This is a genomic window from Pseudanabaena sp. SR411, assembly GCF_002251945.1.
In the GTDB taxonomy this organism is placed as follows: Bacteria; Cyanobacteriota; Cyanobacteriia; order Pseudanabaenales; family Pseudanabaenaceae; genus Pseudanabaena.
Map to the genome: position 1 here is coordinate 1 of NZ_NDHW01000190.1, position 57,671 is coordinate 57,671.

The window sequence follows — 57,671 nt, forward strand, 5'->3', positions numbered from 1 at the left end:
TAGATCATCCAGTACATTGCCGATACGGTCATCGTTGATTTGTTCGGCTGTTATCCCTTCCCCCAGTAAGTGCTTGGTTGGTTTTCCTTCAAAGAATTTCCCAAACATATACAGGGGAGCTGATACAAATCCTAATCCATTCAGTAGCATGGCTTTGACGATTACCCCTGCGCTTACTTTTTCTCTTGAGCTTCTCCCGATTCTCATGTTTATTTCCTCCACGATTCCCATCTCGTCGATCATCCCTGCCACGATCCCTAGATGGTCTAGATTCGATACTTTCATCTCTGTATTAATATTTACCTCCTCTTTTTTGATTTTCGATGATTTTGATTTTCGGTAATTATTTTACCCTTCCATTACGAGCGGAATGTAGGATATAAGTCTAGGGCTGGCACGGGGGCGCAGCCCCTACAAAATCTAAATTATTGGGGTAGGGGCAATCCCCCCGTGGTTGCCCTGTCATGCTAGCAGCAAGAGATTCATCATCTGAGTTCCCCGTAACATCAGATATAAAACAAAAAGACCTAGCCATTGGCTAGGTCTTTTTGTTTCGGAATACTTTAGGATCTTTAGGTCACAGTCAACTGCTGGAAGGATCTCAGGTTTACTAGTAAATTTAGGCTAGCGAACTAGAGATAATTAACTAAATACCTTACAGAACAGCTCCAGCACACAGCTCGGAAACCTGAAGACCCACACGTTTACCGTTACTACTATCTGATTGCATGGGCATCACCTCCTGTTGTCTAAATGTTTATTATCAAGTGTGATTTGGCTTGAAACCAAAGGTTTATTCAACCTGAGATGTAATATAACTGACAAATCAAAATTTGACAATACCCAATAAGTGAGTGGCGGCGCAAAGCGCCGCCACTCACTTATTGGGTATTGATAGTGCCGCTATCTATCACATCGCTTTGCGGAAAATAATAATTGTTCTGTTACTGTTTTTAGCGATCGCTTCGGGAATATTCCCATGCATAACGTGCTGTAAAATTCCTTCACGACTTGCCCCCAACATAATTACATCACTTCTTTCTTGATTTGCTAGATCGAGAATTGCATCGGCAATCGATTTAGAACATATAGGAATTGTGCCAACGGAAAAATGGAGCGACTTATATAAAGAATTGGCATATTTTTCTAAGTGACTCGTTTTATGTTTTTCGTCAGTAGGGGAAAAGATTTGGCAGAGACAAACTTCTGGATAAGGGGAAAGTGACATCAAACTTGGGAGCAGTAGCAATGCATTCTCGGTGTTTGGCCCCCCAGAAATCGGAATTAGCCAACGATTGAAGGAAATATTGGGCTTCTTAAATTCTTGATTAAATGGATTAACCTTTTGAAGGCGATCGCTAAATTTGACCAGCATCACATCACAATTTGCCTGCTTCACCACCGTATCTACGGTGTCACCAAATATGCGATCGGGAGATTTTGATTTGCCATGCCAACCGATTAATAACAAATCAATCTTACGATCGCTAGCTACTTCTAAAATTGTCTGACCAGCATCATGGGCTACACGCACTTGGGTATGCAGTGATATTTGCCTAATCTTGGCAGCATCGGTAATCTGTTGAAATAGTTCCAAACTAGAATTCAAATCAACCGTAGTAGTTGAGGGAGCAAGATGCGGTGAGATGGAAATGATATGCAGACATTCGATTTCATAGTTGTGTTTTGCGGCGATCGCTAGAGCAATTTCAATCAAATACATCGCAGTTTGAGGATTGCTCAAAGGTAGTAATAGTCTGCCTTTGCCCGTAGCTGTTCCGCGTTGTTGGTAGACAAGATAGGATGGTTTAGATATTTGGGAACTGACTCCGCGTAATCGTTTTGCCTGAGCGCGTAAAATATCGCTGCGGGTGATAATGCCGATAAGTTTATTGCGATCAATGACAGGTAATCGCGAAAGTTTGTAGTAGGAAAGCAAATATAGAACCTGAGTAAGGCGCTCTTCAGGACTGACCGTAATTGGTTGAGGGGTCATAATTTGGCTAATCGTCATATCTCCCGACACCTTGCTTTCTTGGGCTTTCACCAAATCCATTTGGGTGATAATACCAACTAGATGTTCATGGGAGACTACAGGAAAGCCGCGATGGCGCGATCGCGCAAAAGCCTGCATCGCCTCATCGATCAGCATTTCACTGTTTAGGGTTTCGACCTGTCGCTGCATCACATCAACGGCTCTCAGTCCATCCCATAATCCATCAGTAACGGCTTCTGCTTCAAGATGAATGCCTTTTAGTTCCAATAAATGTGTGTACAAAGAACCAGGGGCATATTTTTCTGTACAAAGATAAGCAACTACGCTGGTAATCATCAATGGCAGAATAATATTAAAATCTCGTGTGATTTCAAAGACAATCACAAAAGCGGTAATGGGAACTTTTGCAACCGCTCCAAAAAAAGCTCCCATTCCCGATAGTGCATAGGTCGCGAGAGTTCCTGTCCCCAACAGTGAATGTTCTAAGTTCCCCACTAAAGATCCCAGAGCTGAGCCTAGGATCAAGCTAGGTACAAATAATCCCCCAGAAGTCTCGGCACTACAAGCAATAAGGGTAAGGATAAACCTTACTGCAAAAGCTCCTGCGGTAAGTTGCCATTCAGATTGCCCCATGGCAAGAAACATCTGTAATCCTGTACTGTCGCGAAAGTCACTGGGTAACATGGCGATCGCCACCCCAGACAAACAACCTGCGATCGCAATTCGCCATGCTAATCCAACTTTAAAAAAGCTCCGATTCCATTTCGTAACCGCAAGGACACTGTGATTAAAGAATGCGGCAAACCATCCAACCAGTAGCCCTAGCAATAGTAAAAAAGGAATCTCTTGGGCGGAAAATTGAATTGTAGGGATCACTGAGGCAAGGCTCTGCCCTGACAACATCAAAGAAACAACTCCGCCAATAAAAGAAGCTAGGATGGCTGTTCCTAAAGTCAAGCTAGAAACATCATGGAGCAATTCTTCAATTACAAATAATACACCTGCGATCGGGGCATTAAATCCTGCGGCAAGTCCTGCGGCGGCTCCTGCGGCGATCAGTTGGCGTTGATATTCGGGAGAAGTGGGAATCCATTGGCTCACCTGTCCTGCGATCGCGGCTCCAATCTGTACGGTTGGCCCCTGACGACCGAGTGCTAATCCTGAACCGAGCGCCAAAATTGTACTGGCAATTTTAACAATGGCAACACGCAAATTTAGAGCGATCGGCACATAGCTCAGGGCTGCCTTCACTTGGGGGATGCCGCTACCTGAAGCTTCATTTGCAAATTGTTCGATTAAAAATCCTGAAAGATATCCGCCAGTCAAGCCAATGATCGGCAATGCAAACCATGCGGGTAAGTCGTTAGCAATATATATCCGCCAACCACCAATTAAACCAATTCCCTGTTTTAACAGTACAGCGGCTAAGCCTGACAATACCCCAATCAAACAAGCTTCAAAAATGGCTAGCCGTTTTGGTTTCAACCATTTATGCAGCGATAATATGCCTGAAGCCATAAAAAGTTATTGAGTCTGACTATAAAAACTCATTACATCGAATATTTTAAGTAGTTTAACCGACAATGAGTAAGCGATCGTCTAACATCGCTTTCGATTCACAAAGAGATTGCCTCAAACATTTCTCATCAAAACAAATGGTAAGAATGGGCGGCGCTACGCGCCGCCCATTCTTATAGCTATAGCCACCTGTATCAGGACAAATCAAAACCCAAATAATGTGAGGCGGCGCGAAGCGCCGCCTCACATTATTTGGGTTTTATGTCCTAACAAGAATGGCTACAGCTATACCTCTAGATCACTACCAAAACCAAAAAATAATTATCGTTTAATCTGATTGGGGAAATTAGGGACTAACAAAGATTGAGCTAACTCCCCTTGTTCATTATAAAATCTTATTTGACCTTGTTCGTTACATAGCCATACTTCAAGAGCTTGAGCTTCAAAATATAACTTTTTTTTGAATTCCATTTCACCCAAGCTATTGCCTATAGATTTAACTTCTATACAAATCTCTGGTGCAATTGAAGCTGATACTTCATCTTGAATTTTGTCAAATCTTTCCTCCGAGCACCAAACAACATCGGCAACCTTAATCCCATCTGTCGTGTCGATCGCACATTCTGGCATTACTTCCCCATTACTTAATAAAGATTCTAATAAACGTTGAATTCTTCCTTGATGAAAAGAATGTTTAATCTTTACTGGACTCATTATGATTTGTCCCCACTTATTTAATTCAATTTTGAAGGGTAAATCTTGTAGCTGTTTATTCGCACAAACTTCTTCCCATTTCATAATTAATTACCTAAAGCGAATAACGTAATAATAACTCATCTGTATTTAGATTTGGATGTGTTCGTCTCAAAAAAAACGCCAAACATACGCCCATCATCCAAGAATTAGTGGCGCTTCGCGCCGCACCACTAATTCTTGGATGATGGGCGTATCTAGATCATAAGGATTTGATATGATTGGATGATGACTGAGCCGCTACTACAAAATCCTGAAAAACTACAGGCGAGATTAAAGGAAATCCCCCTAGAAGCAGGGGTCTACTTTATGCGCGATCGCCATGATGGCGTAATTTATATCGGCAAATCGAAGGCTCTACGCAATCGGGTGCGATCGTACTTTCGCAGCAGTCAAGACTTATCGCCACGCATCGCCATGATGGTGCAGTTGGTGCATGAGATAGAATTCATCGTTACCGATTCTGAAGCCGAAGCCCTCGCCCTTGAAGCGAACCTGATCAAGCAATATCAACCCTATTACAACGTTCTCCTCAAGGACGACAAGAAATATCCCTACGTTTGTATTACTTGGTCAGAGGACTATCCACGTATTTTTATTACCCGCAAACGTAGGATGGGCGGCACAAAGGATAAATACTACGGGCCCTATGTCGATGTCTTTAATCTCAAACGAACCTTAGGAATTATCAAACGGGCTTTCCCACTCCGACAAAGACCAATCCCGATGTTTAAAGATCGCCCTTGCTTGAACTATGACATGGGCTTATGTCCTGCGGTATGTCAGCAACTCATTTCACCAGAAGATTATCGCAAGACAATGTTAAAAGTAGCGATGATTTTTCAGGGACGATCTAGTGAATTAGTAGAAACCTTTACCGAGAAAATGGAAGCGGCGGCGGAAGCTTTGGAGTTTGAGAAAGCTGCCGATCTACGAGATCGCATCCAAGTTTTGCAAAACCTCAACTCTAATCAAAAGGTTTCTCTGCCAGATGATACAGTTTCTCGCGATGCGATCGCCCTTGCCCATGATGAGCAGCATACCTGTATTCAGCTATTTCAAATTAGGGCAGGGCGTTTAGTGGGTCGATTAGCCTTTGTGGCAGATAGTCAGAGTGATACACCAGAGGCAATTTTACAGCGTACTTTAGAGGCTCACTATCAAAACTGCGATCCAGTGGAAATTCCCAACGAAGTCCACACACAATTGGAGCTTCCTGAAGTAGAGATTTTGCAAGCATGGCTAAGCGATCGCAAGGGACGAAAAGTCGCGATCGCCACACCGCAGCGTCAACTCAAAGCAGAGCTAATCGAAATGGTGGAACGTAATGCCCAGTATGAGTTAGCGAGAATTCAAAAGCAAAGTGATCGTAATTTGCAAGGATTAGAAGACTTAGCAGAGATTCTTAATCTCGATAGCTTGCCACATCGGATTGAAGGCTATGATATTTCGCATATTCAAGGCTCCGATGCCGTGGCAAGCCAAGTTGTATTTATTGATGGCATTCCCGCTAAGCAACATTATCGTCATTACAAAATCCGCAATCCTGATATTCAAACTGGACATTCCGATGACTTTGCCAGCCTCGCAGAAGTAATTGCTAGAAGGTTTCGGAAGTATGTAACGTTTGAAATGGAAGCCCTCACCCACAACTTCTCTCCCATTGAGGGAGAGGGGAGCAAGAGTGATGGTGATTTCCCCGATGTCGTCATGATCGATGGGGGCAAGGGTCAACTTTCATCGGTGATGAAGATTATTGATAAGTTGGGTTTGCGAGATCGCCTAACAGTGATTAGCCTTGCCAAAAAACGCGAGGAAATCTTTTTGCCTGAACAGTCAGAGCCTCTGGTGAGTGGCGATCCAGAACGAGCAGGAGTACAGGTGCTGCGGCGGTTGCGTGATGAAGCCCACCGTTTCGCGATTACATTCCATCGTAAGAAACGCAGTCAAAGAATGCAGCGATCGCACCTCGATCAAATTTCAGGTTTAGGACATCATCGCCAAAAGATTCTGCTGGAGAAATTCCATTCCGTTGATTATATTCGTCAGGCAACGGTCGAACAGATTGCTGAAACCGATGGTATCGGCAAGAAGTTAGCTCAGCATATTTATAATCATTTCCATTCAACTAATAACTGAGAATTGGCAGCGCTTTGCGCCGCCAATTCTCAGTTATTGAAGAGTAACTTACTTTCTTTATCCCAATTGCGATACATCCAAATCACGGTGTACCAGTTCATATAAATCCGAAAAATCTCCATCGCAATTTCTGATTTACCTTGATCGCATAGCCATGTTAACAGAGGCTTAAGCGTGCGATCATTAAGCGTACCACCAAGGGTGAGAATCCACCATAGAGCCAGATGTAGCCAAGTTTTTTGAATCATTAACTTGACTTCCCATGTTGGATGCTTTTGATAAAAAATAATGCTCATTCGACCGCGTTGTTCTTCTAAATCAAGCAATCGAGGCATTTTATCAATGGAGAATTTAGCGTGGTAATGGAAAGCGATCGCCCCTGCACAGGTCAATCGTTTTAGACCTAATTTTTTAACGCGCATTCCTAGCTCAAAATCTTCCCAACCATATTGGAAAAAGCCCGTATCAAATTTTCCTGCTTCTAACAGCCATTTACGGGCGATCGCTAAATTACAAGTATCAAAAATAGCAGCAGTAAAATATGGCACTGCGGAGACAGGCTCAGAATCAGGTGCTTCCAAATTGCTAGTGTCGATGATCCTGCCATAACTATAGACTTTTTCGCCTTGAGCTAGGGTTTCGGTATGGGCTTGGAGATATTCAGGATTGACCGTGATATCGCTATCGACAAAGGCAATGTATTTACCTTTGGCTGAGTCAATGCCATAATTGCGGGCTGTGGCGGCAGCGGCATGGTCTTGGGTTAATAGGCGCAAGTGTGGATATTGATCACTATTAGCTCTCAAAAACTCTACCGTACCATCGGTTGATCCATCATCTATCACCAGAATTTCGTAAGGTTGGGTTATGGTCTGTTTTTCCAACGCTGCTAGACATTTTTGCAAAATTGGTAGTCGGTTATAAGTGGGTACAACCACTGACCACAACATTTCTGACACAGTGTTTCTCCTAAGCGATCGCAAAAAGGATTATAACTCTACAGCAATTCCCGATGAAGCGAACCTCAAGAGCATTTTTGAAAGCTTTGCTTTGCAAAGCTTTCAAAAATGCTCTTGGTTTGATCTTGAGTGTAAAGTGCTGTAATACCAATCCATAAAAGTGTGCCGACACTTTTATGGATTAAAAACTAAACGCAGTAATAGTTTTCAAAACGTAAAATGGTTAGCCATTTTATGTTTTGGTATAGCAATGTAAGTTTTGCTTAGGATATAAAACCCAAAAGATGAGTGGCAGCGCTTCGCGCCGCCACTCATCTTTTGGGTTTTGATTAGCTATCTCTTGCGTTGCTATATTAAGTGTAAGTGACGTGGGGCTTAGTGCAGTCAATTGGTAATTTTAAATTGGTGATTTTAAGACATAATTTTTGGGTTAATGTTACGCAGTATTTGCATGAAAGTTGAAATCACAGCAATTCCTGATGTTTTACTAATTACACCTAGGGTATTTGGTGATGAGCGAGGTTTTTTTTATGAGTCATACAACCATCAAATTTTTGTCGAAAAAACAGGTTTAGATCTCACCTTTGTCCAAGACAATCATTCGCGATCGCAAAAAAATGTGTTACGGGGATTGCATTACCAAATTGGTAAGCCTCAAGGCAAATTGGTGAGGGTTTTATTAGGAATAATTCAAGATGTTGCCGTAGATTTGCGACAAGGTTCACCAACATTTGGTAAATCGGTAAGTTATATTCTTAGTGCGGAAAACTATCAGCAGCTATGGATTCCTGTAGGATTTGCTCACGGCTTTACTGTATTGTCTGATGTTGCCGAAGTAGCCTATAAAACGACGGATTACTACGCTCCCAGTGAAGAGCGCTGTTTATTGTGGAATGATCCTGAGTTAGCGATCACATGGCAACTCAAAGGACAACCAATTGTGTCTGCTAAAGATGCTGTTGGTAAATTATTAAAAGAAGCGGAGTTATTTGCATGAGTCCAGTCGAAAAATTTCAAAAAATACTTGTTACGGGTGGAGCAGGATTTATTGGCTCTAATTATGTGCATTATGCACTCGAGCATCACCCCACATGGGAGATTGTGGTTTTAGATAAGCTCACCTATGCGGGTAATTTAGATAATCTTAAGGATGTCAGCGATCGCATTACTTTCATTCAAGGCGATATTGCCAATCCTGAAGATGTGGACAAAGCCGTTAATGGAGTTGACGCAATTCTCAATTTTGCTGCCGAAAGCCATGTTGATCGCAGTCTGAGAGATCCACTCCCCTTCATCCGCACCAATATCGAAGGTACATTACTATTATTGGAAGCGGCAAGAAAATATCAAATCAAACGCTTTCTCCATGTTTCTACCGATGAAGTTTATGGAGATCTCGTCGGTAGCGATCGCCATTCCCTAGAGTCAGATACCCTGTCACCGCGTAGTCCCTATGCTGCATCTAAAGCAGGAGCCGAGCATCTAGTCTTCTCCTATGGCATTAGCTATGGTTTAGAGGTGGTGATTACCCGTGGCTCGAATACTTACGGGCTATATCAATATCCTGAAAAAATTATTCCTCTCTTCATCACCAATGCCCTAGAGTCAAAATCCTTGCCTATTTATGGTGATGGTTCGGCTGTCCGTGATTATCTCTATGTCGAAGATCATTGCTCAGGCATTGACACAGTGCTGCACGCAGGTACAAGGGGTAAAGCCTATAATCTTGGTGCGCGAATGGAAATTAACGGTATCGAGGTTGCTAAAACTATTTTAGGGTTGCTCAATCGCCCCGAATCCTTAATGCAATCTGTCAGCGATCGCCCTGGACATGACTACCGCTATTCTGTCGATCCTAGTGCAACTGAAGCATTAGGCTGGCAGCGTCAATGGGACTTTCAGCGTGGCATGGCTCAAACCGTGGCTTGGTACAAACAAAACTCAGACTGGTGGCAAGCAGTCAAGGATAAGAAAGTATTCCAAGAGCATTACAACCAGTGGTATGCCCGATGAGTCAACCTCTCAAAGTGGCTCTGATTGGAGCAAATGGACAGTTAGGCTCAGATATTAATAGTCACTTTTCGCAGTGCGATCGCTATCAACTGACGGCTCTAACACGATCTGACATTGACATTAGACAGGCTGACATTGTTGATCAAGTCTTAACCCGCCAGAAATTTGATGTGGTGATCAATAGTGCCGCCTATGTGCGTGTCGATGACTGTGAGCAAGAAGTGGACACAGCCTTTAATGTCAATGCGATCGGTGCGTTAAATGTGGCTCGAACCTGTCGTGATATTGGCGCTCTCTGTGTTTACATCAGTACGGATTATGTGTTTCGTGGCGATCGCCAATCTCCTTACACTGAGTCCGACATTCCTAACCCCATTAATATTTACGGTACATCAAAGCTCACAGGAGAATATCTAGTCCAACAAACCACTGCGCGATCGCTAATTGTGCGAATCTCCAGTGTTTTCGGTAAAGCTGGGGCAAGCGGTAAGGGTGGTAATTTCGTCGAAACAATGATTAAAAAAGCCAAAGCTGGCGATCCAATCAAGGTAGTTAATGACATATTTATGTCGCCTACCTATACCTATGATGCAGCTAGATTGCTAGATGTACTTTTACAAGAAGGTGCAACAGGGCTGATTCATGGTGCTAATTCAGGGAGTTGTTCATGGCATGAATTTGCTAGTGCAGCGCTTAGTCTTGCTAGTATCCAGTATCCCGTTGAAGCTATTCCTGCTTTGGATTTTCCTACTAAAGCAACCAGACCGATGAACTCAGCATTAATTAGTGATCAGTTGCCCAAAATTACTAATTTTCAGATGCGCCCTTGGCAAGAAGCACTTGCAGCCTATATTCAAGCTAGATAAAAAAACATAAATCATTTTAAAAGAGGCGCTTCGCGCCTCTTTTAAAATGATTTATGGATTACTCAAATCCTCACTAGGCTCTATTATTCAAAACTATGAAAGCTCTAATTCTCTCTGGTGGCAAAGGCACAAGGTTGCGCCCTCTTACCTATACAGGGGCAAAACAACTAGTACCCGTCGCCAATAAACCAATTCTTTGGTATTGCATTGAAAGTATTGTCGCCGCAGGTATTACCGATATCGGTATTGTCATCAGTCCCGAAACTGGCGATGAAGTCAAAAGCAAAACAGGTAATGGCGATCACTTCAGTGCAAATATTACCTATATTCTGCAAGATCAACCCGCAGGCTTAGCCCATGCTGTCAAGATTGCCCAGTCATTTCTTGGTGAAGACTCCTTCATCATGTTCCTTGGTGACAACCTGATCGAATCGCAGTTAGATACTTTTTTGACCAGTTTTAACCAAAAACAGCTAGATGCTTTGATTTTATTACGCCAAGTCGCTGATCCTAGTGCTTTTGGCGTGGCAACAGTTGATGCTGAGGGCAAAGTGATCAAATTAGTCGAAAAACCTAAACAGCCTGAATCAAATTTGGCTTTAGTTGGGGTGTACTTCTTTAAAAAGACAATTCATCAGGCGATCGCCCAAATCTCCCCATCGGCTAGAGGTGAGCTAGAAATTACTGATGCGATCCAACAACTAATTGATACTCACAAAAATGTATCAGCATCCGAGCTAGAGGGCTGGTGGTTAGATACAGGCAAAAAAGATGATATTCTTGCCGCTAATCAAATTGTTCTTGATGCCAGATTAAAATCTCAGAATCTGGGAGAGATCGATAGTGACAGTAGTATTAGTGGGCGCGTAGCGATTGGTATCGGCTCTCAAGTTATTAGTTGCAAAATTCGCGGACCAGTCATTATTGGCGAAAATTGCCATCTTGAAAATGCTTACATTGGGCCCTATACCAGTATTAGCGATCGCGTTACGATCATCGAAACCGATATTGAACATAGCGTTATCCTTAGTGATACCAAAATCACAGGTATCCATCAACGCATCGTCGATAGTGTGATCGGACAAAGAGTGTCTATGAAAGTTTCCCCTAAGCGTCCACAGGCTCTAAGATTTCTTGTGGGCGATGACTCTCAGCTTGAGATTATGTAGAAAGGAGGACTCTGTGAATGGTATTCTCATCCATAGTTTTTAGTCAGACTTCTTGCTGTTAGCAATGAAATGCCATATGTTAGACCAACAAATGGAAGCAGTGCAGAGTTTGTAATTAGCAAAAAATTGGTAAAAATCTAAATGAAAGCCGTAATTTTAGCTGGTGGTTTAGGGACTCGGTTAAGTGAAGAAACCCACCTCAAACCAAAGCCAATGGTGGAGATTGGTGGCAAACCGATTTTATGGCACATTATGAAAACTTATTCAGCCTATGAAATCAATGATTTCATCATTTGTTGTGGCTATAAAGGTTATGTAATTAAGGAATATTTCGCTAATTATTTTTTACACATGTCTGATATTACTTTTGACATGCAGTCCAATCAAATGGAAGTGCATCAAAAAAAAGCAGAACCTTGGCGTGTGACTTTAGTAGATACAGGTGAAACCACTCAAACGGGTGGGAGGCTGCAAAGAGTTAAAAACTATGTAGGTAGTGAAACTTTCTGTTTTACCTATGGTGACGGGGTAAGTAATGTCAACATCAAAGAATTAATTTCTTTTCATCATAAACAGAAACTCCTAGCTACGGTTACAGCAGTTCAGCCCCCTGGACGCTATGGAAATATCAATATAGAGCAAGGCTTGGTCTTAAATTTTCAAGAGAAACCTCAAGGGGATGGTGGATGGATTAATGGAGGTTATTTTGTTTTGGAACCAGAAGTATTTGATTTATTAGAAGGCGATCAGACCAGTTGGGAGTCAGAGACTTTACCAATGATTGCCCATAAACAGGAATTATCTGCTTTTAATCACTATGGTTTTTGGCAAGCAATGGATACTCTTAGAGATAAAAATTATTTGGAAAGCTTGTGGGAAAATGCTAGCGCTCCTTGGAAAGTATGGTGATGAATTTAGAGTTTTGGCAAGATAAAAAAGTTTTAGTGACGGGTCACACTGGCTTTAAAGGTAGTTGGCTATCAGTTTGGCTACAAATTTTAGGAGCTAAGGTGGTTGGCTATAGTTTGCAACCTCATACACAGCCTTGTTTATTTGATTTAGCTCAAGTAAGCGATCGCATGACTTCGATAGTTGGTGATATTCGAGATTTAGATCATCTTGTCAAAACATTAACAAAATATCAGCCTGAAATTGTAATTCATATGGCAGCCCAAGCCTTAGTACGTGAATCTTACAAAAATCCTGCTGAAACCTATGCTGTTAATGTTATGGGTACAGTAAATGTGCTGGAAGCAGTGCGCCAAGTAGGAGGGGTAAAAGCCCTAGTTAACGTAACTTCAGACAAATGTTATGAAAATCGAGAATGGGTTTGGGGATATCGAGAGCATGAGGCTCTAGGAGGTTATGACCCTTACAGTAACAGTAAAGGCTGCTCTGAGTTGGTAACATCGGCTTATCGTAATTCTTTCTTCCATCCTCAAGACTACTTACAACATGGAGTTGGTATTGCCACAGCTCGCGCAGGTAATGTCATTGGTGGTGGTGATTGGGCAAGCGATCGCTTGATTCCTGATATTCTCAAAGCTTGGCAGACTGGACAGAAAGTAGTTATCCGCTATCCCCATGCAGTACGTCCTTGGCAACATGTGCTTGAACCTTTATCTGGCTACCTTACCTTAGCAGAGCATCTATATAATGATGGCGTAAGTTACGGAGGTGCTTGGAATTTTGGACCGAATGAATCTGATGCTCAGACCGTTGGCTGGATTGTTGAGCAGATGGCAAATCTGTGGGGTAAAGAAGCAGATTGGGTTCAAGAAACTTCATTACAGCCCCATGAGGCTAACTATTTGAGGCTAGATTGCTCTAAAGCACGTAGTCAATTAAAATGGCAACCAAAGTTAGATGTAAAAACTGCCTTAGCTTGGGTTATTGAGTGGACAAAGTCTTTGCAGTCTGGAGCAAATATGAGAGATATTACTGCTCATCAAATTAATCAATTTAGCCTTAAATAATTTTAAGGAAATCCAAATTTCAAAAAATATTAAATAGTTATGACCCAAGGAAAATGTCGATTTTGCAAAGCTAGTTTACAACATACATTTGTTGATTTAGGTATGTCGCCTTTATCTAACTCCTATTTAAAATTAGATCAGCTAAACCAAGCAGAGAAGTTTTACCCTCTTCATACCTATGTCTGTGAACAATGTCTACTAGTACAGCTAGAAGAATTTGAATCTCCTGATCATATTTTTAGTGATTATGCTTATTTTTCTTCCTATTCAGATAGCTGGTTGAATCATGCTAAAAAGTACACCGATTTGATGATTGACAGATTTAGCCTTAATAAATCTAGTCTAGTCATTGAAATAGCTAGTAACGATGGTTATCTTTTACAGTTTTTCAAAGAACAAAACATTCCTGTTTTGGGAATCGAACCAGCCGCCAATGTCTCTCAGGTTGCTGAGTCTAAAGGTATCCCTACGCTGGTTAAATTTTTTGGGGTACAAACTGCACAAGAATTATTTGATCTTGGAAAATCCTCTGATTTATTGCTAGGCAATAATGTCTTAGCTCATGTTCCTGACATTAATGATTTTGTGGCAGGAATGAAAATCATTTTGAAGCCTGAGGGAGTCCTAACCATGGAGTTTCCTCATTTATGGCAATTAATTAACCAAAATCAGTTTGATACTATTTACCATGAACATTTTTCCTATTTGTCTTTTACCACTGTAGAAAAAATATTTGCTTGTCATGGTTTAACTTTGTTTGATGTTGAAGAACTATCTACTCATGGTGGCTCATTGCGTATATACGGTATGCATGAACACAATCAAAAATTTATAGTTAGCGATCGCGTTAGATTAATAAAACAAAAAGAGCATCAAGCTGGATTAGACAAAGTTGATACTTATCTTCAGTTTAGTAATCAAGTAATGTCCACTAAACGCAAGTTACTCAGCTTTCTAATTGAACTCAAAAACAATGGTAAAACTATTGTTGGTTATGGCGCTCCAGCTAAGGGCAATACTCTGCTGAATTATTGTGGTATTCGTACAGATTTACTTGAATACACATGCGATCGCAGTCCTTACAAACAAGGATTATTCTTGCCAGGAACGCATATTCCGATCTACTCTCCTAACAAGATTACAGAGACAAAACCCGATTATGTACTCATATTGCCTTGGAACCTCAAGGATGAGATTTGCTCACAACTATCCTATATTCGTGAGTGGGGTGGCAAGTTTATCGTGCCAATTCCAGAGGTAGAGGTGTTGGGATGAAGTTTATAGAAACTAAGCTCAAAGGAGCTTATGTGATCGAAATCGAACCAATCTCTGATAATCGCGGTTTTTTTGCACGATCTTGGTGTCAGCAGGAATTTAGCGATCGCGGGTTAAACCCTAACCTAGTGCAGTGTAATATTTCTTTTAATACTAATAAAGGAACTCTACGGGGAATGCACTATCAAGCAAAACCTCACGAGGAAGCAAAATTAGTTAGATGTACTAGGGGTTCAATCTATGATGTAATCATTGATATTCGTCCCGATTCTTCTACTTTTAAGTCATGGCTATCTATAGAACTAAGTGCTGAAAATCGTAAAGCTTTATATATTCCTGAAGGTTTTGCACATGGGTTTCAAACCTTAGAAAATAACACCGAGGTGTTTTATCAAATGTCTGATTTTTATCATCCAGAATCAGCAAAAGGGATTAGATGGAATGATCCGACATTAGCTGTTGATTGGCTCTTAAGAAATGATTTAATTGTTTCTATCAAAGATCAGCAGTATCCTTTATTTGAGACCATAAGTACATCAGGAGAACAAATGTCACCGAACAGTTAATGAGGGATGGGTGCTGAAGAAACATCCATTTCATGACGACCAAAAAAGACACAAATACGTCGGTCGATCTCACTTTAGCCGTCCAGTAGCGAACAGGAGTCCGCTACTTCGCAAAATATGTTAACCTCTTTCACAGGCTTTTTATATTTGATGTAGTCATCTATAGTCACGTTCAGCACTTCGTAACGCAACGCATTTGCAATCTTCTTCACAACTTTTTGTCCTGTAACAAATTTTTTATGAAAGCTATTACCCAAAATCTGAAATCATTAATTAAAATATTCGTAAAAACACTATTTGGTCAATTCGGCTTGATAGTCATGAGAAAGCCTGTAGAGGCACAGACTCCAGAGACACAGACTCCAGAGGCACAAACTCCAGAAGCGCAAACTCCAGAGGCACAGACTCCAAAGCCAAGCTTTTCTTCGGATGGTCTAACTTCGTTTCATGACTCTTCGTTTATGAATGACGAGGCATTTCTTGATGCATACAATCATACAATGAGACTAATAGGAAAGGATTATTATTGGTATTGGCGTAATTACATTGGTATCAAGTTGGCTGAATATTCTTTTTCTCTATCTCCAAATTTTGTGGAATGCGGAGTTGGAGAGGGATGGATGACGATCTCAATTTTACGATACTTAGGAAAAAAGTACTCGGACATTCCTAGCTTCACGCTTTTCGATACCTTTAGCGGAATTGATCCTAGCATTGTCGATCCACTAGAAGAAGAATCTTGGGGAATGTCGATCTCGCAAAAAAAAGAAGCTTATAAATCAGTTTACAATGGTAATGCAGAAATCGTTAGAAATAACATAGAGGCAACTGCTGGAAAGAATAATAAAGCAACTATAATCCAAGGATCAATACCCAATACTTTGAGTGATGACGTTATAGAAAGAATAATGCAAAATGATCGCATCTCATTCCTTCACATTGATATGAACAACTCTATCCCAGAGGTTGCTTCTCTCAAACAATTTTATCCTTTAATGTTGATAGGAGGTGTGGTTCTTCTAGATGATTATGGATACACTGGACACACATATCAGAAAAATGCCATTGATAAAGCCTGCTTGGAGATGGGAATTCCAATTCCAATCTCTCTTCCTACTGGACAGGGGTTGATTTTGAAGGGAAACTATTAAGATAAAAATGTGAGGCGAACCTAAGTACTGGACAAGAAATTAAAAATAGAACGTTAAATTAGCCTAAATCCCTCAATAAAGAAAGTTTTTGGGTTTCTATACTGAGATATAGATAAATATTCAGGTTTTTTGTCCTGCATTTAGAGATTAACTAATTAAATATGACAAAAACTCGCATTTATTACACTAAACCATCAATTACTGAGCTAGAAGTTGAGTATGCTAATGATGCTGCATGCAACGGCTGGGGCGATCGCTGTTACGAATACATAAATCTTTTTGAAGAAGCGTTTAAAGCCCATTTAGATGTTCAATATGCGATCGCTACTTCAAGCTGTACAGGTGCTTTGCATATGGGCATGGCAGCCTTAGGTATTGGAGAAGACGACGAAGTGATCATGGCTGATACTAACTGGATCGCAACGGCTGCTCCTATAGTTCATTTAGGGGCTAAGCCAGTATTTGTGGATATCTTGCCCGATAGTTGGTGTATTGATCCTGACTTAGCAGAGGCGGCTATTACTCCAAGAACCAAGGCAATTATTGCAGTTCATTTATACGGCAACTTATGTGAGATGGATCGTTTGCTAGCTATTGGGAAAAAATATGGTATCCCAATTATTGAGGATGCAGCTGAAGCAATCGGCTCAGTATATCAGGGTAAACGGGCTGGCAGCATGGGTAAGTTTGGTAGTTTTTCTTTTCATGGGACTAAAACACTGACTACTGGTGAAGGGGGGATGTTTGTTACCAATGATGCTGACCTCTATGAAACTGTGCTAACACTTTCCAATCATGGGCGTGCTAGAGGGCAAACCAAACAATTTTGGGCAGATATGGTTGGCTTTAAGTATAAAATGTCTAACATTCAAGCAGCGATCGGTTGCGCTCAAATGGAACGAATTGATGAATTAATCAACCGTAAGCGTGAAATTTTAAAATACTATCGGGAAAATTTACAGTTTTTGAAGGGGGTATCTATAAATCCTGAACCAGAAGGAACAATAAACGGTGCTTGGATGCCTACTATTGTTTTTGACAAAGAAATAGGAATTACTCGTGAGGAATTGCAAACATCTTTACAATCTAAAAATATAGATGCAAGGGTATTCTTTCATCCTTTATCTAGCTTGCCGATGTTCCAAACTCAAAGCCAAAACAAGTGGGCTCAGAATGTGCCAGAAAGGTCAATTAATTTACCTAGTTATCATGATATGCTGATATCGGATCAAGACTTTATCTTATACATATTAAAAAATCTTTACAAAAAGTTTGTGTAAAGTTTAGTACTTTCGGGTTCGACTTTAGTGTGAATTCAGACAATGTTTTAATTGAAGAAGTCGATTCCCTTCCAAATAGTTGTAGTTAGTGAATGCACAGGATTATCAATGTTTCGTGAACCAAAATATCAGTCAGACAAAGATTTGGCTCAAATGGATTTAACTGAAAAGGTTTTTCTGGCTTCTTCAGGATCAACGATTGATAAAATCGATGCTTTCACTAAATTTGTCTCCCGAAGGACGCTTGCAAAATTTTTAGTTAGGCAAGAGATCTTTCACAAAATCCTGACTGTTAACGGCTCGATAATTGAATGTGGTGTTCTCAATGGGGCAGGGCTTTTTACCTATGCCCATTTATCAGCAATATTTGAACCAGTAAATCACACCAGAAAGATTATTGGATTTGATACATTTGGAGGATTTGAGTCAATTAATGAAAAAGACCTATCAACAGGAACTTCTTCCCATTTGTCGGCTGGCGGATTAGCTGGATCATCGCTCGAAGAGTTGCAACTAGCAATTGAACTTTTTGACTCCAATAGACCTCTGTCTCATATCCCTAAAATTGAACTAGTGAAGGGAGATATAATTAAGACGGCTCCTGAATATTTAAAAAACAATCCTCATTTAGTTGTTAGTCTACTATATCTGGATCTAGATATATATTCACCGACTAAAGTGGCTCTTGAAACATTTTTACCTCGTATGCCAAAGGGGGCAATTATAGTTTTTGACGAACTAAATACACAATCTTTTCCAGGTGAGACATTAGCTGTCGATGAAGTCTTAGGTCTGCGTAATCTTAAAATAGAAAGGTTTACCATTGATCCTTACATATCTTACTGTGTCCTATAGGCAATGAATAACCCCACACACAGTGAGGGTAACAATGTATTCTGAAGCCTTTTTTTGCGAGAATAGAACATCCTCAAGCACTAAACTGACACTGCTGTTGAACATAAAAATAGTTGGAGAGTATTATTAATGTTTCGGGAACCTAAGTATCAGTCAAATAAAGATTTAACTCAAATGGATCTAACTGAAAAGGTTTTTCTAGCTTCTTCAGGATCAACAATTGATAAGATCGATGCCTTTACTAAATTTGTCTCCAGAATGGCTCTTGCGAGATTTCTAGTTAGACAAGAAATTTTTCGTAAAATCCTACATGTTAATGGGTCAGTTATTGAATGTGGTGTTCTCAATGGGGCAGGGCTTTTTACCTATGCCCAGCTGTCGACAATACTTGAGCCAGTAAATCACACCAGAAAGATTATTGGATTTGATACATTTGGAGGATTTGAGTCAATTGATGAAAAAGACCTATCAACAGGAACTTCTTCCCATTTGTCGGCTGGCGGATTAGCTGGATCATCGCTCGAAGAGTTGCAACTAGCAATTGAACTTTTTGACTCCAATAGACCTCTGTCTCATATTCCTAAAATTGAACTAGTGAAGGGAGATATAATTAAGACGGCTCCTGAATATTTAAAAAACAATCCTCATTTAGTTGTTAGCCTGCTGTATATGGATCTAGGCATATATACCCCGACTAAAGTGGCTCTTGAAACATTTTTGCCTCGTATGCCAAAAGGTTCAATTATAGTTTTTAATGGCAACACGCAATCTTTTCCAGGTGAGACATTAGCTGTCGATGAAGTCTTAGGTTTGCGTAATCTTAAAATAGAAAAGTTTACTATTGATCCCTACAACCACTATTGTATTTTATAGAGAAGTAAATTGGAATGAAAAAGCTACTAGTAATAAATACCATTGGTTTAACTGGAGTTGAAGTTTTAGCATCCGAAATAGCTAAGTTCCCTGAAGTTCTATTTCTACCTGGGCAAAATTTTATTCAATTCAATTCGTGTTTATACCGCTATCATGACTATAATGATTTTACTCATGAAGAAATATTTATGAGTTTAAACAGGCATCAGTATACCAAAGATGGCAGATGCTGGTCTGGGTTGACCAAGCACATGAGTTTACAAATTAAGCAAAAATATAATTTATCGCTTCACAAGAAAATGTTTGTCGATAGTTTAGGTAAAGATAAAGATACCCTAAACTGTATTATCCATTATTGCCAAACCTTTTTTGATTGCATGGATATTAATACTGAGGGTTTTAGCTATTTTGGATTTTGGGGAGCAAATTTTGTTTTATCTGATTCTGATAAACCTGATTTCTTAGACAAAGTAAAAGTAATTAACTGGAATGCAGATGTTTATTCATGGCTATCTATGATTAGTAGCCGTATGACATGGGATTGCATAGAAGCCTGCAAGTTTTGGATAGTTAACAATCTATTCCTTTCAAATTACGGAAACCAAAATTCTGCTTTTATAAATATTGAAAGGGCAAGCTTCTTATTGCAGAAAGAAAAAGAGATAAAGTCTATTAAAAAATTCATACATAGTTCTGATAAAGATAACACCCACTTTAATAATTCTGATAGCTTTAGATTTGTTGAGGATTTGGGATTTGTAAAATTCAACCAAGAACTGGTTAATTCTATTGAAGAAAATGCCGCAGATCTACGAAAAATATATAGTGAAAATATCTATTTTCAAATGGCTGATAGTATAGATACTTGGAGTCGAAAATTTATTGATAATAGTGCTAACCAGTCCCTTTTGCTAGACTATCAGAAATTTTGGAATTCTACCGCACATACGAATTTTGATTGGATTGATCCGATATCGTTACAGGTTATTGAGTCTGCTTTGAGGATGTCTGGATATGAAGAAAATGTACATAATCTAAGTTGCGATTTTTATCATAAATACTCTAATTTGTCTTCAGATACGCATGATCAACCAAGAGTTGCTATAGAACACAGCTGGGGTAGTTTGGAGGATGAAATAGTTATTCCGAAAACGCCTTATCACATTAAGGTTGTCCTACAGTATTTGGAAAATATAGCTAGTAATCATATTAAGTATAGTCATAGTTGTTTATCAATCAAAAATGGTAATCTATATAAAAGAATCATGAAACCAGAATATCAGCAAAAGATCCAACAATTTGGTTTGATGAACAAGATGGAAAAAGTGAATGACTGCGTGCGTCAAGTTGAAGAGATTGTAAAGGTACTATTACAAACGGTTAATACACGTTAAGTAAAACCTACTGCAAACAAAAATAAAATATATCTATAGATTATTCTTATGAATTATTCTTCTACAGCAATCGAAATCTCCAATAATGTTGAGTTGTATAATGCAGCCGATGCTTTTCTGAAAACTTCAGTCCCCCTAAAGTATTCCTATAATTTTTCATGGCTAGGAAGACCTATCATTCAGTATCCGCAAGATATGATTGCTATTCAGGAACTGATATGGTCAATTCAACCTGACTTAATCATAGAAACAGGCATTGCCCATGGTGGATCGTTAATTTTTTCTGCATCAATGTTAGAGCTGATCGCCATCTGTGGAGGTTCACAGGATGCTGAGGTATTAGGATTAGATATTGATATTCGTGCTCACAACCGTGAGGCGATAGAAGGACATCCAATGTTTAAACGCATTTCGATGATTCAAGGATCTAGTATTGCTCCTGAAATTATTGGACAAGTCAAAGCAAAAGCAACAGGAAAACAAAAAATCTTGATTTTTTTAGACAGTAACCACACTCATGATCATGTACTTGCAGAGTTAGAAGCATATGCACCATTAGTCTCAGTTGGTAGTTATTGTGTTGTGTTTGACACTGCGATCGAAGATTTACCTGATGATATGTTTAGCGATCGCCCTTGGGGAGTAGGCAACAATCCTAAAACAGCAGTTTGGGAATACCTCAAGTCTCATCCAGAGTTTGAGATCGACAAAAGTATTGAACACAAGTTGTTGATTACAGTTGCACCAGATGGATATTTAAAAAGAATAAGATAGAGTGATGTGCAACTCAGAAAATCCGACTTCAAACTGTAAAAGATTGAGGGAATGACGATTGAGCCAAAAACAAGGAGTATATGCAAAGATCTCACGACTAAGGCGAGTTAAAACTCGCTGACGGATCGTTTTGGTGTCTTGGATTCAGATCCGAAAGATTTAGCTGACGCGGTAGATTCTACTCTTATTGGAAAATCATATTGGTCGTACTTTCTCTTTTGGTCTCATCATTAAAACCTCATTTTTGCCCATCCTTGGCAATTCTGTAAAGGTATTTATACTTTAACTTACAGGATAATATATTATATTTAAGATTTACGCAAAATAATGGGACATGGCGGCAATTAATTAATTGCTATTGGCATAAAACAAAGCATTTTGTATAAGTCCTAATGTAGTTAGGTTCAAGCAAAACGGAGAAAATGATCGTGTTTGGCAAAGTCAAGGCAAAGGTAAAAAATGTCATTATCAAGAAATTGGGACTCGGCATTGGTTATGACCCTACTACAGAAAAAAAGATCTTGCTCGGCAAAGTCAAGGCAAATACAAAAAATGTTGTCAGGAGACTGGGGGTAAATATTGGCTATGATCCTGTTACCGAATTCCATGCAAATCATTACCTTCACCATAATGCACGACGACTTGAACACTTGGCGAGTTTAAGAATTCCAGTTGCAGGAATGTCAGTACTAGAAGTTGGTGCTGGTATAGGCGATCATTCACATTACTATATTGATAGAGGTTGCAGTGTAACTATCACAGAAGTACGCGATGAAAATCTTTACTATTTAAGAAAACGCTATCCATGGTATCGCGTTCATTTTCTTGATATGGAATCTCCTTCTAATATTGAGAGTTCTCCATTTGATGTGATTCATTGTTATGGTCTTCTGTATCATTTAAATTCACCTAAAAAAGCTTTAGAGTACCTTAGTCAGAATACAAAAAAGATGCTATTTCTAGAGACATGTGTCTCATTTGGTGAAACCGACGAAATAAACCTCACGGGAGAGAAACAGTTAGACCCAACGCAGGCTAATTCTGGAACTGGTTGCAGACCAACAAGGGCATGGTTATTTAGGGAATTACAAAGTCTTTTTGAATACGTTTATCTTCCGACAACTCAGCCATGCCATGACGAATTTCCACTAGACTGGACTATTCAAAAAAATCCTAAGTCTCGCTTACAGCGGGCTATATTCATTGCTTCCCGTGAACCACTAGAAAATGAAAGACTAACAACATCTTTGATTCTCCAACAAACTAGGCATGAATAGTATTATACGAAATGCTATGATAGGTCACTGCTTTATTTATGAAAGGTAAGCATCAATCAACTAGTGAGCTAGTTAGTCGATTGATGCAAATAACTATTATTTATTATCCATTCCTGCCATGAAGCAAAGTGACAGTGGGATAACAACCATTAGGCAGAAAGTTTTTTTGTTGAAGCCTTCGTGGCGAACTTGTTTGGAGATCTTTCAGCAATCTTTGAATATAATCTTTTTAGACTTTGATAGCATTAAAATATTGCATATCTTAAATTATCTTAACCAATTACGAGATCTTGATTTCAATGATACTTTCATTAGTTAATAAATATGTTAGCCCTGAATTAAGGCATTTTTGGGAAATACTTCATGTTTTGGTTAGCCGAAACGTCAATGTGCGTTATCGAGGTTCGGTCTTGGGAATATATTGGTCATTATTCAACCCTTTAATCATGACTGCATTATATTCAGCCATCTTCGGCAGTACATTTTCTAAGTATTACGGGTCAATTTGGAACTATATCCTAGCTGCTTTTACAGGTTTAGTAGTAATCAATTTTTTCTCTTCCTCTACAACACAGGCTCTAGTGAGTGTTGTTAGTAATGGTAGCTTACTAAATAAAATTCGATTGCCTGTAAGCGTTTTTCCCGTTTCCATGATTGCTGCCAATATTTTTCAGTTTGTGCTGGGACCTTTTCTTTTACTGGCGATCGTTGCATTAATCAAATCAAAAAGCTTGATTAATGTTTTCGCTATATTTTTGCCATTCATGGCATTGGTATTATTTTGTATTGGTGTAGGATTTTTTGTAAGTGCCTTGTATGTCTTTTACAGGGACTTGCCATATTTTTATGAACTATTAGTCTTTATGCTCTGGATTAGCAGTCCTGTATTTTATCCCGCCGAGATTGTGCCAAAATCTGTGCAGCCATTTGTAAATTTAAATCCATTGTCCCCAATTATTGAGAGCTTTCGCCAAATCACTCTCTCTGGCAATCTACCAGATGTTACGCTGATATTGACCGCACTCTTAAGTGGTATGATTTTTGCAGTGCTTGGCTTTTTGTACTTTCAGCGATCTCGATCGCAATTTATGGATTTACTTTAGGTAAGGAATAATATTTAAATCTAAGTTAAAGCCTCAAAATTTTTTACAGTTATTCATTTAGAGTATATAAAACTTTGACACCACAAGAGTTTAGTTTGCTGCTAATGTCAGTTTTGGCTAGTGTGGGGGGGCAGTTTTTCTTGAAATTAGGTGCAATAAGATTAGGGAAAGTTAGTGCCAGTAATGCTTTTGGTCATATCCTTAGTATTATTACAATACCTGAGTTAATTGGAGGTCTTGCTTTCTATGGATTAGGGGCTTTGACCTATATTCTCCTTCTTACTAGAGTTAATCTTAGTGTAGCTGCACCTTCTGGCTCACTAATCTATGTTTTTTCTGTAATGCTTGGATACTTCTTCTTCAAAGAATCAATACCCCTTAGCCGTCTATTTGGTTTGGGCTTTATTATGCTTGGAGTAATACTAGTAGTCTGGAAAAAATAGATCTGTAATTGCAAAAAAATTCTTAAGCAGTAGATTCTTTGATATTATGATTTGCAAATTACATTTTCAAGGATCACAATCGAAAATCATGGATTTACGATAGATGGAAGTTATTCGGCTAGAGCAAGTTAGTTTGTGGCGCAGAACTCAAGAGGAGTTTTCCTACGATCTCAAGAAAACTATACTATCTATATTAGAGGGCAAATATCGCCACCCCGAAAGAAAGTTAGTACTTGATAAGATTGACTTTGTGGTAGAAAAGGGTGAAAAAATCGGAATTATTGGTGGTAACGGTGCGGGTAAATCTACGTTGCTAAAAGTGATTTCCGGGATTTTAGAACCCAAAACTGGTACGGTTAGAGTACGTGGTAGTATTGCCCCTTTAATTGAATTGGGGGCGGGGTTTGACGCGGAAATTTCGGTCAAGCAAAATATTCTGTTGTACGGCGTGCTGCTAGGCTTTTCTAGAGAAGAAATGACAGAAAGAACAAAATCGATACTTGAGTTTGCAGAGTTAGAAGAATACGAATACGTCCCAGTAAAAGGGCTTTCATCAGGTATGGTAGCTCGCTTAGCCTTTGCGATCGCCACAGATGTTCAGCCAGATATCTTGATACTAGATGAAGTTCTGTCTGTAGGAGATGAAAGCTTTAAGAATAAATGTAAGAAACGTTTAGATAAATTTTGGGATTCTCATGTGACTATCCTAGTAGTTTCTCACTCTATGGAATTTATTCGTGAATCCTGTGTCAGAGCGATTTGGATGAATAAAGGCACAATAAAATTAACGGGGGAAGCAGACAAAGTTGTAGAAACCTATTTAAATAGTGTAGGTAATGAGAATTCGCTAATTAGCTACTAACATCAAAATATTTTTGGCGTTTAGAGTATCTATACAATTATTTTGGATAATCAATAAGCTCATTTATGTTTTTATCATGAATCAACCTAAAGTTAGTATTGGTATGCCTTTATACAATGGAGAGAAGTTTATATGTCAAGCATTAGATTCTTTATTGTCTCAAACACATGAAAACTTTGAGTTAATAATTTCAGACAATGCCTCTACAGACTCCACGCGCTCAATTTGTCTGGATTATGCAAATCATGATAAAAGAATAAGATTTTATGAAAACAATGAAAATGTTGGAGCGATCAAAAACTTTCAAATAGTTCTTGATCTAGCAAGTTCTGATTACTTTATGTGGGCAGCTTGTGATGATATTTGGGAACCGAGTTACATTTCAAAATTAATCGATATTATGAATATTGATAAAAGTATTGTTTTAGCTTTTCCAATATTCAGTGTGATTGATGAGAATGGCATAGAGATTTCCGAGTATCTAGATATTCTTGAACTCCCTTCAGATGATTTATATCAACGTTTATCCAATTATATAAATCAATATGAACAATTAGGCAAATCAAATCCGATTTATGGATTGATGCAAAGAAAATATGCTGAATCTGCTTTTAAGTCGGTCTTTAATCTTATGAATGATAATGTTTGGGGGGCAGACATGTTGTTCGTTTTTCAATTACTTACATTAGGTAAATTAGCTATTGCTGAAGAAATCCTATTTCACAAAAGAAAACTTGCTACAGCACCTTCATCTAATATGCTTACTGATTGGCATAGCTATTTCACTGGTTATAGGTATCTTATTTTAAATAGTACTAATATTAGTGAATATCAGAAGAAAGGTCTTAATGCTGAAATATATGAACGTCAAATCAATAGTAATATAGAAAAACTAGCGAATAAAATACTACCCTCTTACTTACATTCAAGAGAATATACAATGGATTACTCTCCTCAATTAAGTTACTCTCAGTCAGGTGAAGACTTAATTATTAAGTTTATCTTTGATGCAATTGGGATTCACAAACCTCGATATTTAGATATAGGTGCATATCATCCTGAAATATTGAGTAATACCGCCTTATTCTATCAAAATGGATCTCATGGTATTAATGTTGAGGCTAATCCATATTTATTGGATAACTTTTTTACTAAAAGACCTAAGGACATTAATCTGAACTTGGGTGTAGGGAGTGCAAGTAATAAACTAGACTTTTATGTAATGTCAACTCCAACCTTAAGTACATTTTCGCAAGAGGAAGTTCAAAAATATGTTGCTGAAACAAAACATACTCTACAAGAAATAATTCCCATTCAAGTTGAAACTATTAATCAAATAGTCAATCAATATGCTGGAGGATGTTTCCCTGAACTTTTATCTTTAGATGTTGAGGGGTTAGATTTAGCTATACTTCAATCAATTGACTATCAGAAAAGCTATCCCATTGTTATCTGTGTGGAAACAATATCTTTCTCAGAGACAGGAGAAGGAGAAAAAAACCATCAAGTTTCTGATTTTTTAACTAGTCAGGGATATTTAATTTATGCTGATACTTATATAAATACAATATTTGTCAAAGAGGCTGAATGGAAGCAACAAGGGAAGAAATATCAATCAATCAATGTACAGCCAATCTCATTACGAACTAATGGTAGCTCTTTAGACCCTTTGTCTCTAGCATATGAGGTAGATCGGTTATCTACTCAACTAGAATCTGCAAGCAATCAGCTAGAAACTTTAATCCATCAGTTAGAGATCGAAAAACAAAAGATTAATGCTCTAGAAAGTAGTAAGTTCTGGAAGCTACGTAAGTTCTGGTTTAAATTAAAAAACCTGTTCAAAAGCAAGTAAACCTACTTTATCTGACAAATATTAATTATTTAAAATACAAATATTCTAAAAATACAGGCATTTAAAATCATGCTAAATATTATCATTTTTAGTAAAAACAGAGCTTGTCAATTAGAGCTATTACTAAGAAGTTTAAAAATATATCTTCAAGATTGGCAATTTTATTCTGTAAATATTATCTATAGTTACAGCAACAACGACTATGAACAGGGCTATGAAATAGTAAAGAAACAATTTCCTTCGTTTAACTATTTCCCAGAGTCCCAAGACCAATTTGTTGCTGATTCTTTTAAAAACTTAGTTCTCGAATGTTTTAAGAATAATCAGCCTTATACAACGTTTCTTGTTGATGACTTAGTCTTTAAATCATTTGTTGATCTTACAGACGTTACATTTCAGACATTTGCTAACGATCCCAGTATCCTTTGTTTATCCTTGAGACTTTCTCCTCAAATCAAATACTGCTACACATCAAATGTTTTCTCTCCTCCACCTTCATTTGATACATCTCTTATATGGAATTGGCAAAAGCAACCTAAAAATTCAGACTGGGGTTATCCAATGTCTCTTGATGGGCATATATTTAGAACCACTGAAATCCAAGATCTTATTATATCCAATCAGTCGTTTAATAACCCTAACACTTTAGAGACTCAGTTAGCGCTTCGCCCCCTATCCTCTCCTCAGATGATCTGTTATCCTGACAGTAAAATTGTTAACATACCAGCTAATAAAGTTCAGAATATTTATAGTAACCGTCATGCTCAGATCAGTGATTTAAGTGATTTAAATCAACATTTTTTAAACGGTTATCGTCTAAGTCTAAAACCAATTCTAGACACTAAAAATATTTCTGTGCATCAAGAAATTCCATTACATTTTTTTAATCCATTTCAAAAAAATTCTAGTATTTCAATCGCAATTTTGTGCCGAAACGATGTTTCTCGTTTGATTTATCAAATTGAGTCTTTACTCTGCCAGACAATTTTACCCGCAAACATAACTTGTATACTTAATGAAGAATCTTCTTCTCTAGAAGCCTCAAAAATTATTGAATTAACAAAAAACTTCTATTGCAATATAGAGGTAATAGTCAATTCCACTACCAAAGAAGTAGCAGATATAAGTCAAATCATTAATATAGAAAACAACTTTATTTTTCTATATATTGACAAAAACATATCATCCACTTTTATTGAGGATTATCTCAAAGGAAATCATGAGTTTGAAGATTTAGACTTCTATAATCTGCAACAAATCAAATATGACAAAGAATGTCTAGTCTCTAATCTAGAACAAATTGAGTCTCAGTTGCAATATCAACTTGAAATTACTAATCCTCAGCTACAGCAAACCAAATCTCAACTACTACAAACTGAGGCACAACTAGAACAAGCCAAATCTCAACTACTGCAAACTGAATCCCGACTACAACAAACTAAATTTCAACTACAACAAGAAAAAATAAATTTAGAGGCTATTCAAAGTAGTAAATTCTGGAAAATTAGAGAGAAGTGGTTCGAGGTTAGAAAAAAAATAGGCATCAACAATGAAGAACAAGGGCTTTCATTGTTGACTTTTTATAAAATCTTTATCAATAAATTTAATATTGAGGCTAATGCTAAGAAAAACAACTTGATAGAAATTGAACAAGAACAGTGGGATCGCAATTTACCTCTAGTTAGTGTAGTTATTCCTTGTTACAACTATGGCAAATATTTAGAGGATGCAATTGATTCAGTTCTAGTGCAAACTTACCCAAATTTTGAAATTATTGTTGTCGATGACGGTTCAACTGAACCAGACACAATCAAAATGTTAAATGGTTTGAATAAGCCTAAAACCAAGCTAATTAAGACTAACAATTTCAAGCTTCCTGCCGCTCGTAATAACGGAATCAAAGAAGCAAAAGGTAAGTACATATGTTGTCTAGACGCAGATGACCTACTCAAGCCTACTTACCTAGAGAAATGCTTATTTAAGCTTGAAACTGAGAATGTAGATGTTTGTTATACTTGGGTTCAAGAATTTGGTGATAGTCAAGCCATAATACCAACTAAAGAATTTGATATTGATTCTTTAATGGAGAAGAACTGCCTACATGTTTCGGCAATGTTCAAACGTAGTGTTTGGGAGGCTGTAGGTGGCTACAATGAATCAATGGTTGATGGTTATGAAGATTGGGATTTTTGGTTAGCGATCGCCAAAATTGGAGGGATGGGAGCTAAAATCGATGAGCCACTATTTTTGTACCGAAAGCATGGATATTCAATGATATCTTCTGCTCTTGAAAAACATGAAACTTTATATAAACAAATAAAAAATAATCACAAGACTCTGTACATTAATAAGAAAGCAATCAAAGAAATTAAACGTAATCAAAAGAAATATATTATCAATAATAGCTTTGTAAATTTACATCATACTTTTCAAGATAATTCTATTGAAGATAGCAAGAAAAACAATATTTTATTTGCTTTGCCTTGGATGACAACTGGTGGAGTTGACACAGTAATTTTGCAACTGATTAGAACATTAAAAACTCAAGGTTTCGATGTAACGGTTTGCACAACATCTGCAACAACTTCAGATATGGGTGATAGCACTTCAAAGTATGAAGAGGTTACTCCAAAAATATACAATCTATGCAAATTGCTTAAGTCTGAAATCTGGAAAGAACTTGTTTTTTATCTGATTGAATCGCAAAGTGTAGAAATTATTTTTCTTTCTGGCTCAACCTTTTTTTATGAAATATTACCAGATATAAAAAGCAAATTCCCAGACATCAAAATTGTTGATCAACTATATAACGAATTCGGACATATCAACAATAATCGTAAATACTGTAGATTTATTGATATGAATATTGCTGAGAATGAAGCAGTTGCAAATTGTCTTCTATTAGAGCATCAAGAGCAATCCGATAGAGTTCGTTTAATTAATAACGGAGTGGATACCAATTATTTCAACCCTAATACAGTCAGTAATATTGAATTAGTTGATGATTCAGTTCCTAAAGACAAGTTTATCATTTCTTTCTTAGGCAGGTTTTCACAGGAAAAATGTCCTAAACTATTTGTTGAAATTGTAAATCATTTAAAAAATGATGATTCGCTTTATTTTGTTATGGCTGGCAACGGCAATTTATATCATGAAACATTAGAGCAAATAAAAAGATACAGATTAGAAAATAAAGTATATCTACCTGGTTTTGTAGACACTAGAGACTATCTAAAAATTTCTAATTTACTTGTCTTGCCATCTCAAATTGATGGAAGACCAAATGCTGTTTTAGAGAGCTTGTCGATGGGTGTCCCTGTTATTGCGTCATCAGTTGGTGGCTTGCCGAAAATTATTAAGGATGAATACAATGGATTTCTATGTGCATCTGGTGATATAGAAAGCTTTGTAAATTGCATTCAAAAAGTGATTGCAAATAAGGAACTTTATCTAAGCATGAGAATAAATGCCAGAAAGTATGCTGTAGAATATCTTGATATTAATATTGTCCAAAATATATATATAAGCTTGTTTAAAGAATTATTGCTTCAGAATATTTTTAGGCAAAGTTGACAATTAATATTAATTAATATTAATCATGATTAAAGAACAACTCGTCATTTACCAAAGGTCTAAATAGTGAAAATTGGAATTACTGGAGCAACAGGCTTTTTGGGATCATATTTGCTGAAGTATTTAATGAATCTAGAAAAGTATGAATTATACGCTTTAAGCAGAACTATATCATCAGAAAAAATTAAAAACTTTAATAGTGTAGTTTGGATTGAAGGGGATTTAAGCTCTAATCAAATTTGTACAGATTTTGTCAAAAATCTTGATCTAATTATTCATCTTGCACATACCAACACACCTCTTACTTCAAACAGAGATATTTCTAGTGACACCTTACTTAACTTAATTCCTACACTCAATTTATTACAAGCAATTCGAGACTATGGAGCGTCTCCCCATATAATTTATGCTAGTAGCGGAGGAGCTATTTATAAGCCTTCTCTGAATTGTCAACCTTTTAAAGAGTCTGATCATTGTGAACCGTCATCCTCTTATGGAATTCAAAAACTTACAGTTGAAAATTATTTGCGTTTGAGTGCAGAACAAAACTGGTTAACAGCTACTTGCCTCAGAATCGGTAATCCCTACGGAGTTTTACTACCATCAGAGCGTATGCAAGGTTTAATTGGAGTAGCTTTAAATAAAACTCTTAATCGGCAACCAGTAAAAATTTACGGAAATCCTAATAATGTAAGAGACTACATTCATTTAGAGGATATGTGTCGTATGTTTGAGTTGGTTATACATCAACGATCCTCCTTTGAAGTTTACAATGTGGGAAGTGGAACAGGCTATTCCGTCAATAAAGTCCTAGACTTAATCGAGAAATTTACTGGTATTCTTATGACAAAAGAAATATGGCAAGCAAACCAGACTACTAATCAATTGCCGTCATGGACAGTGCTAGACATAAAAAAATCCTATGAGAATTTAGCATGGGAGCCTTTAATTAAACTTGAACAAGGTTTAAAAGCCTTATGTGAGCAAACACTATGGAATCAGTAAAGGTTTCGGTTTTACTCCCTGTTTATAATGGGGGGGCAACCTTATCTCAAGCGATCGCTTCCATCCTTTCTCAGGACATGTCAGAGTTTGAACTAATAATTATTGATGACTGTTCTACTGACAACTCTGCTTCAATTATTCGTCAATACGCAGAGAAGGATTCAAGGATCATCCCCATTTTCCATGAGGTCAATATAGGACTAGCTAAAACCTTGAATGAAGGACTTAACTTAGCAAAATCAGATTTTGTAGCAAGAATGGATCAAGATGATGAATCTTTACCCCATCGCCTTAGAATTCAGCTGGATTATATGCTTAGAAATCCAGAGTTTGCAGTTGTTGGCAGCTATGTTTATCACATGGGTGCTAAGCAAGAGTTTGATCGTTTAGTAGAACTTCCATCTGATGCTGAACAAATTAAACAAACCCTATTGCAATACAACTGTATGTATCATCCTTCCGTTATGATGAGACGCAATAAAATTTTAGAAATTGGTGGCTATCAGGCTGAGTTTAAGAATGCTGAGGATTACGATCTATGGTTGCGAGTTAGTAAGGTATATTCCTTGGCTAACATTACTGAGCCACTACTGAGATATAGGTTTTCTGTTACAGGAATGACTCTAAGCCGCAAATGGGAACAGTTATTTTATGTTTATCTTGCTCAAGTTGCCCATGAAGAGGAGAAAGATTTTGAATCTATTTGTGAAATATCTAAAGAAAGATTAGAAAAAATGGATAAGAAACACTTCTTAACTCAAGTTGCTAAAGGCACAGTAACAGAACTATTATGTCTAAAACTATGGAAGGATGCTATCAAGTTAATATTTCAATTTTCTGGAGACATCGATTTTAAAACTTCTGTAGGACTCCTAGCAAATGTTTTTAAGTCAATACTGACTAAGTTGATTTTCAGTTAGATACATCCCACCTAATTTTGATATTATTTTCGAATATGAAAAATCATAATGAATATAGCTATATCATCATTAAAAAATCTAGCAATCTTGATGAGTCAAGAAAAAGAAAATATCACAATTAAATAATGATTACAAATTTACAACTAATAAGAATTTTTGCCGCATTAGCAGTCGTGATTTATCATACGGATTTCAGGATACTGGGAAACGTTCACACGGATTTTCAAGCTGTTTGTCTGTTTTTTGTGCTAAGTGGCTTTCTCATTACACATGTTACGAGAAAAAGCTCTGAATATTTTTTAAGAAAACGTTTAATAAGAATAGTTCCATTATATTGGCTTACTACTATTGGTTTATTAATATTCTCCGCCTTTGGATTCATGAATCCCTTAAGAACAATACCTCTTATTTTAAATAATTTTAATGGATTTATTCAACAATCTAATGTTAGTTTTACGAGTCTCCTGAGTTTTGACAAGATTATTCACTTATTTACAAGCTTATTATTCATACCCTATCTTGATCAATCTAATAGCTATCACCCAATTGTGGGGGTTGGTTGGACTCTCAATTTAGAAATATTTTTTTATATGATCTTTGCCCTTTCACTTCTATTATCAAAGAAGTATGCACCTATTATAACTATTTTTCTTATAGGAGCCATCATGTTTTTCGTGAAATTTAGCCAATGCAAATCAGTAGTTTGCTACATGTACTCTCTTAACTATATTATGTTGTTTGTTTTGGGGATACTTGTTTATTACGTCATAAACTTAATTCCAAAAAAAATATTTCAGTACAGACTAGCTTTACTTTATTTCTCATTATTTATATTAGCAACTTTTATTTATTTGAATTTATTTTCTTTCCACAACAATACAATTATAGTCATGTTGTTAATATATGTATATCCGCCTTTAATAGTTGTTTTATCTATCTCTCTTCATGAGGCAAAATATAGATTTAATCATGCACCCACGCTAATTTTGGGAGATGCTTCGTATGCCATATATCTAACCCATACATTATTTATTGAAATATTTAGATCTATTAGTACACAGTATCCATTATTTACCCCTAGTAAAAGCATCTTCGCAGTTATATTGATTCTTATACTTTCTTCAATTTCTTCTATTTTTATATACAAAAAGATAGAGGCGCCTCTAATAATTTTTTTAAAATCAATTTACATTGACAACAAACCAATCAATTCCTCTCTCTGAAAAAATTGATTATACCGTATTAAAATTTCCTTACATAACTAATATGAACCACTAAAAATATTCAATTCAATTTAAGCAACTGTTGTTTTACATGAATTCAAGTACCTATATTAAGTTATTACTAAACCCTTAGGATCAAAACCATGAGCAATACTCAGTTAAATAATGCAAATAAACTTTATTCTTATTTGATCTTGCTGGCTTTTACTATCCCTAACATAGTGTGGATAACCTTAGATCAAAGAGTTTGGCCGTGGGACCAAGCTTGGTATGGGCAAGTATCAGTAGAATTATTTTATCGCTTAATTCATTCACGTTCGGGTTGGTTCCAAGAAATGATTTCTGCTTTTGGAACTAAAGCTCCAGGAACTGCTTGGCTAGGGCAGTTTTTCGTTCCTATTGGGCAAATCATTGGTTCAATTGATACTGGTTTATTACTATCAATTGTTGCAACTCAATTTATTCTTTGGCTGCTCATATACCATACGATTCTAAAACTAACTGACAGTCGTTTAATTTCTATAATTTGTTGTACTTTCGCAGCTTCAGCTCCTTTATCAGTAGCTTTAACCCATCAGTATTTTGTAGAGCCTCTTCAAACACTTTCCGTCGCATGGGTCATTTTAATTATGGCTTTTGCTCCAAAATGGGAAAGTAAAACAATAGCTTTAAATCTGATCAGTGCGACATCATTAGGAATGCTAGCAAAAATAACTTTTCCTCTATATACTTTTATCCCAATATTAGTAGATGTTTACTATATTTATAGAAACAGAAAGACAAGTAAAAATCGCGATCAAATTGATAGAAAAAGTGGTTTTTCTTTAGTATCTTTAGCTCCCTATATTTCAACAGTTCTATTAGTTAGTGGATTGTTGTTGTGGTATGGAAAAAACTTTCAAAGTGTTCTATCTTTTTCCATTCTCGCATCTTCAGGAGAAGCTTCTTTCCTGTATGGATCAAAAGCAGATTTTTTATACAAAATTCAATATTGGTTGTCTGCATCTCAAAAAAGCTTTTTTACACCTACTTCTGTGATTTGTCTGCTCACACTATTCATTTACATTCTAGCAAAGAGTATTTATGGTTTTAAGAAGAAGTTTAATCATATCAAATTAGACTATTTTGATGTGATGAATATAGTAGCTATCGTAGAAATAGGTTTGATTTTGGTTGCTTTTAGTTTTCAAGTTAATCAGGAAAATAGATATCTACTACCTTTATTACCTTATTTAGCTTTATTAATAGCTTGGATTCTGAAAAGAACAAGGCAAAAGTTATTAGTATTTTTTACTGGATTTGTACTAGTTCTACAACTACTTACAGTTCAATCACAAGCATTGGGGATTACTCCAGAAGATCCCAATTTATCATCTTGGTTGTATCCAATTGATAGAATTAGTACGAATAAGCAACTACTATCTAAATTAGTAGACACTACTTGTAAAAATGAAACCGAGAAAGATAGGTATAACATCATTGGTTTAGAGCTTCCTTGGTTTAATGCTAATTCAGCAGCATATTTTTCTGCTCAACAACAACTGAAAAAAGACTTTCGTTGTTACTACACTTCATTAGGATATGCTGAAAAAGATACGGAAAAAGCATGGGCAAGACTATTTGACTTAAATATAAATTACTTTGCTACTTTACAGCCGCGATCGCAAGCCGAAACTGCAAACCCACTTAATTTAGTCTCTCTCCCTATTCTTGAACGCATTCAAAGTAGTCCAAAATTTACAAGAGAAATATTCGTTGACGATCAATCACATGTACTATTGTATAAGAAAATTAATCCATAGATTTTAGACCTTCATGTTTACCTACAGACAACTTCAGAAATGGCGAAATAGAAACTCATATTATTACCAAGACATAGAGTTCTTTTACCAATTTTGGGTTCAGCCACACACTAAGATACTGGAAGTTGGTAGTGGATTAGGTGATTTGCTAGATAAAGTAAAGCCAGATTATGGACTAGGTATAGACGTAAACCCCTTAGCAGTTGAAAATGCTAAAGAAAAGTATAATCATCTTGAATTTGAAGCTATTGATGCTGAAGAATTTATAAGCAACCAGTTGTTTGACTACATACTATTAGCAAATACGATCAGTTACGTTGGTGATATTCAGAGGGTTTTTACTAATCTCTCAAAAATGTGTCATTCATCCACCAGAGTAATCTTAACTTTTCACAACCCTGGTTGGGAATTATTCCTTAGATTAGCGACATTCCTTAAACAGAGAATGCCAGTATCTTCTCTGAATTGGTTGAATTTAGAAGATATTGAAAACTTATTTAATTTGGCTGGTTTTGAAGTAATTAAACATGGTAAGCGCTGCTTATTTCCCAGAAATATTCCTCTAGTTTCATATATCGTTAATAAGTTTATTGCACCTTTACCTATATTTAATCAGCTGTGCTTAACTGAATATATTATTGCTAGACCTCGTATTAGCACATACGAATCTCAAGAAAATGCTAAAGAGTTAACCTGCTCTGTGATTGTTCCAGCCCGTAACGAGTCAGGAAATATAGAAAGCTGTATTACTCGAATGCCAAGGCTCGGTAAACATACAGAGATTATCTTTGTTGAAGGACATTCTAGTGATAATACTTGGGAGGAAATTCAGCGAGTGCAAAACAAGTATCAAGATAAATGGGATATCAAGATTTGTCAGCAAACAGGCAAAGGCAAAGGAAATGCGGTTAGAGAGGGCTTTGCCATGGCTCAAGGAGACATCCTAATTATTTTAGACTCCGATTTGACTGTTCGTCCCGAAGATCTGATTTATTTTTTTGACGCTATTGCCTCAGGTCGGTGTGAATTTGCAAACGGTTGTCGTTTAATTTATCCTGTATCCGAAGATACGATGCCGTGGCTAAATCGTATGGCAAATCGTTTTTTTGCTTGGCTACTATCATATTTACTGAATACAAAGATCAAAGATTCACTTTGTGGAACCAAGGTTTTAAAAAAAATCCACTATGAAAGAATTGCTCAAAACCGCAGCTATTTTGGAGATTTTGACCCCTTTGGAGACTTTGACTTACTTTTTGGAGCTGCCAAATTGGGACTACAGATTCAAGATATTCCTGTAAGATACATGCCACGTACCTATGGTCAATCAAACATTCAACATATTAAAGAAGGATTGGTCTTATTAAAAATGTGTTTATATGCAGCTCAAAAGATAAAATTTGTCTAAAAGTTTAGTCGTTAATACTAACTATGTTACAAGAATTAATCCGTATTTTAAAACTCCCAGAAAGCCAGCAGATTAAGAGCTTAGACGATTCAGAAAATATATACATTCTTAGGAAGATCATCCAAAGAAAGATATTTTTGCGTAATATTTATCTGTCTTTTTATAGAAAGTTTCTTGATATATTGTTAACACTTAAAGTTGAAGGAGAGGTGATTGAGCTAGGAAGTGGAGCTGGATTTATTAAAAGAAAAATACCGTATGTAATAACTTCTGACGTTATTGCCTATGAAGGTGTAGACAAGGTTTTCTCTGCTCTAGATATACCTTTTGTAGACAATAGTGTTAGTGCTTTTTTAATGATTGATGTTTTGCATCACATTAAGGATTCCCGCCTGTTCTTTCAAGAAATGCAACGTTGTTTAAAGCTTGGAGGAAAGGTGGTAATGATTGAACCAGCTAATACAATTTGGTCAAGGTTTATATATACTAGATTTCACCATGAGCCTTTTGATGTTAGTGGTGGTTGGGGTTTTGAAGAAGGAGGTCCACTATCTGGAGCAAATATGGCTATACCATATATTATTTTCCAGAGAGATGTTAAGCAATTTATTTGTGAATACCCTAATCTTAAAATATGCTCCATCTCACTTCATACACCATTTAGATACTTGATAAGTGGTGGTCTATCATTTCGCCAGCTTCTTCCTTCATTTACTTATCCATTAGTGGTTTTTATCGAATTTATATTGTCTCCTTTAAATAGGTTCTTAGGAATGTTTACGACTATTGAACTAGAAAAAACAAGCTAAATCTGAAAAAGCTTTTTCTATTTTGACGTTCGACAAGTATAGGATATAGGAAGAATTATATATACCAATATGAAGTTCAAGATATATTCATTTACCTGAAAATTATTACAAAAAATCAAAAGCTAATCTATTCGGATAGTTAAATAAGTATTTGTGAATATAATATAGTTTAAAATTTAAATTTCTTATACTCTAGGAGCGTAAAATGAAAGCAATTGTTATAGGTGGTTCAGGATTTATTGGCTCTTATATTACTCAAGAGCTAGTCAAACAAAATATTACTACACTTGTTTATGATAATTTCTCAACAGGCGATTTAAATAACCTTAATTCAGTTAGTTCAAAAATACACATTGAAAAAGCCGATGTTACTGATTTAGAGCAACTTCAAGCATCAATGGAAGGAGCAAATTATGTATTTCATCTAGCAGCTCAAACATCAGTAACTGAATCTTTACTAGATCCCTTTTCCACAAATCAAATTAATAATATAGGTACACTAAATGTACTTTGGTCTGCATTACAAGCAAAAGTTTCAAGAGTAATAATTGCTTCAAGTTGTTCAGTATATGGAGATAGACATCAACCTCCATTACAAGAATCTTATTTGCCTAATCCTAAATCTCCTTATGCAGCTAGTAAATTAATAGCAGAAGCATTTGCTGAGAGCTTTTACCACTCCTATGGTCTAGAAACAATATGCTTAAGATACTTTAATGTATACGGCTTACGTCAAAGAGCAGATTCAGATTATGCCGCAGTGATTCCTCGATTTATAGAATGCTATCGCCAGAAAAAAGCTCCTCAAATTTATGGGACTGGACTCCAAAGTCGAGATTTTATACATGTTTCTGATGTCGCTAGAGCTAACATTTTAGCAGCGATGCTACCGAGTGCCATAGTGAATAAACATCGAGTTTTCAATATTGGAACTGGTATTAAAACAAACTTGTTAGAATTACTTGAGCTAATTTCTAAATATACAAATTCCTATTTAGAACCTACTTTTTTGTCGTCTCGACAAGGTGAGATTGAACACTCTTGTGCAAGCCCTAATCTAGCTCAAGAAAATTTGGATTTCAGCGCTTTAGTTAGTCTAGAAGAAGGGATTAAAACACTATTATGAAAATAGTTTATGTACTAACCACTAATTTGCTATGTGGCGGACATATAATAGTTCTCCAACATGTTTCTCGGCTAGCTAAAAAGGGATATGATGTTTCTATCTGTGTTTTAGATGAAACTATACCTCCTACACCAGCTTCCTTCTCTTGGTTTCCCAACTTTAACTACCCTGTCATTCATCCCAAAAATTTTCCTGAAGATGTTGACATTTGTGTTGCTACTTTCTGGGATACATTAATTCAAGTTCTTAAATTACCTGCAAAACATAAAGTTTACTTTGTTCAATCAGATGAAACCCGTTTTTATGATGATCTAATCATGAAGAACTGGGTTGTTTTGACTTATTTATGTAACATTTATTATATGACTGAAGCAAAGTGGATTGTTGATTGGCTTGATCATAACTTTGGTCATCAAGCTGCTTATATCCCTAATGCTATTGACACTAGTATTATTCATACCGACAAACCAATTGCTAAAAAGAGAGAAGACAAGTTAAGAATATTAGTAGAAGGCACTATAGATTCCCCTTTTAAAAGAGTAAGAGAAGCAATTAAAGCAAGTGAAGGATTAGGTTGCGAAATCTGGTGTGTTTCAAATGGTGGGAAACCTTCTCCAGATTGGAAAATAGATCGCTTCTTTTATAAGGTTGACTTTAGTCAAATGAAAAAGATTTATTCTAGCTGTGATATTTTAGTTAAACTTAGTAGTGTAGAAGGTTTTTTTGGTCCACCTTTAGAAATGATGGCTTGTGGTGGAGTGTGTGTTGTTAGTGACGTTACTGGATATGATGAATACATTAAGGATGAATATAATGCTTTAGTCATACCAAATGGGGATATTGAGCTATCACGTCAAGCATTAATAAGACTAATTGAAGATAAAGATTTATATAGAAGACTTCAGAGCAATGGACAGATAACAGCTAATTCTATGCAGTGGGAGGATTCAATTGATAAGCTTGAGTCTTTTTTCCAAGGTCTCTATTCCAAGCCTAGATCATCTCATGTTAAAGGGGAAAGAATCGAAGTTTTGCGGAAGTTACTAACAGAGTATTACTTTTTAAAATGTGAGAACCCAGAAATAATTAATTCATATAAATTATCAAGATTGGAATATATTGTGGTTAATATTTTCAAAAAAATCAAACAAACAATTCCTTTATCTATAAGGCTAAAAACCAAGGCTAGAATCAATAGACTTATTAAGAAATAGTTGTTATATGCAGACAAAAGTAGCAGCCTACATCACATGTTATCAAGATCAAGAATCTGCTAATAGATGTATTCAATCTATCGAAGCTCAATCAGTTCAAGTTAAAGCTATTTATATAGTAGATAATTCCTATGAGCCATTGCAATTAAATAATAAAAATGGTCTGCTATTGATTCATCATTATCCTGAGAATATCGGAATTATTGGAGGTATGGTAAAAGCTATCGAATGGGCGATCGCTGAAGGATATGACTTCCTATGGACATTTGATCAAGATAGTGTTCCCTCAGAAAATTGCTTAGAAATATTAATCGCTACATATAATGAAGCAATACAACGAAATAATTACAAAGTGGGTATTGTTGCTCCAACTCCTTCCGATCCTAGGACAGGTAAAATTATTGAAGGCGCAGTTTTTTGTTGCGATCGCTTTCAAGGAATTAAACATAATAATGACGTTGATTTCTATGAATGCGATTCACCCATAACATCAGGTTCTTTAATTTCATTAACTGCGGCTCAAGCTATTTCACCTCCTTGCATCGATTTGTTCATCGACGGGATTGACCTTGACTATGGATTTAGGCTAAGACAAGAGGGGTTCCACAACCTAATTTCTAGTAAAGCTACAATGCACCACAATTACGGGAATCCCATTAGAGTGAAATTCATGCATGAATTTCGTCAAGTTCAACAGTATTCAGCTTTACGTCATTACTATATTTGCCGAAACCATACATATTTAGAGATGCAATTTTCTCAAGGTTATTATCGTTTTACTAGCCTAATACAGCGCTTAAAATACATGCTTGTTAATATTCTTTGGATTATACTTTATGACTTTAGCGATAAGCAATTAAAAATATGGGCTTGTTTATTAGGAACTTATCATGGATTGTTAGGAAAGCTTGGTAAAACTTGGTGATTCAATCAATGTTTTAAGTAGAAAGTCATGTAATTAATTTAGTTGATTTTATTGGAGCTTATATTTATTGGGAGCAATTTGTATGAATGTTAATTATCCAATTTAATAAAATGATAACATTAGAGAAAGTAGGTATTGTTTTAGCTACATATAACCCTAATCTAGAATATTTTCAAAAACAAATTCAGTCAATCAAGAATCAAATTTATGAAAATTGGGTCTGCCATATTGTTGATGACTTTTCTTCAATAGATTTTCAAGAATCAATTAAAATGATTGTTGGTGATGATCCACGATTTGTTTGCCATTTTCATCATCAAAATCTTAATCATTATCATAATTTTGAACGTGGGTTAAAGTATTGTATTGAAGATAGTTCAGTTACAGCTATAGCTTTATCAGATCAAGATGATATTTGGTATCCTCAAAAATTATCTATATTATTAGCAAAACTAAGGGAGAAAAAAGCAGTTTTAGTCCATTCTGACTTGGAAATGATAGATTCTAAAGACAATATAATTAATCAATCAACTTGGGAGTTTGAAGGTCGGAATCCTGAAAAACTATCAATAGATCTGCTATTACTTTGTAATGTAGTAACTGGATGCTCATTAATATTTTGTAAATCTATAGTAAACGATATACTCCCATTTCCTGAACAAGATAAAATTCACTGGTATCATGATTGGTGGATCACTTTAGTTGCAGCACAAAAAGGTAGAATTGAGCATATTCGTCAGCCTTTAGTTATGTATAGAATTCATGGTTTAAATAATGTAGGCGTAACTAAAGATTCTTCAAGACTTTATCGACAAATATTACTTATAATCAGAAAGAAATTCAAGCTTTCCCTTAATAGTTACTTAGTTAGAAGGGATTTTAGTAATGTATTCTATCAAAGATTTAAAAAAGAGTTAGACATTGTAAATTGGAATAATCCTTTTGACGATAAAAGTTTTGATTTTGGAATAAAAATAATTGAATTATTATATAGAAGCATATCGTCAGGATATAATGCTGAAGGTGTAGCTTTGAGAGTTTGGTTATTGAAAATTTTGTTTGATTTACAAAGGATTAAACAAATATTAATTAATAGACAATTAAAAACTACTAAGCGTGGATAATCTATATGTCTTCTAATTTTGTGTCAATTATTTTAGTTAACTTTAACGGAGAAGATGTTTTAGTTGATTGCCTGAGCTCTTTAGAAAAATTTGTTCCTAAGCATAACTCTGAAATAATTGTTGTTGATAATAACTCTCAGGATAATAGCATCAATATTATTGAGAGCAAATTTCCTGATATAAGATTAATTAAACTACCTCAAAATCTTGGATTTGGAGCAGGAAATAATGCTGGAGCTAAAGAAGCTAAGGGTAATTTTTTGTTCTTATTGAACACTGACACAATAGTTACAAACAATTTTCTGCCACACCTATTAGAATTAATGTCCTCAAATTCAGATGTAGGTATCATTGGTCCTAAACTAGTTTTTCCTGATGGAAAATTTCAGGTCTCTTTCTCTCCTGAAATTAGTTTTACTGGGGAAATCAAAGCAAAAAAAATGCATAAAAATTCTTATGACGAAAATAAATTATATCTCATTGAAAAGGATTTTCAATCTATTAAAGTTGTAGATATAGTTGTTGGAGCTGCTTTTTTTATTAGAAAAGATTTGTTCGATTTGTTAGGTGGATTTGACGAAAGATTTTTTATGTATTTTGAAGAGTCTGATTTGTGCAAAAGGGTCAGAGATTTAGGATATCAAGTTTTATATACTCCTCATGTATCAATTATTCATTTGCGAGGACATTCTGTTAAAAAGTCAGCTGATAAGATGTCTTTAGAATATAGGCGGAGTCAAATTTATTACTACCACAAGCATTGCCAATCTTGGGAAATATTATGTTTGAAAATATATTTACTATTTAAATTTTTATACGAATACCTAAAATCACCCAACTTCTATAATCTAGAAATTATAAAATTAGTTTTTGTCTATAAATAACCTTGTCTGTATTAATTAACTATTCATTTTTATTAACTAAGCCTACAGGAACTACAACCTATGCGCTTAGTATTTTACCTTTCCTAAAGAAGGTTGAGCCGATAATTTTAAGCTCACGATCTTTGCCTAATTACAATTGCTATCAAACACCCATTAATCAAACAGCAGAACAAGGATTTAAAGGGCATCTACGTCGCTTAATGTGGATACAATTTCAATTGCCAAAAATCTACAGAGAGCTAAAATCGCAACTTTTGTTTTCGCCAATATCAGAAGCACCATTATGGTCTCAATGTTCTACGGTGGTGATGGCTCATGATTTTATCCCTTTGAGATTTCCTAAACGATTTTCCCCGCTTACACCCTACAATCAATATTATGTACCTCAGGTTTTATCTCAGGCGCAGCATATTGTTTGCAATTCCCAATCCACTGCTGACGATATCGTTAAATTTTGTCATATCCCATCGCATAAAATTACCCCTATTCTTTTAGCGTATGATGCGAAGCATTTTCGAGAAATCGTAAACAAGTCAGAATCTAGATCATTACATCCTTACTTTTTATATATTGGTAGGCATGATCTGTATAAAAATGTTAGTCGTTTAATTTCAGCTTTTGTAAGTTTACCATCACATCATGAATATCAACTTTGGCTGGCAGGACCTTCAGACGATCGCTACACACCAGCTTTAAAAAAACAAGTACAAGAATTAGGACTAATCGATCGCGTCAAGTTTCTGGACTATGTACCCTATGATGATTTACCGAAAATAATTAGTGGCGCGATCGCTTTAGTCTTTCCATCACTGTGGGAAGGATTTGGTTTACCTGTACTCGAAGCAATGGCTTGTGGGACTCCCGTAATTACATCTAACTTGTCATCTTTACCAGAAGTTGCTGGAGATGCAGCCATTTTGATCGATCCTTACAATGTGGAAGAAATTGCCGATGCGATGCAAGCGATCGCTAATGATTCAGGACTGAGAGCAAAACTATCTGCTCTTGGGCTGGCTAGAGCTAATTTGTTTAGTTGGGAGAAAACTGGAAAAGCAACTGTTGAGGTGTTACAGAGATTTATGTAGCACTTTTGGAGCAATCTTTTTATATTGTGATTTCGGGAATGTCGGCGATATTGCTAGGTATTGGGCTTGTTAACAGATTGCCCCGATCACAGCGATCTCGAAACTCACAATAATTACAATCAGAACTATGAAGCGGTAATTTAGGATAATCAATTGCTTGGTTAATTTCTGCCAAAATTTGCTTTAACTTGATTTCCGTACTCATATACTCCTCCTGTGAGTAAGGAATGATAACTGATTCAGCCGTATTGGCAAACCAATAGGTCATTGATAATTGCTCAGGGGTGTAGCTAGTTGTTGTAGCTAGTAGATATAGATAAAGTCGGGTTTGCCAATTAGTTTTTAATTTTTCCGCAGCGATCTCCACTTGATGGGTTTTCCAATCGAGGATTTGAGCTTGACGATCGCCCAAAATCAAAAAGTCGTAAATTGCAGTTAAGACAAAATACCCTTGACCATAATCGCTATTCTGACTATGATGCAGCGACATTTTGATTGGCATTTCTAAAGTGCGTCGATGTTCACAGAGGCGATCGCCAGTAATCATCGCTGGAGGTTGATGCTCAAAAGCCAATAGCCACGATTGCAACTTTGGGTCACTACTGGCTAGTACTGCCACATCTAGCCCTAGCTCTTTTTGCTGCATTAGTAAGTGAAAATTAGAGCCTAAGAGCAAATTTTTTTTGCTCTGCAAATCAGCTTCAGGTAAACTCAACTCCTCTAGAAAACTATATTGATATTTACGCCGACAAATTTCCCAAATATTGAGATGTCCCTGTGAAATTGAAGTAATTGGCGAAATAGCTGTCATTGCAGATTTGCGTTCTTGTAGTACCATATCGTCAAACGATCGCCATCATCCATGAATACACCCAAATGAATTCACCAGTGAATGCGCCTGTCATTCCCCACTCCAATTCTTCGATGCGCCGATTTTTAAAAATCGTCAATCTGCGTCCAGATGAAGCTGAACGCACGTTTTTGATGTTTTTATTTTACGGTGCAACATCAATTGGAGCGGTATGGCTTGAGTATTCTAGCTCTACCTTGTTTCTTCAAGCCTATACGGCTGAGAATCTGACTTGGGTATACATTGCCACAGCTTTTGTGGTGACTGCTTTAGGTGTGTTTTACTCATGGTTGCAAAAAATATTCCCTTTGCGTTGGGTGATGCTAGGCGTATCCTGCTTGCTGGCTCTGCCACTGCCTTTGGCATGGATGGGACTCATGCAAGAAGGCAAATCGTTTATGTACATGGCGGCCGTATTCGGGATTCGCCTGTGGGTTGAGGGTATTTATGTACTGAGCAATATTAATAATGACATTGCGGCAAACCAGTTATTTAATATTCGGGAAATTAAACGAGCTTTTCCCTTAATTAGTACAGGGATTATTGTTGCGGAAATAGTAGCAGGGTTTTCCTATCCATTGTTGGTAAGTTGGGGTGGGGCAACGAATATGACCCTTGCCACTTGTTTGATGTTAGCGATCGGTTCTTGCGTACTGTTTTATCTGAGTACCCGCTATAAACAAGCTTTTCCTAACTCTGTCTATAACAGTGAAGAAGATAGTGAGATTTCTACCCGTACTCTCAAAGGTAATATCCGCAAGTATGTCTGGCTTTTGTTTGGCTTTTTTATTGCCGCTCAAGTTTTATTTTTCATGATTGAGTTTCAGTATCAATCACAACTGGAAATTCATCTAAAAACTGAAGAGGCGATCGGCAGCTTTTTGGGCATTTTTGGCGGAATTATGGGGGTTTTTAAGCTGGCTCTTCAGCTTTTTGGCTCTAGTCGGATTATTGAACGGATTGGGGTGTTTTTTGCGGTACTAATGCCACCTATAGGCATCATCATTACAGGCACGATCGCAGGTTTTGCTCCATTTGGTTTATTAGTAGGTTTTGTAGTTCTAAAATTCTTTGATGAATTATTTCGGTTTACCATTGTTGCGGCTACAGCACCCACACTCTTTCAGGCTGTACCAGATCTGTTTCGCAGTCAGATCCAATCTTTTGTGCGGGGTATTGCTGATCCCTTGGCTACAGGTGGAGCGGGAGTATTAATTTGGGTTGTAAGTGAAGTTTTTAGACTGAATAATGTCAGTGCGGCTATTTCTGCTCAGTGGTTTGCAGGGGTAATTGTGTTGGTTGCGATTATCTGGGTAATAGTTATTTGGTTATTGCGACGGGGGTATTTGGAGCTTTTGATTCAGAGTGTGGAGCGGGGGCAACTGAGTTTGTTAACTGTCGATACTCGCGAAGTTCGTCGGGCAGTGTCGGAGTCGATGACTAGGGCCGAAACCCAGACTGAGCAATCGGTCTGTATTGACCTATTGACGCAAATTGTGCCGCAAGCTGTGGGTGAGACTCTTGCGCCAATGTTGTCACAGATGACACCAGACTTACAGGCGCAAAGTATTGCCGCCATGCTGGAAAATCCTGAGCCGAGGTATTTGTCCTATATTCGCGAAGTGATGCAATCGCCTAATGCATCGCCACAAGTACAAGCTCTATGCTTACGCTATGTGTTGCTAGCCGATGAAAAGAATCGTGATATTGATGGGTTACGCAAATATTTGGGACCAGAGCAAAATCCAATTATTCGGGGTACGGCGGTGGCTTTGATGATGCGGCTAGGGGCTTCGTCACAGGTTGCTGAAGCAACTAATACTTTGCGGCATATGATTACCAGTTCATCACAACCTGAGCGGGTCTTAGGTTGTCGAGCTTTGGCTGAAGCCGCCTTTATGCAGTCTCTACGTTTTTATGTACCGCAGTTGTTGCAAGATCCATCGATTGAAGTGCGTTGTGCATTGCTAAGAGCGATCGCCGCCACTCGTGCTAGTGAATATTTTCCATCGATTATTCGGGGGTTGCATTACAAGGCAACGCGCAAAGCTGCTCATGAGGCTTTAGTAACCCTTGGGGATGACGCAATTCCCTCTTTACTAGAACTATCCTTTAGCGATCGCAGCCCTGATAATGTAAAGATCCAAGCTTGGGACATTTTGGGAGAAATCGGCTCTCAGACTTCCATTTCGGTGCTAGCCAATAATTTGTCTAAATCTTGGGGTAAGCATCGACGACAAATTCTGCGTACTCTCATACGCATACCTCAAGAACAAGGTATTGAGGCGATCCTTGAACTGATCGGACGTAGTGGTATTGAGAAAATGGTGATTCAAGAGCTTGGGGTAATGACTGAAGCTTGGGCAGGTGTAGTCGATCTGTCTGTGGATCAAGTCTCCACCACAGAGGCTAGTCTATTGATCGATTCGTTGCAGAATGAAGCGATCAGTAGCTTGGAACGAATTTTCTTGATGATGAAATTACTTTATTCAGCATCAGCAATTCAGGCGGCGGCTTTTAATATTTTGTCTGACTCTAAGAGCAGTCTCGCTCGCGGCATGGAAATCTTAGACAATACAGTTGACTTGAGCGTAAAACAAATTATCTTATCAGTGGTTGACAATCGCTCGATCGCGGATAAATTAAGCGTTCTTGCCAACATCCATCCCTATCAGCCCCTGTCACCATCCAAACGGTTACAGCAGCTTGTGGATTTACGCTATTGCCTATCAGACTGGACGTTAGCTTGCTGTTTTCATGTGGCGCGGACACAATATTGGAGTGTGCCTGCGGAGGCGATGTTGAAATGTCTAGAACATCCCACGGGTTTTGTCAGAGAGGCTGTAGTGTCTTATTTGCAAGTTGCTTCGCCGCGATCGCTGGTCAAGGTTTTGCCACATTTGCTCAAGGATCGTGATTCTTTGGTACTGGCTCAAGCAAGGGCTATTTCCTATTACTTTCAAAATAATGGCAAAAATATTCTAAATCTAAGTGATAATTTGCATGATAGTAAAGATATAGATACTGAGATAAGAGCCAGAATGGGCGGCAAACCAAATGGTTATGGGGAGTCTTAGGCAATGTTAACCAGTATTGATCGATTGCTATTGGTGCGCGGAGTTCCAATTTTTAAGGAATTGCGCGATGACTTCTTGGTTCGCCTTGCTTCGATCATGAACGAGGTTTCCTATCCATCTGGCAAAATGATCTTTGCCCAAGGTCAAGAGGGGCGATCTCTATATATTGTGGTTGCTGGGCGAGTGCGGGTGCATTTGGGGGATAAGGATCTGGCTCTTTTAGACAAGGGTAGTTGTTTTGGGGAAATGTCGCTGTTTGATGCAGAGCCGCGATCAGCTTCGGTAACGGCTATTTCTAGTTGTGATTGTCTGGTGCTAACGCAGCAGCAGCTATATGAAGCGATCGATGAAACTCCCGATATTGCGGTCAATATTATTCGTTTGCTATCCCGTCGCATTCGTAGCCAAAATATCCAACTCAACGAGTTGCAAGCTTCTGAACCACATTAGGAATTTATAGCGCCCAAACAGTGTGAGGCGGCGCTTTGCGCCGCCTCACGCTGTTTGGGTTTTATCCGTAGGGTCGTGGATAGGGTTTTAGCATTGGTGACGCGCGATAGACTGGAAAAATTTGGACGGCTTGCCCTCCTCGTTTAATGGGAATGTCCGCAATTTTCTCTAGAGATTGAAAGTAACCTGCATATTTATCTAGGGGTTGAGGGAATCTCTCATCTTTTATAAATTGCTCTGAAGTGATGTAGAGCGAAGTCTTACCAACAAAATCTTCAGCTTTGCTCCAATAGGCAAACCCGCGCAAATCTTCATCAAAACAAGTCACTTTTTTACCCAGTGGCTCGATCGCCATGCCCACTTGCCCTGCCACAAAGAAATTATTGCTAAATACAAAATCAGATTTTGCTAATTCTGCTTTGAGCATGGGCGAATCAACAAAGGCTTGGCGTAACTGCTCAATGTCAATCATCTGGGTAGAGGGATCATCTTTGGCTTCCCAGAAACCACCTGCGATCGCCGCATCCCCACCTTTCTGCGCGATCCCCAAATGCACATGTAGTAATCCAATTAGCAACAGCGGCAAAATCACTACCCCCGATCCCCAAAGCCAATTACGAATAAATTTGGGACGCTTTAACTGCACTTGAGCAGCCCGTTCGCCCAGTAAAAGTGTTGCCCCAAAAAATCCTGGCATATGCCATGAGGGCAGGATTTGAATAAATCCGCCCATAAAAGTAAATCCAAAGAAAATTGGCGCTGACACACAGAGGATTAGCAATCTTTTGGTACGCAGGATATCTTCGGCGATCGCTAATTCATGGCTATTTTCATCAGTTTTTTCTTGTCTTGTAGGAACTTTTACCAACTCCCCCAATGTCCGAAAACTTGTCCACCATAAAGGAAATCCAAACGTAGGAAACAGATAACCAAGCGCTAATAGAATCGTTACCAACAGACGCTCTAGGTTATAGCCCTGAGAAGGCACAGCCCGCCCACTCTGAAAGCGAAATGAGGCAAAATCATGTTGGTAATTCCAGATCAGCACGGGAGAAATGGCGATCGCAAATAAAGCGATCGCTACTAAAGTCCACCCTGAGAATAAAGCTACTCGATGGCGACGGCTGAACAAGCAAAATAGTACTAATCCGCCACCGAGCAGCACTCCATGATATTTACCTAGAAATGCGAGACCAACTAGTAAACCAATAACGGCAAGGCGGTAGGTCGGTTTGTAATCACTAACTTGATTAGCAACTTGATCGGGCGGAAAAAATTCTGTAGCGGCAACCCATAAGCAAGCTGCCCAGAAAAACATCAAGGCATTATCAGGCAAGGTCAGAATACCAAAGGCAATCTGGAAAATCGGAATTGTGGTCAAAATCGCCAGAGTTAAAGTGGCTGTGCGATCGCCAAATAGTTTACGACTAGCTAAGTAGGAGAAAATTAATGTTCCTGTATACAGTAAAACCCCACCTATCCGCAGCGTAAAAGGTGTCACTGCCCCCGTGAGCCAGATGCCAATTCCTGCTGTAAAGGCAACTAGTGGAGGATGATCGAAATAACTCAGGTTTAGATTTTGGGTATATAGGTAATAGTAAGCTTCGTCAAAGCCGATGTTGAGATAGATCGCGCATACAGCCCTAAACAGGAAACCCCACAATAATATGGCGATCGCCCACTTATGAATTTTCACTCTAAATTCCTTTAACTAATGTACGAATAATTTTAAACCGCTATAGTTATATTTCCAGCTTGGCTAGAGTTTGCTGTCTTTTTTCCCAGTCGGGCATACATTTAGTCAGGAGTTGCCAGAATTTAGGGCTATGGTTCATGAATTGCAAGTGGCAAAGCTCGTGCATGATGATGTAATCGATGCAAGGGGTAGGGGCTTTGATTAAGTCTAAGTTCAGGACAATTCGCCCTGATGGTGTACAGCTACCCCATCGATTTCGCATTTTGCGGATCGCCATATCAACTTTTTCGATATCTAGAAATGGCTTGCTCGATCGCAGACATAGGGATAAACGCTGCTCAAAAAATGGACGAGATCGCTGGCGATACCAAGCATCCATCATTTGGCAAATCGAGTCTGTATCAGTGCGATCGCATACGCAGACATGAAAAAATGCACCTTTAAGCTTTACCGATGAGATTTCGCCAATTTCTACTTTGAGGCGATATTGCCGCCCCAAGTATCGATGGGTTTCTCCAGATATCCATTGGCGCGGTGCTAGGGGTGGTGGTAGTTGCTCAAACTCTTGGATGCGGCGATCGATCCAGATCGCGCGTTTACGAACTTTTTCTTCGATTTTCAGGAGGCTGGTGTCGTGGGGGGCGATAACAGCAACATTGCCATCGGGATGAACGCTAATTTCTAGGGTCTGGCGATCGCTGCGGTAGAGTTCATAGCTTAGCTGAATCCCTTTAGCCGTGAGGGAATATTTCTCTGGTAGTTTCATGGGATGCGTACCCTTGCGATATCAATACATTTAGCGAGGATGATATCGATGGTGTCGAAGTCGATTTCAAAATTATGGCGATCTTGGATTTCAAAGAGCATATCTTCGATCGCAGTTTTCATTTGGTTTTGGATATCGGTATTTTGAGTCCAGTGGACAATGCGATTTTCTTGGATAATCTGGTCAATATTGATGGCAATTTCGACGCTGAGATTATTTAAAGATGTCGAGGTCTTGTAGGTTTGACTTGTATCTTGAACTCGCGCCGATTTTTTATCATAATTGTGATTATTTGATGCTGGCAGATCGCCAATGCCCCTGAGATTTTCTTGGATAATGCCGTAGTATGCCTTAGCGACATCCCGATCGCGTAGGGCTTCGGGAACTTCATCACCAGTGCGATCGCGTACTTTATCTCGAATTTCTTCGACTTGCTGCAATATGGTATCGGCATCATCAAAGCGCTGTTCGCGGATATTGTTGATAATGTCCTCTAGCATTTGCGAAAAGGGTTTATAGAAGGCGGGGTCTTCTTCTAAACGTTCGATGATGGCGCGTTTGGTACGGTTAGCAATTAACTCAGCCTTGGCGAGCGCAGAACTACGCGCATCGATTTCCGCTTGAAAGGCTTCCTTATCAAAGATGTTAACGGGTTCTACTACGGTTTCGATCTCGCCTGATTCCACATGGGTATCGAGTAGTTTTTGGATGGAAGTTTGATATTGCTTAAAATCAATTTTTTCGGCATAGCGTCGGGCGGTAGAGGCGCGGAGATTAATAAAAAATTGCAGATCGCTTTTGTAACGATTAATTTTGGTTTCGGGAGTCTGTTTATAAAATTCAAGACTGGCAAGGGCAATCTTCAGGGTTCGGGCAAAGATGGATAGGCGTTCGTAAAAGTCCGATCGCTTTCTTTCATCGGCAAGCGATCGCTCTAGTAGCTCATCATCATACTTATTGACAACACCTTGAAATAGCTCCCAAATATTGCTGTGACGCTGTTCTAACTTGCCCCATTCTTCAGAAATATCAGTGAGAATCCCATCGAGATCGCCTTGCTCAAATTCGCTTTCCATTGAGCCATAGAGATCGATCGCCTTGCCTAGTTTTTTCAACACGCCAAAATAATCGATGATGAAACCGTGATCTTTGCCATCGTAGAGGCGATTGACACGGGCGATCGCTTGCAGTAGTCCGTGATCCTTAAGGGAACGGGTGAGGTAGAGAACGATATTTCGTGGGGCATCAAAGCCCGTTAGCAATTTATCAACAACAATAATAATTTCGGGTTCGTCATAAGTTTTAAAGCTTTTAATCAGTTCCCTTTGATACTTATCTTCTGTACCATATTTCTCCAAAATCCGCTTCCAAAAGTCTTGAATCTTGGGACGTTGGGAGTCGTCGCGGAGTTCGCTAACTTCGGTGTTTCCTTCGCGGGTGTCGGGCGGCGAGATCAGGACTTCGCTAGTGACCATCCCAAACTCATCTAAAAATCTTTTGTAAAACAGGGCAGCAGCTTTGGATGGAGTGACCAGTTGACCTTTAAAGGGGGTGATTTTGCCAAAGGTCTTAGAAAAGTGTTCGCTGATGTCCCATGCGATCGCCTGAATTTTCTGCTCGGTCTGATTGAGCTGATCGGCAGTGGAGAATTTTTTCTTGAGGTCGGCGCGTTGCTGCTCGTTTAGTCCTGCGGTAGTGCGCTGAAACCAAAGATCGATTTGTTTACGATTTACTTCTTGTTGTACAAATCGACCTTCATAGAGCAGTGGCACAACGGCGCGATCGCTCACGGCTTCATTAATTGTGTACGAGGGTGCAATCAGTCCGCCAAATTTGGTGACGGTGCTTTGTTCTTTTTTCTGAACGGGTGTACCTGTGAAGGCGATCAAGCAAGCTTTTGGTAATACTCGCTGCATGGCAATATGTAATGTGCCGAACTGGGTACGATGTCCTTCATCGACTAGGACAAAGATATTCGGGCTGTCGTTGGTGTAGTCGCGACTGGCGAGTAACTTGTCTAATTTATTTTGGTTGTCATCTTCGACTTTGCCCTCGTTATTGGGATCGCTAATTTGGAATTTATTGATTAAGGTGGTAATAATTCGCGCCTTGGGATCGTTGAGCAGTTCGCGCAGGTTTTTACCTGTTTTGGCTTGCACGACTTCCACACCACAATGATCGAAGGTGCGATAAATCTGTTCATCGAGATCGACGCGATCGGTGACGAGAATAATCTGAGGATCTTTGATATTGGGATCGTTGGCGATCGCTGAGGCGAGCATTACCATAGTTAGGGATTTGCCACTGCCTTGGGTATGCCAGACTACGCCGCCTTTACGTTTGCCTTCTGCGTCAAAGGTATGGATACGTTCCATTACTCGTTTTACACAAAAATATTGCTGGTAACGGGCTATTTTGCGATCGCCATTATCAAAGAGGCTAAAGCGATCGGCTAATTCGAGCAGGCGTTCTGGTCGGGCTAGGGCATAGAGCGCCCGATCTTGTTCGGTGATGCTCCGTCCTTGTTTTTGCAATATTTCAAACCATTGCCGCGACTTTTCGGGAGTTGTGCCTTTAAATCGGTACTGATCGGGGGTAAAGAGGTGGGTGATTTGGCGATCGCTTAGGGGTTGATGGATAATTTGCTGCAAGCCCTCAAGTTCGCGTTCTTTCCAGACTGCCCAAAATTTGGCGGCGGTTCCTGTTGCGCCATAGCTGGCGGCGTTGGTGGCTAGTACCATGAGGATTTGACTATAGTGAAATAGCCTTGGTATTTCGCTTTCCCGTTGGTTGCGGAGTTGTTGGCTGATGGCTTCTTCGATGGGGTCTTTGCCAATCAGTCCCGATCGCTTACATTCGATTACACAGAAGGGAATGCCATTTACAAACAGGACGATATCGGGTCGCCTTGTGTCGGTCGTGCCTTTGGCGGCGATCGCAAATTCATCGGTGACGTGGTAAACGTTGTTTTCGGGGTTTGCCCAGTCGATGTAGTGGAGGTTAAAGCTTTTGGTGTCGCCTTGGATGCTTTGTGATAGGGCTTTGCCGAGTCGAATTAGTTCCCATATTTTTTCGTTTGTCCGCACTAGTCCGTCGTCTTCGATATCGCGCAATATGCGGATGGCTTCGGTGATGTTGCCTTCACTAAAGGGAATGTTTTCGCCCCGAAATTGAATACGGTTCATTTTCCGTAGTTGTTCTTCGAGTATGCCAAAGAGGATGACGCTAGATTTGCGATCGCCTCTGAGTTTGTTGGCTTGGCTGGGTGTGAGGTATTGATAGCCAAGTTTGATCAGTAGGGCTAAGGCAGGTATTTTTGAGGTGTCGTCTTCGCTAAAGGGCGGTGTGATTTCGGGGATGGTGGTCATGGGGTTTGGACGCGGATTTTGCCTGTTAGGAGTTGTTGCATTAAGCCTTGTTTTTGAGTTTTGAGTGAATGAAGTTGCTTTTCTAACAAAGAAATTTCTTGATCCAATAATTTATCAACTTGAGCAATTTTTTTCTGTTCTCTAATTGAGAGTATTGGTAATAGAAGTGTCTCTAACTTTCTCTTGTTTAAGGTTATTCCTTTAACTGCTTGATCAGTATCTACTCGTTTAACAGCCAAAGGTAAAGCTGCATATAAATAGTCTTGATCAACAAGATTATCTTTAGGAAAGAAAGCTGCAATAGCTTCATTTGTATATAACTCACACCCTGCCTGAGCTACACGCCCAATTGTTAGTTTAAAACTCATTAGAGTTGTCCCTTTAGGAACAGATTTAGTGTTAGATTTTCTTATTCCTTCTGCGGTTATATACTCTTTAGTCCTAGCAATAAATCTACCGCTCATATCTCTGATAGAAACCCAAGGAAATCCATCTTTCGAGCTATTTGCCCAGTAATTAGGTTCCTGTCGAGACGGAGTACCACCAATATTTATTTGACAAGCTTTGCTAAGCATTTGCATATGCCATAAATCATTTTTAAACTCTGGGAAACGGATTTTACCCGTGAGGAGTTTTTGCATTAGTCCTTGTTTGAGGCGGCGTTTGGCTGTGATTAGCTTTTCGGTTAGTGCGATCGCGTTTTCTAGAGTACTGATTATATTAATAATTGACTGCTGTTCAGCAATAGAAGGGATGGCAATTACAAAATTTTTTAATTGAGTTGAATTAATACTTGCTAGATTTGTTGTCTGTTTAGAAGCAAGCTGAAAATACTTTCTTCCTAAAGTACTTTCTGTTAACCAACCAAGATATTTTGATAGAACTTTACGAGGATTAGGGCGAACAGCAAAAACATGATTTTGATGTAAGCATTCAGATAATTCTCCTTGCCAGATAGTTCCTCGTCCTAATTTATCTGCATCTCCTCCCTCTGTTAATAAAACATCACCATACTGGAGCAAATATTTTTGTAGCTTTTCTCGTTCTATTTTGATGGTTTTTATTTGAGAAAGATCCAGATATCCAAATTGTACATTTGCTACTCTTAAATAAGGAAGCTCAACAGGATCGATAAACTCATTGGAAGCATTTTTTGCAATACCTGTTTGAACTTCTGCAATATCGGACAACTTATAAATTTTCCAATCACTTGGAATACGAAACCCTAATTTAGACATAACTACATCACAATTTTTATAACCATTACAACACAACCGTAGGGGCAAAGCATTCCCACCACAACCTATAAATTTTCAGATCCATTTTAAATTGGGAATGCTTTGTCCAAAACCTCACAACGCAGGGACAACCTATCACCACAAGCAAACAGGGTTCAGCATTTGCATTGCCAGATTGTCGCGAGGAGCATCAAAACATTCGCGCAAATGCTAAACCCCTACAGTTCCCAAAAATCAACATTTAACATCGCATCAATATCGCGGCTAAACTGCCATGTATCAGGGAAAGTAAACCCCTTTTTTGAATACTCTCTGCGGACATCGATCAAGGCAAACCGCCAAGCAAGCTCAAAAGCCTCCTCCCAAATAGCTTTCAGACTAGGCGAGTCGGCAAGAGTAAACTCAATATCAGTTCTTTGTGTCGCGATCGTATTTTCCCAACCATCAAAGCATTCAGGCATATCAACATACATCCGCTTTAGTAGATGTGCTAACAAAACCCTGAGACGACTTTTAAGCTCCTTTTTCTCTGAACGTCCCAAACACTCAATCTCCTCAATTAAATTTTCTAAATCCAAATGCTCAAAATCTCTCGACCTTAAACTAGCTACAGTCTCTCTAGTCCATAACAAGAAATCAGATTCATATAGAGATTTTGGTGAAGCAATTGCCTGTGCCATTCCTTTGTTTTACTCAATTATTCACTATGTTACGTGGAAGCTTCTAAGACCCTCACCCCTAGCCCCTCTCCCTTTGGGAGAGGGGAACAAGAATTTTCTGGATTTTGCCCCCCTCTCCTCTCTGGGAGAGGGGGCTGGGGGGTGAGGGTAATCTTCATTCCTTTGTTTTACTCAATCATTCAAATATTTACACAATTAAGAACTAGCTTGAAACACCTGATTAGCCGTTAAAACTAGCTCTGGAAAATTAGGCGATACAATTTGCTCATCACCCTTAAACAGCGAAACTTGATACTCTCCATCAACTAACTCATAGACAGAGATCGTTGGTTGCTTAGGACTGCCGATAAACCTACTACCACCTAATCCCAAATAATCAACAATCCAATACTCAAGAATCCCCATCTCCTCATAATCCTTCACCTTAGTCAAATAATCAACGCGCCAATTAGTGCTTACCACCTCGATCGCCAAAGGAATAGAAGCCCCCTGAGTAACCGTCGATGATTTCTTCCATAGAGGCTCATTCACCAAATTAGGACGATTTAATACCAATACATCTGGTGAATATCCCGAATCCGCATTAGACGGCTTAATTAACACAGTTTTGTATATCCCATATGGCAAACCCAAACGCAGAAATTCAAGCATGACCTTCTCAGACAAAAATCTCGTTATTTCCTCATGGTCTCCCACTGGTTGCGGCATCTCAACAATGACTCCATCATGTAATTCATAAATACTGTGATCAGGCTTCCATGCAACAAACTCCGCAAAAGTCACCAGTTGTGTTTTAGCTGCGGCTTGAACCATTTCTTTTCCTACCTTGCTAATCAAGTTAATTAATTCGTCTCACCCATGCTCACCGCATCACTCAACAAACCCAGCACCGAGAGGGTCGTCACTAATGGCAAAAAGTTCATTAGATGAATCAACAGAAATTTGTCGTACATCCTGTTCACTAACATGCAGATTTTCAGCAATTTTCTCAACTGTCAGACCAGCTTGCAACAATAAAGGCACGGCAACCGCTAACATCTCACGACGACCTTCCTCCTTAGCCTCACGTAAAACTCTCACGTCTTCTAACTTGATATCTAACATAGCTTCTACCTCCTTGCGACTTAAATTAACAAACTTATAAACCACAATAGTTGTAATTACCTCTATTATCTCCTCTTTGTTAAAAGCAAATACATCTTGCAATCGAACTTCTTCCAGTAGCCGCTTTGCCTGTATGACCGTTTCTGCTTCTGAGGCGATCGTTAGCATCATCAACTGTATCCCTAAAGACTGATTTTCTAAACCAGTCAACTCATCTAGATATACTCGCGTCACCTGATTACTATTCAAT

48 protein-coding genes (1 of these 48 running past the window's edge) are annotated in these 57,671 nt (G+C 38.1%); 35 read left to right on the top strand and 13 right to left on the bottom strand.

Going from position 1 to position 57,671, the window contains the following annotated elements; genetic code table 11:
• From B9G53_RS20330 to B9G53_RS20340, 4 genes are all read right to left on the bottom strand, one after another.
• On the bottom strand, nt 1–285 hold a 285-nt coding region (locus B9G53_RS20330; protein ID WP_141211838.1), incomplete at its 3' end, for a DUF4277 domain-containing protein.
• 625 nt (nt 286–910) lie between these two features.
• Nucleotides 911–3,514, bottom strand: coding sequence for a chloride channel protein (locus B9G53_RS20335; protein WP_094535296.1), 2,604 nt, complete (start codon nt 3,512–3,514; stop codon nt 911–913).
• 55 nt (nt 3,515–3,569) lie between these two features.
• Nucleotides 3,570–3,761, bottom strand: a complete 192-nt coding sequence (locus tag B9G53_RS26945; RefSeq protein WP_141211839.1) for a hypothetical protein — start codon at nt 3,759–3,761, stop codon at nt 3,570–3,572.
• Nucleotides 3,762–3,835: 74 nt separating this feature from the next.
• Nucleotides 3,836–4,312, bottom strand: coding sequence for a Uma2 family endonuclease (locus B9G53_RS20340; RefSeq protein WP_094535297.1), 477 nt, complete (start codon nt 4,310–4,312; stop codon nt 3,836–3,838).
• Nucleotides 4,313–4,492: 180 nt separating this feature from the next.
• Here B9G53_RS20340 and uvrC point away from each other — a divergent pair, with 180 nt between their 5' ends.
• Nucleotides 4,493–6,406: an excinuclease ABC subunit UvrC gene (gene uvrC / locus B9G53_RS20345; protein WP_094535298.1), complete on the top strand. Its 1,914-nt coding sequence runs from the start codon at nt 4,493–4,495 to the stop codon at nt 6,404–6,406.
• Nucleotides 6,407–6,435: 29 nt separating this feature from the next.
• On the opposite strand, the gene B9G53_RS20350 is transcribed toward uvrC, so the two are convergent.
• Nucleotides 6,436–7,356 (bottom strand): glycosyltransferase family 2 protein, encoded by a 921-nt coding sequence (locus tag B9G53_RS20350; protein ID WP_094535347.1) that lies wholly within the window; start codon nt 7,354–7,356, stop codon nt 6,436–6,438.
• A gap of 460 nt (nt 7,357–7,816) precedes the next feature.
• On the opposite strand from B9G53_RS20350, the gene rfbC (B9G53_RS20355) reads away from it, so the two are divergent.
• From rfbC (B9G53_RS20355) to B9G53_RS20515, 32 genes are all read left to right on the top strand, one after another.
• Nucleotides 7,817–8,362: a dTDP-4-dehydrorhamnose 3,5-epimerase gene (gene rfbC / locus B9G53_RS20355; RefSeq protein WP_094535299.1), complete on the top strand. Its 546-nt coding sequence runs from the start codon at nt 7,817–7,819 to the stop codon at nt 8,360–8,362.
• Nucleotides 8,359–9,378: a dTDP-glucose 4,6-dehydratase gene (gene rfbB / locus B9G53_RS20360; protein ID WP_094535300.1), complete on the top strand. Its 1,020-nt coding sequence runs from the start codon at nt 8,359–8,361 to the stop codon at nt 9,376–9,378. Before rfbC (B9G53_RS20355) ends, rfbB begins: the two co-directional genes overlap by 4 nt.
• On the top strand, nt 9,375–10,244 hold the full coding sequence (gene rfbD, locus B9G53_RS20365) for a dTDP-4-dehydrorhamnose reductase (protein WP_094535301.1): 870 nt from the start codon (nt 9,375–9,377) through the stop codon (nt 10,242–10,244). The genes rfbB and rfbD overlap by 4 nt, the downstream gene beginning before the upstream one ends.
• A 95-nt stretch (nt 10,245–10,339) precedes the next feature.
• Nucleotides 10,340–11,413, top strand: a complete 1,074-nt coding sequence (locus B9G53_RS20370; protein ID WP_094535302.1) for a glucose-1-phosphate thymidylyltransferase — start codon at nt 10,340–10,342, stop codon at nt 11,411–11,413.
• 141 nt (nt 11,414–11,554) lie between these two features.
• Nucleotides 11,555–12,322: a glucose-1-phosphate cytidylyltransferase gene (gene rfbF / locus B9G53_RS20375; protein ID WP_094535303.1), complete on the top strand. Its 768-nt coding sequence runs from the start codon at nt 11,555–11,557 to the stop codon at nt 12,320–12,322.
• A complete protein-coding gene (gene rfbG, locus B9G53_RS20380; RefSeq protein WP_094535304.1) occupies nt 12,322–13,389 on the top strand; it encodes a CDP-glucose 4,6-dehydratase in 1,068 nt (355 codons plus the stop codon). The genes rfbF and rfbG overlap by 1 nt, the downstream gene beginning before the upstream one ends.
• A 39-nt stretch (nt 13,390–13,428) precedes the next feature.
• On the top strand, nt 13,429–14,664 hold the full coding sequence (locus tag B9G53_RS20385) for a class I SAM-dependent methyltransferase (RefSeq protein ID WP_094535305.1): 1,236 nt from the start codon (nt 13,429–13,431) through the stop codon (nt 14,662–14,664).
• Nucleotides 14,661–15,230 (top strand): dTDP-4-dehydrorhamnose 3,5-epimerase, encoded by a 570-nt coding sequence (gene rfbC / locus B9G53_RS20390; RefSeq protein WP_094535306.1) that lies wholly within the window; start codon nt 14,661–14,663, stop codon nt 15,228–15,230. Before B9G53_RS20385 ends, rfbC (B9G53_RS20390) begins: the two co-directional genes overlap by 4 nt.
• A 239-nt stretch (nt 15,231–15,469) precedes the next feature.
• Nucleotides 15,470–16,381, top strand: a complete 912-nt coding sequence (locus B9G53_RS20395; RefSeq protein WP_094535307.1) for a class I SAM-dependent methyltransferase — start codon at nt 15,470–15,472, stop codon at nt 16,379–16,381.
• 161 nt (nt 16,382–16,542) lie between these two features.
• The gene (locus tag B9G53_RS20400; protein WP_094535308.1) at nt 16,543–17,661 is read left to right on the top strand and encodes a DegT/DnrJ/EryC1/StrS family aminotransferase; all 1,119 of its coding nucleotides are present in this window, start codon (nt 16,543–16,545) and stop codon (nt 17,659–17,661) included.
• Nucleotides 17,662–17,769: 108 nt separating this feature from the next.
• Nucleotides 17,770–18,516 (top strand): TylF/MycF/NovP-related O-methyltransferase, encoded by a 747-nt coding sequence (locus tag B9G53_RS20405; protein WP_094535309.1) that lies wholly within the window; start codon nt 17,770–17,772, stop codon nt 18,514–18,516.
• A 129-nt stretch (nt 18,517–18,645) separates the two neighbouring features.
• Nucleotides 18,646–19,389: a TylF/MycF/NovP-related O-methyltransferase gene (locus B9G53_RS20410; RefSeq protein WP_094535310.1), complete on the top strand. Its 744-nt coding sequence runs from the start codon at nt 18,646–18,648 to the stop codon at nt 19,387–19,389.
• 14 nt (nt 19,390–19,403) lie between these two features.
• Complete coding sequence (locus B9G53_RS20415; RefSeq protein WP_094535311.1) at nt 19,404–20,783, top strand: hypothetical protein; 1,380 nt, start codon at nt 19,404–19,406, stop codon at nt 20,781–20,783.
• Nucleotides 20,784–20,831: 48 nt separating this feature from the next.
• The gene (locus tag B9G53_RS20420; RefSeq protein WP_094535312.1) at nt 20,832–21,557 is read left to right on the top strand and encodes a cephalosporin hydroxylase family protein; all 726 of its coding nucleotides are present in this window, start codon (nt 20,832–20,834) and stop codon (nt 21,555–21,557) included.
• A 428-nt stretch (nt 21,558–21,985) separates the two neighbouring features.
• Nucleotides 21,986–22,834: a bifunctional 2-polyprenyl-6-hydroxyphenol methylase/3-demethylubiquinol 3-O-methyltransferase UbiG gene (locus tag B9G53_RS20425; RefSeq protein ID WP_254923753.1), complete on the top strand. Its 849-nt coding sequence runs from the start codon at nt 21,986–21,988 to the stop codon at nt 22,832–22,834.
• A gap of 299 nt (nt 22,835–23,133) precedes the next feature.
• Entirely contained in the window at nt 23,134–23,937 is an 804-nt protein-coding gene (locus B9G53_RS20435; RefSeq protein WP_094535315.1) for an ABC transporter permease, read from the top strand.
• Nucleotides 23,938–24,011: 74 nt separating this feature from the next.
• Nucleotides 24,012–24,380, top strand: coding sequence for an EamA family transporter (locus B9G53_RS20440; RefSeq protein WP_141211840.1), 369 nt, complete (start codon nt 24,012–24,014; stop codon nt 24,378–24,380).
• 103 nt (nt 24,381–24,483) lie between these two features.
• Entirely contained in the window at nt 24,484–25,242 is a 759-nt protein-coding gene (locus B9G53_RS20445) for an ABC transporter ATP-binding protein (RefSeq protein ID WP_094535317.1), read from the top strand.
• A gap of 76 nt (nt 25,243–25,318) precedes the next feature.
• On the top strand, nt 25,319–27,094 hold the full coding sequence (locus B9G53_RS20450) for a glycosyltransferase (protein ID WP_094535318.1): 1,776 nt from the start codon (nt 25,319–25,321) through the stop codon (nt 27,092–27,094).
• Nucleotides 27,095–27,163: 69 nt separating this feature from the next.
• Nucleotides 27,164–30,667: a glycosyltransferase gene (locus B9G53_RS20455; RefSeq protein ID WP_094535319.1), complete on the top strand. Its 3,504-nt coding sequence runs from the start codon at nt 27,164–27,166 to the stop codon at nt 30,665–30,667.
• A 66-nt stretch (nt 30,668–30,733) separates the two neighbouring features.
• The gene (locus tag B9G53_RS20460) at nt 30,734–31,672 is read left to right on the top strand and encodes an NAD-dependent epimerase/dehydratase family protein (RefSeq protein ID WP_176453291.1); all 939 of its coding nucleotides are present in this window, start codon (nt 30,734–30,736) and stop codon (nt 31,670–31,672) included.
• Entirely contained in the window at nt 31,660–32,592 is a 933-nt protein-coding gene (locus tag B9G53_RS20465) for a glycosyltransferase (RefSeq protein WP_094535321.1), read from the top strand. The genes B9G53_RS20460 and B9G53_RS20465 overlap by 13 nt, the downstream gene beginning before the upstream one ends.
• 125 nt (nt 32,593–32,717) lie before the next feature.
• Nucleotides 32,718–33,815: an acyltransferase gene (locus B9G53_RS29160; RefSeq protein ID WP_094535322.1), complete on the top strand. Its 1,098-nt coding sequence runs from the start codon at nt 32,718–32,720 to the stop codon at nt 33,813–33,815.
• 143 nt (nt 33,816–33,958) lie between these two features.
• Entirely contained in the window at nt 33,959–35,617 is a 1,659-nt protein-coding gene (locus B9G53_RS20475) for a hypothetical protein (RefSeq protein ID WP_094535323.1), read from the top strand.
• 13 nt (nt 35,618–35,630) lie between these two features.
• On the top strand, nt 35,631–37,025 hold the full coding sequence (locus tag B9G53_RS20480; protein ID WP_094535324.1) for a glycosyltransferase: 1,395 nt from the start codon (nt 35,631–35,633) through the stop codon (nt 37,023–37,025).
• Between the two features lie 23 nt (nt 37,026–37,048).
• The gene (locus tag B9G53_RS20485; RefSeq protein WP_094535325.1) at nt 37,049–37,834 is read left to right on the top strand and encodes a class I SAM-dependent methyltransferase; all 786 of its coding nucleotides are present in this window, start codon (nt 37,049–37,051) and stop codon (nt 37,832–37,834) included.
• Between the two features lie 205 nt (nt 37,835–38,039).
• Nucleotides 38,040–38,960 carry an NAD-dependent epimerase/dehydratase family protein gene (locus tag B9G53_RS20490; protein ID WP_094535326.1) on the top strand — a complete coding sequence of 307 codons (921 nt, stop codon included), beginning with the start codon at nt 38,040–38,042 and terminating at the stop codon, nt 38,958–38,960.
• Complete coding sequence (locus tag B9G53_RS20495; RefSeq protein ID WP_094535327.1) at nt 38,957–40,174, top strand: glycosyltransferase family 4 protein; 1,218 nt, start codon at nt 38,957–38,959, stop codon at nt 40,172–40,174. Before B9G53_RS20490 ends, B9G53_RS20495 begins: the two co-directional genes overlap by 4 nt.
• 7 nt (nt 40,175–40,181) lie before the next feature.
• Nucleotides 40,182–41,099 carry a glycosyltransferase gene (locus B9G53_RS20500; protein ID WP_094535328.1) on the top strand — a complete coding sequence of 306 codons (918 nt, stop codon included), beginning with the start codon at nt 40,182–40,184 and terminating at the stop codon, nt 41,097–41,099.
• Between the two features lie 110 nt (nt 41,100–41,209).
• Complete coding sequence (locus tag B9G53_RS20505; RefSeq protein WP_094535348.1) at nt 41,210–42,223, top strand: glycosyltransferase; 1,014 nt, start codon at nt 41,210–41,212, stop codon at nt 42,221–42,223.
• Nucleotides 42,224–42,228: 5 nt separating this feature from the next.
• Nucleotides 42,229–43,107, top strand: coding sequence for a glycosyltransferase family 2 protein (locus B9G53_RS20510; RefSeq protein ID WP_094535329.1), 879 nt, complete (start codon nt 42,229–42,231; stop codon nt 43,105–43,107).
• Between the two features lie 2 nt (nt 43,108–43,109).
• The gene (locus B9G53_RS20515; protein ID WP_094535330.1) at nt 43,110–44,192 is read left to right on the top strand and encodes a glycosyltransferase family 1 protein; all 1,083 of its coding nucleotides are present in this window, start codon (nt 43,110–43,112) and stop codon (nt 44,190–44,192) included.
• A 19-nt stretch (nt 44,193–44,211) separates the two neighbouring features.
• Here B9G53_RS20515 and B9G53_RS20520 read toward each other — a convergent pair whose 3' ends face one another.
• Nucleotides 44,212–45,003, bottom strand: coding sequence for a PD-(D/E)XK nuclease family protein (locus B9G53_RS20520; protein WP_217901639.1), 792 nt, complete (start codon nt 45,001–45,003; stop codon nt 44,212–44,214).
• Between B9G53_RS20520 and B9G53_RS20525 the strand changes: the two genes are divergently transcribed.
• A complete protein-coding gene (locus B9G53_RS20525) occupies nt 45,003–48,119 on the top strand; it encodes a hypothetical protein (protein ID WP_254923754.1) in 3,117 nt (1,038 codons plus the stop codon). The two genes, B9G53_RS20520 and B9G53_RS20525, sit on opposite strands and share 1 nt — an antisense overlap.
• A gap of 3 nt (nt 48,120–48,122) precedes the next feature.
• Entirely contained in the window at nt 48,123–48,569 is a 447-nt protein-coding gene (locus B9G53_RS20530) for a Crp/Fnr family transcriptional regulator (protein WP_094535333.1), read from the top strand.
• Between the two features lie 61 nt (nt 48,570–48,630).
• Here B9G53_RS20530 and B9G53_RS20535 read toward each other — a convergent pair whose 3' ends face one another.
• The 7 genes from B9G53_RS20535 to B9G53_RS20565 all read right to left on the bottom strand — a co-directional run.
• Entirely contained in the window at nt 48,631–50,265 is a 1,635-nt protein-coding gene (locus tag B9G53_RS20535) for a glycosyltransferase family 39 protein (protein WP_094535334.1), read from the bottom strand.
• 46 nt (nt 50,266–50,311) lie between these two features.
• Nucleotides 50,312–51,031, bottom strand: coding sequence for a M48 family metallopeptidase (locus B9G53_RS20540; RefSeq protein ID WP_094535335.1), 720 nt, complete (start codon nt 51,029–51,031; stop codon nt 50,312–50,314).
• Nucleotides 51,028–54,399, bottom strand: a complete 3,372-nt coding sequence (locus B9G53_RS20545) for a type I restriction endonuclease subunit R (RefSeq protein ID WP_094535336.1) — start codon at nt 54,397–54,399, stop codon at nt 51,028–51,030. Before B9G53_RS20545 ends, B9G53_RS20540 begins: the two co-directional genes overlap by 4 nt.
• On the bottom strand, nt 54,396–55,637 hold the full coding sequence (locus tag B9G53_RS20550) for a restriction endonuclease subunit S (RefSeq protein WP_094535337.1): 1,242 nt from the start codon (nt 55,635–55,637) through the stop codon (nt 54,396–54,398). Before B9G53_RS20550 ends, B9G53_RS20545 begins: the two co-directional genes overlap by 4 nt.
• Nucleotides 55,638–55,855: 218 nt before the next feature.
• Nucleotides 55,856–56,317 carry a DUF29 domain-containing protein gene (locus B9G53_RS20555; RefSeq protein ID WP_094535338.1) on the bottom strand — a complete coding sequence of 154 codons (462 nt, stop codon included), beginning with the start codon at nt 56,315–56,317 and terminating at the stop codon, nt 55,856–55,858.
• A 195-nt stretch (nt 56,318–56,512) separates the two neighbouring features.
• Entirely contained in the window at nt 56,513–57,130 is a 618-nt protein-coding gene (locus tag B9G53_RS20560; RefSeq protein ID WP_094535339.1) for a Uma2 family endonuclease, read from the bottom strand.
• A gap of 57 nt (nt 57,131–57,187) precedes the next feature.
• Nucleotides 57,188–57,671, bottom strand: the 3' portion of a protein-coding gene (locus tag B9G53_RS20565) for an Rpn family recombination-promoting nuclease/putative transposase (RefSeq protein ID WP_094535340.1). It continues 353 nt past the right edge of the window; 484 of the gene's 837 nt are visible here — the last part of the coding sequence; its start codon lies beyond the right edge, outside the window; its stop codon occupies nt 57,188–57,190.

What these genes read in the sequence shown, in the direction of transcription:
- B9G53_RS20335 (WP_094535296.1), bottom strand. Translation starts at nt 3,514, where the DNA reads ATGGCTTCAGGCATATTATCGCTGCATAAATGGTTGAAACCAAAACGG.
- B9G53_RS20340 (WP_094535297.1), bottom strand. Translation starts at nt 4,312, where the DNA reads ATGAAATGGGAAGAAGTTTGTGCGAATAAACAGCTACAAGATTTACCC.
- uvrC (WP_094535298.1), top strand. Translation starts at nt 4,493, where the DNA reads ATGATGACTGAGCCGCTACTACAAAATCCTGAAAAACTACAGGCGAGA.
- B9G53_RS20350 (WP_094535347.1), bottom strand. Translation starts at nt 7,356, where the DNA reads ATGTTGTGGTCAGTGGTTGTACCCACTTATAACCGACTACCAATTTTG.
- rfbC (WP_094535299.1), top strand. Translation starts at nt 7,817, where the DNA reads ATGAAAGTTGAAATCACAGCAATTCCTGATGTTTTACTAATTACACCT.
- rfbB (WP_094535300.1), top strand. Translation starts at nt 8,359, where the DNA reads ATGAGTCCAGTCGAAAAATTTCAAAAAATACTTGTTACGGGTGGAGCA.
- rfbD (WP_094535301.1), top strand. Translation starts at nt 9,375, where the DNA reads ATGAGTCAACCTCTCAAAGTGGCTCTGATTGGAGCAAATGGACAGTTA.
- B9G53_RS20370 (WP_094535302.1), top strand. Translation starts at nt 10,340, where the DNA reads ATGAAAGCTCTAATTCTCTCTGGTGGCAAAGGCACAAGGTTGCGCCCT.
- rfbF (WP_094535303.1), top strand. Translation starts at nt 11,555, where the DNA reads ATGAAAGCCGTAATTTTAGCTGGTGGTTTAGGGACTCGGTTAAGTGAA.
- rfbG (WP_094535304.1), top strand. Translation starts at nt 12,322, where the DNA reads ATGAATTTAGAGTTTTGGCAAGATAAAAAAGTTTTAGTGACGGGTCAC.
- B9G53_RS20385 (WP_094535305.1), top strand. Translation starts at nt 13,429, where the DNA reads ATGACCCAAGGAAAATGTCGATTTTGCAAAGCTAGTTTACAACATACA.
- rfbC (WP_094535306.1), top strand. Translation starts at nt 14,661, where the DNA reads ATGAAGTTTATAGAAACTAAGCTCAAAGGAGCTTATGTGATCGAAATC.
- B9G53_RS20395 (WP_094535307.1), top strand. Translation starts at nt 15,470, where the DNA reads ATGAAAGCTATTACCCAAAATCTGAAATCATTAATTAAAATATTCGTA.
- B9G53_RS20400 (WP_094535308.1), top strand. Translation starts at nt 16,543, where the DNA reads ATGACAAAAACTCGCATTTATTACACTAAACCATCAATTACTGAGCTA.
- B9G53_RS20405 (WP_094535309.1), top strand. Translation starts at nt 17,770, where the DNA reads ATGTTTCGTGAACCAAAATATCAGTCAGACAAAGATTTGGCTCAAATG.
- B9G53_RS20410 (WP_094535310.1), top strand. Translation starts at nt 18,646, where the DNA reads ATGTTTCGGGAACCTAAGTATCAGTCAAATAAAGATTTAACTCAAATG.
- B9G53_RS20415 (WP_094535311.1), top strand. Translation starts at nt 19,404, where the DNA reads ATGAAAAAGCTACTAGTAATAAATACCATTGGTTTAACTGGAGTTGAA.
- B9G53_RS20420 (WP_094535312.1), top strand. Translation starts at nt 20,832, where the DNA reads ATGAATTATTCTTCTACAGCAATCGAAATCTCCAATAATGTTGAGTTG.
- B9G53_RS20435 (WP_094535315.1), top strand. Translation starts at nt 23,134, where the DNA reads ATGATACTTTCATTAGTTAATAAATATGTTAGCCCTGAATTAAGGCAT.
- B9G53_RS20445 (WP_094535317.1), top strand. Translation starts at nt 24,484, where the DNA reads ATGGAAGTTATTCGGCTAGAGCAAGTTAGTTTGTGGCGCAGAACTCAA.
- B9G53_RS20450 (WP_094535318.1), top strand. Translation starts at nt 25,319, where the DNA reads ATGAATCAACCTAAAGTTAGTATTGGTATGCCTTTATACAATGGAGAG.
- B9G53_RS20455 (WP_094535319.1), top strand. Translation starts at nt 27,164, where the DNA reads ATGCTAAATATTATCATTTTTAGTAAAAACAGAGCTTGTCAATTAGAG.
- B9G53_RS20465 (WP_094535321.1), top strand. Translation starts at nt 31,660, where the DNA reads ATGGAATCAGTAAAGGTTTCGGTTTTACTCCCTGTTTATAATGGGGGG.
- B9G53_RS29160 (WP_094535322.1), top strand. Translation starts at nt 32,718, where the DNA reads ATGATTACAAATTTACAACTAATAAGAATTTTTGCCGCATTAGCAGTC.
- B9G53_RS20475 (WP_094535323.1), top strand. Translation starts at nt 33,959, where the DNA reads ATGAGCAATACTCAGTTAAATAATGCAAATAAACTTTATTCTTATTTG.
- B9G53_RS20480 (WP_094535324.1), top strand. Translation starts at nt 35,631, where the DNA reads ATGTTTACCTACAGACAACTTCAGAAATGGCGAAATAGAAACTCATAT.
- B9G53_RS20485 (WP_094535325.1), top strand. Translation starts at nt 37,049, where the DNA reads ATGTTACAAGAATTAATCCGTATTTTAAAACTCCCAGAAAGCCAGCAG.
- B9G53_RS20490 (WP_094535326.1), top strand. Translation starts at nt 38,040, where the DNA reads ATGAAAGCAATTGTTATAGGTGGTTCAGGATTTATTGGCTCTTATATT.
- B9G53_RS20495 (WP_094535327.1), top strand. Translation starts at nt 38,957, where the DNA reads ATGAAAATAGTTTATGTACTAACCACTAATTTGCTATGTGGCGGACAT.
- B9G53_RS20500 (WP_094535328.1), top strand. Translation starts at nt 40,182, where the DNA reads ATGCAGACAAAAGTAGCAGCCTACATCACATGTTATCAAGATCAAGAA.
- B9G53_RS20505 (WP_094535348.1), top strand. Translation starts at nt 41,210, where the DNA reads ATGATAACATTAGAGAAAGTAGGTATTGTTTTAGCTACATATAACCCT.
- B9G53_RS20510 (WP_094535329.1), top strand. Translation starts at nt 42,229, where the DNA reads ATGTCTTCTAATTTTGTGTCAATTATTTTAGTTAACTTTAACGGAGAA.
- B9G53_RS20520 (WP_217901639.1), bottom strand. Translation starts at nt 45,003, where the DNA reads ATGACAGCTATTTCGCCAATTACTTCAATTTCACAGGGACATCTCAAT.
- B9G53_RS20530 (WP_094535333.1), top strand. Translation starts at nt 48,123, where the DNA reads ATGTTAACCAGTATTGATCGATTGCTATTGGTGCGCGGAGTTCCAATT.
- B9G53_RS20540 (WP_094535335.1), bottom strand. Translation starts at nt 51,031, where the DNA reads ATGAAACTACCAGAGAAATATTCCCTCACGGCTAAAGGGATTCAGCTA.
- B9G53_RS20545 (WP_094535336.1), bottom strand. Translation starts at nt 54,399, where the DNA reads ATGACCACCATCCCCGAAATCACACCGCCCTTTAGCGAAGACGACACC.
- B9G53_RS20550 (WP_094535337.1), bottom strand. Translation starts at nt 55,637, where the DNA reads ATGTCTAAATTAGGGTTTCGTATTCCAAGTGATTGGAAAATTTATAAG.
- B9G53_RS20555 (WP_094535338.1), bottom strand. Translation starts at nt 56,317, where the DNA reads ATGGCACAGGCAATTGCTTCACCAAAATCTCTATATGAATCTGATTTC.
- B9G53_RS20560 (WP_094535339.1), bottom strand. Translation starts at nt 57,130, where the DNA reads ATGGTTCAAGCCGCAGCTAAAACACAACTGGTGACTTTTGCGGAGTTT.